This is a genomic window from Kitasatospora arboriphila, from assembly GCF_039528095.1.
GTDB lineage: Bacteria > Actinomycetota > Actinomycetes > Streptomycetales > Streptomycetaceae > Kitasatospora > Kitasatospora arboriphila.
Window position 1 is genome coordinate 117,306 of sequence record NZ_BAAALD010000007.1, and the last position, 44,763, is coordinate 162,068.

36 protein-coding genes and 3 pseudogenes are annotated in these 44,763 nt (G+C 75.1%); 19 read left to right on the forward strand and 20 right to left on the reverse strand.

Annotated features, from left to right (window positions below):
- Nucleotides 1–117 precede the first annotated feature (117 nt).
- Nucleotides 118–957 (forward strand): WD40 repeat domain-containing protein, encoded by an 840-nt coding sequence (locus ABD353_RS06165; RefSeq protein ID WP_344622444.1) that lies wholly within the window; start codon nucleotides 118–120, stop codon nucleotides 955–957.
- 111 nt (nucleotides 958–1,068) lie between these two features.
- Here ABD353_RS06165 and ABD353_RS06170 read toward each other — a convergent pair whose 3' ends face one another.
- Nucleotides 1,069–1,731: a hypothetical protein gene (locus ABD353_RS06170; RefSeq protein ID WP_344622445.1), complete on the reverse strand. Its 663-nt coding sequence runs from the start codon at nucleotides 1,729–1,731 to the stop codon at nucleotides 1,069–1,071.
- Between the two features lie 326 nt (nucleotides 1,732–2,057).
- Nucleotides 2,058–2,573 (reverse strand): SigE family RNA polymerase sigma factor, encoded by a 516-nt coding sequence (locus ABD353_RS06175; protein ID WP_344622446.1) that lies wholly within the window; start codon nucleotides 2,571–2,573, stop codon nucleotides 2,058–2,060.
- Between the two features lie 234 nt (nucleotides 2,574–2,807).
- On the opposite strand from ABD353_RS06175, the gene ABD353_RS06180 reads away from it, so the two are divergent.
- Entirely contained in the window at nucleotides 2,808–3,800 is a 993-nt protein-coding gene (locus ABD353_RS06180; RefSeq protein WP_344622447.1) for an aldo/keto reductase, read from the forward strand.
- A gap of 60 nt (nucleotides 3,801–3,860) precedes the next feature.
- Here the strand turns inward: ABD353_RS06180 and ABD353_RS06185 are convergent, their stop codons facing one another.
- Complete coding sequence (locus ABD353_RS06185; protein WP_344622448.1) at nucleotides 3,861–4,703, reverse strand: SDR family NAD(P)-dependent oxidoreductase; 843 nt, start codon at nucleotides 4,701–4,703, stop codon at nucleotides 3,861–3,863.
- Nucleotides 4,704–4,840: 137 nt separating this feature from the next.
- On the opposite strand from ABD353_RS06185, the gene ABD353_RS06190 reads away from it, so the two are divergent.
- Nucleotides 4,841–5,302 (forward strand): MarR family winged helix-turn-helix transcriptional regulator, encoded by a 462-nt coding sequence (locus ABD353_RS06190; protein ID WP_344622449.1) that lies wholly within the window; start codon nucleotides 4,841–4,843, stop codon nucleotides 5,300–5,302.
- 234 nt (nucleotides 5,303–5,536) lie between these two features.
- Nucleotides 5,537–6,418: pseudogene (locus ABD353_RS06195) on the forward strand (MFS transporter); the annotation flags it as partial.
- Nucleotides 6,419–6,568: 150 nt separating this feature from the next.
- Here ABD353_RS06195 and ABD353_RS06200 read toward each other — a convergent pair.
- Nucleotides 6,569–7,630: pseudogene (locus tag ABD353_RS06200) on the reverse strand (SAV2148 family HEPN domain-containing protein); the annotation flags it as partial.
- A gap of 413 nt (nucleotides 7,631–8,043) precedes the next feature.
- On the opposite strand from ABD353_RS06200, the gene glgX reads away from it, so the two are divergent.
- The 3 genes from glgX to treZ all read left to right on the forward strand — a co-directional run bounded on the left by glgX (nucleotide 8,044) and on the right by treZ (nucleotide 14,352).
- Nucleotides 8,044–10,158 (forward strand): glycogen debranching protein GlgX, encoded by a 2,115-nt coding sequence (gene glgX, locus ABD353_RS06205; protein ID WP_344622450.1) that lies wholly within the window; start codon nucleotides 8,044–8,046, stop codon nucleotides 10,156–10,158.
- 85 nt (nucleotides 10,159–10,243) lie between these two features.
- Entirely contained in the window at nucleotides 10,244–12,616 is a 2,373-nt protein-coding gene (gene treY, locus ABD353_RS06210) for a malto-oligosyltrehalose synthase (RefSeq protein ID WP_344622451.1), read from the forward strand.
- Between the two features lie 32 nt (nucleotides 12,617–12,648).
- The gene (gene treZ, locus ABD353_RS06215) at nucleotides 12,649–14,352 is read left to right on the forward strand and encodes a malto-oligosyltrehalose trehalohydrolase (RefSeq protein ID WP_425555086.1); all 1,704 of its coding nucleotides are present in this window, start codon (nucleotides 12,649–12,651) and stop codon (nucleotides 14,350–14,352) included.
- A 34-nt stretch (nucleotides 14,353–14,386) separates the two neighbouring features.
- On the opposite strand, the gene ABD353_RS06220 is transcribed toward treZ, so the two are convergent.
- From ABD353_RS06220 to ABD353_RS06230, 3 genes are all read right to left on the reverse strand, one after another.
- A complete protein-coding gene (locus tag ABD353_RS06220) occupies nucleotides 14,387–15,199 on the reverse strand; it encodes an MBL fold metallo-hydrolase (RefSeq protein ID WP_344622453.1) in 813 nt (270 codons plus the stop codon).
- Nucleotides 15,200–15,242: 43 nt separating this feature from the next.
- Nucleotides 15,243–16,136, reverse strand: a complete 894-nt coding sequence (locus ABD353_RS06225) for a transketolase family protein (protein WP_344622454.1) — start codon at nucleotides 16,134–16,136, stop codon at nucleotides 15,243–15,245.
- An 83-nt stretch (nucleotides 16,137–16,219) separates the two neighbouring features.
- Entirely contained in the window at nucleotides 16,220–16,924 is a 705-nt protein-coding gene (locus ABD353_RS06230; protein WP_344622455.1) for a transketolase, read from the reverse strand.
- A gap of 56 nt (nucleotides 16,925–16,980) precedes the next feature.
- On the opposite strand from ABD353_RS06230, the gene soxR reads away from it, so the two are divergent.
- Nucleotides 16,981–17,448, forward strand: a complete 468-nt coding sequence (soxR, locus tag ABD353_RS06235) for a redox-sensitive transcriptional activator SoxR (RefSeq protein ID WP_344622456.1) — start codon at nucleotides 16,981–16,983, stop codon at nucleotides 17,446–17,448.
- Nucleotides 17,449–17,577: 129 nt separating this feature from the next.
- A complete protein-coding gene (locus ABD353_RS06240; RefSeq protein ID WP_344622457.1) occupies nucleotides 17,578–18,426 on the forward strand; it encodes an SAM-dependent methyltransferase in 849 nt (282 codons plus the stop codon).
- Nucleotides 18,427–18,498: 72 nt separating this feature from the next.
- Here ABD353_RS06240 and ABD353_RS06245 read toward each other — a convergent pair whose 3' ends face one another.
- The 5 genes from ABD353_RS06245 to ABD353_RS06265 all read right to left on the reverse strand — a co-directional run bounded on the left by ABD353_RS06245 (nucleotide 18,499) and on the right by ABD353_RS06265 (nucleotide 25,570).
- Nucleotides 18,499–19,329 carry a carbohydrate ABC transporter permease gene (locus ABD353_RS06245; RefSeq protein ID WP_425555087.1) on the reverse strand — a complete coding sequence of 277 codons (831 nt, stop codon included), beginning with the start codon at nucleotides 19,327–19,329 and terminating at the stop codon, nucleotides 18,499–18,501.
- Between the two features lie 74 nt (nucleotides 19,330–19,403).
- Nucleotides 19,404–20,702 (reverse strand): ABC transporter permease, encoded by a 1,299-nt coding sequence (locus ABD353_RS06250; RefSeq protein ID WP_344622459.1) that lies wholly within the window; start codon nucleotides 20,700–20,702, stop codon nucleotides 19,404–19,406.
- A gap of 7 nt (nucleotides 20,703–20,709) precedes the next feature.
- Nucleotides 20,710–22,035 carry an ABC transporter substrate-binding protein gene (locus ABD353_RS06255; protein ID WP_344622460.1) on the reverse strand — a complete coding sequence of 442 codons (1,326 nt, stop codon included), beginning with the start codon at nucleotides 22,033–22,035 and terminating at the stop codon, nucleotides 20,710–20,712.
- Nucleotides 22,036–22,386: 351 nt separating this feature from the next.
- On the reverse strand, nucleotides 22,387–24,081 hold the full coding sequence (locus tag ABD353_RS06260) for a glycoside hydrolase family 13 protein (protein ID WP_344622461.1): 1,695 nt from the start codon (nucleotides 24,079–24,081) through the stop codon (nucleotides 22,387–22,389).
- A gap of 229 nt (nucleotides 24,082–24,310) precedes the next feature.
- A complete protein-coding gene (locus tag ABD353_RS06265; RefSeq protein WP_425555083.1) occupies nucleotides 24,311–25,570 on the reverse strand; it encodes an ABC transporter substrate-binding protein in 1,260 nt (419 codons plus the stop codon).
- A 148-nt stretch (nucleotides 25,571–25,718) separates the two neighbouring features.
- On the opposite strand from ABD353_RS06265, the gene ABD353_RS06270 reads away from it, so the two are divergent.
- The 3 genes from ABD353_RS06270 to ABD353_RS06280 are packed head-to-tail and all read left to right on the forward strand — an operon-like array spanning nucleotide 25,719 to nucleotide 29,315.
- Nucleotides 25,719–26,222, forward strand: a complete 504-nt coding sequence (locus ABD353_RS06270) for a PadR family transcriptional regulator (protein ID WP_344622462.1) — start codon at nucleotides 25,719–25,721, stop codon at nucleotides 26,220–26,222.
- Nucleotides 26,201–26,977 (forward strand): ABC transporter ATP-binding protein, encoded by a 777-nt coding sequence (locus tag ABD353_RS06275; protein ID WP_344622463.1) that lies wholly within the window; start codon nucleotides 26,201–26,203, stop codon nucleotides 26,975–26,977. Before ABD353_RS06270 ends, ABD353_RS06275 begins: the two co-directional genes overlap by 22 nt.
- Nucleotides 26,978–26,981: 4 nt before the next feature.
- On the forward strand, nucleotides 26,982–29,315 hold the full coding sequence (locus ABD353_RS06280) for an ABC transporter permease (RefSeq protein ID WP_344622464.1): 2,334 nt from the start codon (nucleotides 26,982–26,984) through the stop codon (nucleotides 29,313–29,315).
- A 182-nt stretch (nucleotides 29,316–29,497) separates the two neighbouring features.
- Here the strand turns inward: ABD353_RS06280 and ABD353_RS06285 are convergent, their stop codons facing one another.
- Nucleotides 29,498–30,148, reverse strand: a complete 651-nt coding sequence (locus ABD353_RS06285; RefSeq protein WP_344622465.1) for a TetR/AcrR family transcriptional regulator — start codon at nucleotides 30,146–30,148, stop codon at nucleotides 29,498–29,500.
- Between the two features lie 139 nt (nucleotides 30,149–30,287).
- Here ABD353_RS06285 and ABD353_RS06290 point away from each other — a divergent pair, with 139 nt between their 5' ends.
- Together ABD353_RS06290 and ABD353_RS06295 are read left to right on the forward strand one after the other, a co-directional pair.
- Nucleotides 30,288–30,650: a YciI family protein gene (locus ABD353_RS06290; protein WP_344622466.1), complete on the forward strand. Its 363-nt coding sequence runs from the start codon at nucleotides 30,288–30,290 to the stop codon at nucleotides 30,648–30,650.
- Entirely contained in the window at nucleotides 30,647–31,900 is a 1,254-nt protein-coding gene (locus tag ABD353_RS06295) for an RNA polymerase sigma factor (protein ID WP_344622467.1), read from the forward strand. The genes ABD353_RS06290 and ABD353_RS06295 overlap by 4 nt, the downstream gene beginning before the upstream one ends.
- A gap of 201 nt (nucleotides 31,901–32,101) precedes the next feature.
- On the opposite strand, the gene coaE is transcribed toward ABD353_RS06295, so the two are convergent.
- The gene (coaE, locus tag ABD353_RS06300) at nucleotides 32,102–32,689 is read right to left on the reverse strand and encodes a dephospho-CoA kinase (protein ID WP_344622468.1); all 588 of its coding nucleotides are present in this window, start codon (nucleotides 32,687–32,689) and stop codon (nucleotides 32,102–32,104) included.
- A gap of 212 nt (nucleotides 32,690–32,901) precedes the next feature.
- Here coaE and ABD353_RS06305 point away from each other — a divergent pair, with 212 nt between their 5' ends.
- Nucleotides 32,902–33,789, forward strand: a complete 888-nt coding sequence (locus tag ABD353_RS06305) for an alkaline phosphatase family protein (protein ID WP_344622469.1) — start codon at nucleotides 32,902–32,904, stop codon at nucleotides 33,787–33,789.
- 62 nt (nucleotides 33,790–33,851) lie between these two features.
- Here ABD353_RS06305 and ABD353_RS06310 read toward each other — a convergent pair whose 3' ends face one another.
- The 3 genes from ABD353_RS06310 to ABD353_RS06320 form a co-directional block, all read right to left on the reverse strand.
- Complete coding sequence (locus tag ABD353_RS06310) at nucleotides 33,852–34,439, reverse strand: class F sortase (protein WP_344622470.1); 588 nt, start codon at nucleotides 34,437–34,439, stop codon at nucleotides 33,852–33,854.
- 29 nt (nucleotides 34,440–34,468) lie between these two features.
- Nucleotides 34,469–34,978 (reverse strand): hypothetical protein, encoded by a 510-nt coding sequence (locus ABD353_RS06315; protein WP_344622471.1) that lies wholly within the window; start codon nucleotides 34,976–34,978, stop codon nucleotides 34,469–34,471.
- Between the two features lie 176 nt (nucleotides 34,979–35,154).
- Nucleotides 35,155–35,796: an MBL fold metallo-hydrolase gene (locus tag ABD353_RS06320; protein ID WP_344622472.1), complete on the reverse strand. Its 642-nt coding sequence runs from the start codon at nucleotides 35,794–35,796 to the stop codon at nucleotides 35,155–35,157.
- 64 nt (nucleotides 35,797–35,860) lie between these two features.
- Between ABD353_RS06320 and ABD353_RS06325 the strand changes: the two genes are divergently transcribed.
- Nucleotides 35,861–36,277: a MarR family winged helix-turn-helix transcriptional regulator gene (locus ABD353_RS06325; RefSeq protein WP_344622473.1), complete on the forward strand. Its 417-nt coding sequence runs from the start codon at nucleotides 35,861–35,863 to the stop codon at nucleotides 36,275–36,277.
- Between the two features lie 174 nt (nucleotides 36,278–36,451).
- Complete coding sequence (locus ABD353_RS06330) at nucleotides 36,452–36,598, forward strand: hypothetical protein (RefSeq protein ID WP_159400795.1); 147 nt, start codon at nucleotides 36,452–36,454, stop codon at nucleotides 36,596–36,598.
- A 25-nt stretch (nucleotides 36,599–36,623) separates the two neighbouring features.
- Here ABD353_RS06330 and ABD353_RS06335 read toward each other — a convergent pair whose 3' ends face one another.
- Together ABD353_RS06335 and rpsA are read right to left on the reverse strand one after the other, a co-directional pair.
- Nucleotides 36,624–38,876, reverse strand: a complete 2,253-nt coding sequence (locus tag ABD353_RS06335) for an MMPL family transporter (RefSeq protein WP_344622474.1) — start codon at nucleotides 38,874–38,876, stop codon at nucleotides 36,624–36,626.
- Between the two features lie 205 nt (nucleotides 38,877–39,081).
- On the reverse strand, nucleotides 39,082–40,572 hold the full coding sequence (rpsA, locus tag ABD353_RS06340) for a 30S ribosomal protein S1 (RefSeq protein WP_095876832.1): 1,491 nt from the start codon (nucleotides 40,570–40,572) through the stop codon (nucleotides 39,082–39,084).
- Between the two features lie 434 nt (nucleotides 40,573–41,006).
- On the opposite strand from rpsA, the gene ABD353_RS06345 reads away from it, so the two are divergent.
- Nucleotides 41,007–41,870: a class I SAM-dependent methyltransferase gene (locus ABD353_RS06345; protein ID WP_344622475.1), complete on the forward strand. Its 864-nt coding sequence runs from the start codon at nucleotides 41,007–41,009 to the stop codon at nucleotides 41,868–41,870.
- 6 nt (nucleotides 41,871–41,876) lie between these two features.
- Nucleotides 41,877–44,381, forward strand: a complete 2,505-nt coding sequence (hrpB, locus tag ABD353_RS06350; protein ID WP_344622476.1) for an ATP-dependent helicase HrpB — start codon at nucleotides 41,877–41,879, stop codon at nucleotides 44,379–44,381.
- Nucleotides 44,382–44,385: 4 nt separating this feature from the next.
- Here the strand turns inward: hrpB and ABD353_RS06355 are convergent.
- Nucleotides 44,386–44,763: pseudogene (locus ABD353_RS06355) on the reverse strand (hypothetical protein); the annotation flags it as partial.

Consider the following 44,763-nt stretch of genomic DNA (forward strand, 5'->3'; position numbering starts at 1 on the left):
CCCCCCGGCGGGCCCCCCCCCCCGGCCCCCCCCCCGGGGCCGGGTCCCCCCGGTGGCGCCCCCACCCCCGCCGAGTCCGCCGCCCCCCCCCCCCCCGCCGAGGCCGCCGGCCGCCCGGTGGCCGTCACCGCGGCTGCCGACGGCACCGTCCGGACCTGGGACCTGGCCACCGGGCGGCAGGCCGCCGCGCCGCTGCCCGCCGCGGCCGCCGTCCTCGCGGCAGTCGTGACGGCAGGCCGCACCCTGCTGGTCCGCATCGCCCCGGACGGCACGGTGCGCACCGCCGACCCGGCCACCGGCGAGGAGGTGCACCGCCCCTACGACAGCGCGCAGGGGCGCGTGCTGGCCGCGGCCACGGCGGTGCCCGACGGCCGCCCCGTCCTCGTCACCGCAGGCAGCGACCGCACCGTCGGCGTGCGGGACCTGACCACCGGCGAGCCGGTGTTCGAGCCCCTCACCGGTCACACCGGCCGGGTCACGGCCGTGGCCACCACCCTGCTCGGCGGACGGGCCGTCGCCGTCACCGGCAGCTGGGACCGGACGGTGCGGGTGTGGGACCTGACCACCGGCCGTCCGGTCGGCGGACCGCTGACCGGCCACACCGACTGGGTGACCTCGGTGTCCACGGTGGTGCTCGACGGGACACCGGTCGCCGCGAGCACGGCGCGCGACGGCACGCTGCGGCTGTGGGACCTGGCGGGGATGGCGGAGATCGGCCGTGCGGAGATCTCCGCGGCGCCGTCCGCGGCCACGGCGGTGCTGGTCGGGACGGCAGGGGGACGGCCAGTGGCGGCCGTTCGCGAGGAATGTGCGGTGCGGTTCCTCGATCCGCTCACCGGCCGCAGGGCCGGCGCCGACCGCGTGCTGCCCGAGCCCGTGCAGGCGCTCGCCGCCGCCCCGGACGGACGGCTGGCGATGGCGTTCGGGTCGCACGTCGCCGTCCTCGTGCCGCGCTGACACGGGGAGCGTGCGCGGAGGAGGGCGAGGGGCGGTCGAGTGGGGGGCGCCACGGTGGTGCGTTCGTCGACGGGTCCGCGGCGGGCGCCGGAGCGGCGGACCTGCCGGGGGTCAGTCGATGGTGCAGTCGCCCTTCTTGGCACCGTCCGGGCAGGGGAAGCGGGTGACGGTCTCGGCGAAGGCACGGCCGGAGTCCACCACCGACTGCGGCACCTTCAGCTGCCACCGCGGGCTCTGCACCAGTGCCTTCCAGCCGTCCAGGCCGAGCGGCGGCCGCTCGCGGGTCACCGTGATCGGCACCCCCTTCTGGCCCGTGTACTGGTCGAGCGTGCCGTTCGCCGCCACCACCTGGACGGTGGTGCCGTCGGGCCGGGTGAGATCCATCATCTCGTCGTACAGGCCCGCCACGTCGGTGCCGGTGACGAACATCCGCAGCCGGCCGCCGTCCGGCAGCTGCTCGGTCCTGCACAGCGGCGCCTCGTAGCCGCTCTTCCGGGTGCCCTCGTCCGAGCCGCCCTGCCAGGTCTCGCAGGTGACCGGGCTCGGCGGCCGGCCCTGGCTCACCGTCACCATGACCGTGGAGGGCCCGTGGCCGTCGTCGTACTCCAGCTCGATGTAGCGCTGGTTCGGCTTGGTGTTGAACTTCACGCCGAACGCGTTCAGGTTGCCCAGCCGGGCGCCCGGCGGCAGCAGGTCCGACAGGATCTTCGTCATCGCCTGCCAGGTCAGGTCCGCCGTCCCCGGCTCGGCCACCGCGCCCTTGCTCGGTGACACCGTGCCCGTGCCGGATTCCGCACCCGACGGCCCTTTGCCCGCGGACGGACTCGCGGCGGACGGACCCGCCGCGGAGGGGCTCGCGGCGGGCGGCCCCCCCCCCCCCCCCCCCCCCCCCCCCCCCCCCCGGGCGGCGCGGCGGCCGGGGCCCGCGGCACCGGCCGCCTGCAGCGTCCGCCGGATCCGCAGCCGCTTCCGCCCGGCGCGCTTGCCCTCGGCCACCATCTCGCCGATCGGTGGGCTCAGTTCATGGACGCTCTCGGCGAACATCCCGTTCAGGTCGTCCTCAAGACCCATCTCAGCACTCCTCGTGCGCTCGTCGTTCCTCAGTGCCGGAACAGCAGTTCGCGGTCCTCGCCCAGCAGTTCGCGCAGCTTGGCCAGGCCGCGCGTGTTCAGCCCCTTGACGGCGCCGACGCTGCAGCCGAGCGTCTCCGCCACCGATTCGAGGCTCTGGTCCTCCAGGTAGCGCAGCACCACGGCCGCCCGGTTGCGCGGCGGCAGTTGCCGCAGCGCGGCCAGCAGCGTCAGCCGCAGTTCCGCCGTCCGCCCGCCCTCGCGGCCGTCCGGCAGGTCGGGCACCGATCCGGTGGGTATCTCCCCGGAGCGGCGCAGCCGGCGCTGCGACAGGTAGGTCCGCAGCAGCACCTTGCGGGCGTACGCGTCGAGGCCGGTGTCCGGGACGGTGCGCCCCAGCCGCCCCCAGGAGGCGTACAGCTTGGCGAAGGTGACCTGGACGAGGTCCTGCGCCTGGTGGAAGTCACCGCACATCAGGTACGCGACCTGGAAGAGCCTTCGCGCTCGTGTGGACGCGAACTCGTCGAAGTCGAGTGCCTCGTGCATGGTTTCCCCCGGGCTGCGCCGTGCTCGGCCGATCTGCTGTCACCCTGACAAGACGCCTCGACCCGGGCCGGGGTCGCACGCGATCTGACGGTCTTTTCGCCCGGGTGCGCGCCGGACCGGGTGCACCCGCGGGCGGCCCCGCCCGGCGGGCCGGTGTGCGGGAGCGGTCGGTAGGGTGCTGGTGCGGGCGGGGCGCACCGGCCCGCCCGCCCGCACCACCGAGAGGACCCCGCCATGCCGGCCGCAGCAGCCACCGGACCCGCCGGCCCGTCGATCGCCCGGTTCGGCCTGGGCACGGCGGCGGTCGGCCGGCCCGGCTACATCACCCTCGGGCGGGACCTCGACCTGCCGGCCGAGCGCACGGTCGAGGCGCTGCGGGAGCGGACGCACGCGCTGCTCGACGCCGCCTTCGCGGCCGGCGTCCGGTACTTCGACACGGCCCGCTCCTACGGGCGGGCGGAGGAGTTCCTCGGCGGGTGGCTGGCCGCCCGGCCGCGGGCGGCGGCCGAATCGGTGGTGGGCAGCAAGTGGGGCTACACCTACACGGCCGACTGGCGCGCCTCGGGCGTGCCCGTCCACGAGGTCAAGGAGCACGCGGTCGCGGTCTTCGACCGGCAGGTGGAGGAGACCCGGGCGTCCCTCGGCCGGCTGCCGGACGTCTACCTCGTCCACTCGGTGACGCCCGACAGTCCGGCGCTGACCGACCCGGCGCTGCACGAGCGCCTGGCCGGGCTCGCCGCGGAGGGCGTCCGGGTCGGGCTGTCCACCAGCGGGCCGGCCCAGGGGGAGGCGGTGCGGGCGGCGCTGGCGGTGGAGTTCGAGGGCCGGCCGCTGTTCTCCGCCGTCCAGTCGACCTGGAACCTGCTGGAGACCTCGGCGGCGCCGGCGCTCGCCGAGGCGCACGCGGCCGGCTGGCTGGTGGTGGTGAAGGAGGGCATGGCCAACCGCCGCCTCGCCGACCGGTACGCGACCGGCCCCGACACCGCCGTGCTGCGGGAGGTCGCCGCCCGTACCGGTGCCTCCTGCGACGCCCTGGCGCTGGCGGCCGCCGCCGCGCAGCCCTGGGCCGACCTGGTGCTCTCCGGCGCGGCCACCGCCGGGCAGCTGGCCTCCAACCTCTCGGCCGCCGGGCTGGCCGTCGCGCCGTCCGACCTGGCCGGGCTCGCGGTGCTCGCCGAGCCGGCGGAGGCCTACTGGCGGACGAGGGCCGCGCTGCCCTGGGCCTGAGCGGCCCGGCGGAGGCCCGGACCGCGGATGCGCCGCAGCGGCGGGTCGGGGACGGGCGGGTCAGCCCACCCAGCTGCCGGTCATGCCGAGCACCGCGGAGCCGTCCAGGTCGGTCAGCTTGGTGCCGGTGAAGCCGCGGGCCCAGTCCGAGGTCTGCAGGCGGAACGGCGGGCGCTCGGCGGTCAGCGCTTCGATGACCGTCCCGGCGGCCTCGGCCGGGGTCTGCGCGCCGTTGAGGAACTGCGCGACGGTGCGGTCGAGGTAGGCGCGGAGGGCGGGGGCGTACGGGCCGGCCGCGGCGACCTCGGCCTCCAGGTCGAGGCCGATGTTGTTGACGAACTCGGTGGCGACGGCGCCCGGCTCGACGACGCTCACGGCCACGCCGACCGAGGCGGCGACCGGGGCGAGGCTCTCCATGTAGCCCTCGACCGCGAACTTGGCGGCGCAGTACGCCTCGTTGAAGGGCTGCCCGATGACGCCGCCGACGCTGGTGACGGTGATCAGCCGGCCGGCGGTGGCGCGCAGGTGGGGGAGCGCGGCCTTGGAGACGTTGAGGACGCCGAAGAAGTTGACCTCCATCACGGCGCGGACGTCCGCGACGGTCTCGTTCTCCAGGGTGCCGAGGTGCCCGGCGCCCGCGTTGTTGACGACCGCGTCGAGGCGGCCGTGGTCGGCGACCACCCCGTCGACCACGGCGGCGACGGAGGCCTCGTCGACCACGTCGAGCCGGCGGACGTCCAGCTCGACACCGGCCTCGGCGGCGGCCTTGCGCAGCGCGTCGGCGCGGTCGGGGTCGCGCAGGGTGGCGACCGTCCGCCAGCCGGCCCGCGCGGCGGCGACGTCGGTGGCGAGGCCGATGCCGGAGGAGGTGCCGGTGATCAGGACGACCTTGGAGGAGGACATGGTGAGGGTTCCTTCCGGAGCGGGGGACGGCCTGGCAGCCGCAGCACCCCTTCGGTGTGTGCACACACACCTTAAGCATTGCGTGCACACACACGCAAGTAGGTGCGTGTGCACGCACGCACGATAGAATCGCGCCCATGGCGACCAGGAAGCTCACCCCGGCGGAGATGTCCGAGGCCGACCACGCCTTCTACGGCCTGGTCTGGGCCGGCACCACACTGACCGAGCGCGTCGACCGCGCCCTCACCAAGGCGCACGACCTGCCGGTCTCCTGGTTCGAGGTGATGCTCTGGCTCGCCAACAGCGAGGAGCCGGTCGCCGCCTCCGTCCTCGGCAACAGCACCATGCTCAGCCGCAGCCAGGTCTCCCGGGTGCTCGACGCGCTCCAGGCCCGCGGCCTGGTCTCCCGCACCCCCTCCGCCCGGGACGCCCGCTCCGTCGAGGTGGCGCTCACCGCGCAGGGCCGCGAGCTGTTCACCGAGGCCGACGCCACCCGGCGCGCCTGCCTGGCACCGGTCTTCATCGACGTCCTGGACCAGCAGGACCTCGCCGCCCTCGGTACGGTCTGGCGCAAGCTCAAGGCCCACAAGGAGGACTGACGCCCCGTACGGCGCCGCTCCACTACGGGCCCGGCGCCGCCTCCCGGACACCCGCCCCGGCCTCCCGTAGGGTGGCACGCGTCCCAGGTGGCCTGAGGCCGGAAGGCGCGCGTGGCGGGTACGGAGAAGCCCGGCGGCGGGCCGCGGCAGCAGCGCACGGAGGACGGCGCGCGGGACGGCACGGCCGGGCCGCGCTCATGGGCCCCGCTGCTCGCCGTGTGCGCCGGGTACTTCATGGTGATCCTCGACGTGACGATCATCAACGTCGCCGTCCCGGTGATCGGCCGGGAGCTCGGCGCCTCGCTCACCGGCATCCAGTGGATCACCGACGGGTACACCCTCGTCTTCGCCGGACTGCTGCTCACCGGCGGGGCCCTCGGCGACCGGCTCGGCAACCGCCGCGTCTTCTGCGCCGGCGTCACGGTGTTCACCGCCGCCTCGGCCGGCTGCGCACTCGCCGGGAACACCCCCGTCCTGGTCACCGCCCGCCTGGTCGAGGGCCTCGGCGCCGCGCTCATCGTGCCCGGCTCGCTCGCCCTGCTCCAGCAGTCCTACCCCGGGGCCGCCGCCCGCTCCCGCGCCTTCGGACTCTGGGGCTCCATGGCCGGCATCGCCGCCTCCGCCGGACCGCTGCTCGGCGGCGTCCTGGTGAGCTCGGTCGGCTGGCGCTGGGTCTTCCTGATCAACCTGCCGGTCGGCGCCGCCTGCCTCGCCCTGACCCTGCGGCACGTCGACGCCTCGCCGCGCAACCCCGCCCGCCCGGTGGACTGGCCCGCACAGTGCGCCGTCGTGGCCACCGTCGCCCTGCTCACCACCGCCCTCAACGAGGCCGGCCGGCGCGGCTGGACCGACCCGGCCGTGCTGGCCGCGGCCGGCCTGGCACTGCTCTCCGCGGCCGCCTTCGCGGCCCGCGAACGCTGGGCCCGCGCACCCGTCCTGCCGCTGCGCCTGCTGCGGTCGCGCGCCCTGAGCGGCGCCGCGGTGATCGGTCTGCTCTTCAACTTCGCGTTCTACGGCATGGTGTTCACCGCCAGCCTGGACTTCCAGCACCAGCGCGGCTGGAGCGCACTGCGCACCGGCGCCGCGCTCTTCCCCGCAGTCGCGATGACCATGTTCGCCTCCGTCCTCTCCGGCCGGCTGGCCCGCCGGACGGGCCACCGCCCGCTGGTGGTCACCGGCCTCCGGCGGGGGGGGGGGGGGCCCGCCGGGGGGGGGGGCGGGGGGGGGGGCGGCGGCGGGGGGGGGGGGGGGGCGCCCGCCGGTCTGGCCGGTGACCCGGGGGCCCTCGACCAGGTAGGCGGTGAAGCGGGGCATCTCGTCGAAGACCCGGATCTCGAAGCCGCCCGGGTCCCGCAGCCGGGCCCGGACCCGCCGCACGTGCATGATGTTCATCTCGACGGAGCGCCCGAGTTCGCCCCGGCCGAGGCCGAGTTCGCGCTCGCGCCGCCGTACCGCGCTGCTGGCCGGGTTGAGGAAGAGCAGGCGGACCCGGCAGCCCTCGCCGGCGAGCCGCACCAGGCGCTTGCCGGTGTAGTTCTGGCAGAGCATGCCGAGGCCGATGCCGACGGCGTCCAGCCGGCGGGCGCCGTCGAGCAGGTCCTCGACGGGGAGTTCGCGCTGCAGGCGGACCCGGTCGGCGTGCACGGCGACGACGTCGGCGTAGCGGCCGGCGACGAGTTCCTCGACGACGTCGGCGGGGACGCCGCCCGCGCCGCCGTCGAGCAGGCTGAGCAGCCGGGCGGCGGCCCGCTCGGTCTGGTCGAGGACGGTCTGCGAGAGGCTGCGGTTGCGGGAGACGACGTGCCGGGCCACCTCGAGTTCGTCGAGGGCGAGTTCGACCTCGCGGCGGTCGAGGACGTACGGCTCGAAGCAGGGCCAGTGCTGGACCATGAGCTCGCGCAGCTGCGGCAGGGTGAGGAAGACCAGCGGGTCGTCGTCGGCCGGGTCGAGCAGGTAGCCCTTGCGGCGGCTGACCTCGCGGACGGCGCCGGCCCGCAGCACCCACTCCTCGCCGACCGGTCCGGCGGCGGCGGTGACCCAGTCCTCGCCGTGGGCGGGGGCGTAGACGGGGCGCAGTGCCTCGTCGACGAGGGCGCGCAGGCGCTGTTCGACCAGGTTGAGCCAGACGTAGGCGCGGCCGGTGAGGCGGACGCGGCGGTAGGCGTGCTCCCATTCGAGGGCGGTCCAGCCGAGCGGGGTGCCGTCGCCGGGGGCCGGTCCGGCGGGCCGGCCGGGATGGCTGGAGCGGATGACGACGGTCGGCGCCTCGCTGCGGCCCGGCTCCGGCCCGTCGAGGCCGTCGCCCCGGCCGTCGGCGGGGAACCCCATGCGCTACCTCACCTCTCGGCCGCCGCTCGTCGCGAGCGCCGGACCGTCCACTGACAGCGTCTCCACCATGGCGGCCTTGACAGAGCCTGTCTCCGCATGGGCCGGCGGTGCGCGCCGCCGGACGATCAAGGGTACTGCGCGCTCCGGGCGGGACGCAGCCTGTTGACGGCACAACAATTCGAGGGGAGGGCGGGCGGCGGCCCGAGCGCCGGGTTTTCGCGCCACGGACACCCGTTCGGGCGAACAACAGGTGAATGGGTTCGGTCGGCGGGCGGGGGTTGGGGAGTATGCGACGTGTGCCGTACGTGTGCCGTGCGTCACGCCGAGGGCGGTCCGCACATGCCGGGGCCCGCTCCCGGGCAGATCCGAGGGAGCGCCAGTTCCCCCACGGAGCAAGGAAGTTGAGGTCCCTCATGCAGGTCTGGCCAGGGCAGCCCTACCCGCTCGGCGCCACGTACGACGGGGCCGGAACCAACTTCGCGGTGTTCTCGGAGAGCGCCGACCGGATCGAGCTGTGCCTGCTGGAGGAGGACGGCTCGGAGACGGCGATCGAGCTGCGGGAGACGGACGCCTTCGTGCGGCACGCCTACCTGCCGGGGGTCCAACCGGGCCGGCGGTACGGGTTCCGGGTGCACGGCCCGTACAACCCGGGGCTGGGGCAGCGGCACAACAGCGCCAAGCTGCTGCTGGACCCGTACGCCAAGGCGATGAGCGGGGACATCGACTGGGACGAGTCGGTCTACGGCTACCACTTCGGCGCGCCGGAGCGCCGCAACGACCTGGACTCGGCGCCGCACACCATGCACTCGGTGGTGATCAACCCCTACTTCGACTGGGGCACCGACCGGCCGCCGCGCACCGACTACCACCGGACGGTGCTGTACGAGGCCCACGTGAAGGGGCTGACCCGGCTGCACCCGGAGATCCCGGAGGAGATCCGCGGCACCTACGCGGCGCTGGCGCACCCGGCGCTGATCGAGCACCTGGCGAAGCTGGGCGTCACCGCGATCGAGCTGATGCCGGTGCACCAGTTCGTCCGAGACCACCGGCTGCGGGACCTGGGGCTGTCGAACTACTGGGGCTACAACACCATCGGCTTCTTCGCGCCGCACGCCTCGTACTCCTCGACGGGGGACCGCGGGCAGCAGGTGCAGGAGTTCAAGTCGATGGTGAAGGCGCTGCACGCGGCGGGGATCGAGGTGATCCTCGACGTGGTCTACAACCACACCGCGGAGGGCAACCACCTGGGCCCGACGCTCTCCTTCCGCGGTCTGGACAACGCCTCGTACTACCGGCCGGCGAAGGACCGCCGGTTCTACGAGGACACCACCGGCACCGGCAACAGCCTGCTGATGCGCAGTCCGCACGTCCTCCAGATGATCATGGATTCGCTGCGGTACTGGGTCACCGAGATGCACGTGGACGGCTTCCGGTTCGACCTCGCGGCGACCCTGGCCCGGCAGTTCCACGAGGTCGACCGGCTGTCCTCGTTCTTCGACCTCGTCCAGCAGGACCCGGTGGTCTCGCAGGCCAAGCTGATCGCCGAGCCGTGGGACCTGGGCGAGGGCGGCTACCAGGTCGGCAACTTCCCGCCGCTGTGGACGGAGTGGAACGGCATGTACCGGGACACCGTCCGCGACCTGTGGCGCGGCGAGAACGCCGCCCTGGCCGAGTTCGGCTCCCGGCTGACGGGCTCCTCCGACCTCTACCAGGACGACGGCCGCCGGCCGATCGCCTCGATCAACTTCGTCACCTGCCACGACGGCTTCACCCTGCGCGACCTGGTCTCCTACAACGAGAAGCACAACGAGGCCAACCACGAGGGCAACCGGGACGGCGAGTCGCACAACCGCTCGTGGAACTGCGGCGCCGAGGGCGAGACGGAGGACGAGGCGGTGCTGGAGCTCAGAGCCCGCCAGCAGCGCAACTTCATCGCCACCCTGATGCTCTCCCAGGGCGTGCCGATGCTCGCGCACGGCGACGAGTTCGGCCGCACCCAGCAGGGCAACAACAACGCCTACTGCCAGGACAACGAGCTCACCTGGGTCGACTGGCCGAAGGGCGGCGCCGCCGCGCAGCTGCTGGAGTTCACCCAGGGCATGATCTGGCTGCGCCGCGACCACCCGGTCTTCCGCCGCCGCCGCTTCTTCCACGGCCGGCCGGTCTCCGGCACCCACGACGACCTCACCGACATCGCCTGGTTCACCCCCGGCGGCGAGGAGATGACCGACCAGGACTGGAAGACCAGCTACGCGAAGTCGCTGACGGTCTTCCTCAACGGCAACGCCATCTCCGAGCCGGACCGCCGCGGCGGCAAGATCGTCGACGACTCCTTCCTGCTGCTGTTCAACGCGCACTCCGAACCGCTGGAGTTCACCGTCCCGGCCGGGCACGGCGAGGCCTGGCAGCTGGTCGTCGACACCGCGCAGCCCGTGCTGCCCGCCCGCGGGACGGGCACCCGGGTCAAGGCCGGCGACTCGCTCTGGCTCACCGACCGCTCACTGATGGTGCTGCAGCGACCCGCGTGACGGCCGGGGCGCGGGGGACGACCGGGGTGGGCCATTCGTGCCACCCGGGCCATAGCCGCGCCCGGGCCAGGGTAGGGATCACCCCATGACGTCCGCCGCCGCACACCCACCGACGGCCAGTTACCGGCTCCAGCTCCAGCCGGGCTTCACCCTGCGCGACGCCGCCCGCGCCGTGCCGTACCTGGCCGCACTCGGCGTCTCCCACCTGCACCTGTCCCCGCTGCTGGAGGCCGTCCCCGGCTCCACGCACGGCTACGACACGGTCGACCACAGCCGGATCAGCGAACAGCTCGGCGGTGAGGCTGCGCTGCGCGCCCTGGCGGACGAGGCCCACCGGCACGAGCTGCGGCTGATCGCCGACGTGGTGCCCAACCACATGGCGCTGCCCGTCCCCGAGCAGCTCAACCAGCCGCTCTGGCAGGTGCTCCGGGACGGCCCCGACTCCCGCTACGCCACCTGGTTCGACATCGACTGGACGGCGCAGCCCGGCCCCTTCGACGCGCCCGGCCGCGGCCGGCTGCTGCTGCCGCTGCTCGGCGACCGGATCGGCGCGGTACGGGACCAGCTGGTGGTGGACGGCGAGGTGCTGCGCTACCACGACCACGCCTTCCCGCTGCGTCCCGGCACCGCGCACCTGCCGCTGCCCGACCTCCTCGACCGCCAGTGGTACCGGCTGGCCTGGTGGCGGCTGGCCAGCAGCGAGCTGAACTACCGGCGGTTCTTCGCGATCAACGACCTGATCGCGGTGCGGGTCGAGGTCCCGGAGGTGTTCCGGGCCACCCACGAGGTGCTGCTGCGGCTGCACGGCGAGGGCGTGCTCGACGGCTTCCGGGTGGACCACCCCGACGGCCTCGCCGACCCGCGCGGCTACCTGCGGCGGCTCGCCGAGGCCACCGGCGGGGCGTACACCGTGGTGGAGAAGATCCTCATCGGCGACGAGCGGCTGCCCGCGGACTGGCCGTGCGCCGGCACCACCGGCTACGACGCGCTGCGCCGGATCGACGGGGTGCTCACCGACCACGCCGGTGCCGAGCGGCTGGTCGCCGCCTACCAGCGGGACGTCGCCGACCGGACGACCGCGGCCGAGGCCGCGCTGCGCGGCCGCGCCGAGCTCACCGTCCCGGACGGCGAGCTCGCGGCCGAGGTGGACCGGCTGCTGCGGCTGGTGCGACGGATCGGCGCCGCCGACAGCGCGGTCGCCGACCACCCGCGGCCCGCGCTGCGGGACGCCCTGTGCACCCTGCTCACCGAGCACCCGGTGTACCGGCCGTACGTGGTGCCCGGCGAGGAGCCCCCGCCGGAGGCCGTCGCGCACCTGGCGGGCGGCGCCGAGGGCACCGCGGACCGGCTGCTGCGCGACCTGGCGCTCGGCCGGCTCGGCCGCAGCCCGGAGAAGGACGAGTTCTGCCGCCGGTTCGCCCAGACCACCTCGGCGGTGGCCGCCAAGGGCGTGGAGGACACCGCCTTCTACCGCTGGAACGCGCTGGTCTCGCTGAACGAGGTCGGCGGCGACCCCGGCCGGCCCGGCCTCGGCCCGGGTGCCTTCCACCGCTGGTGCGCCGACCAGGAGCGGGACCGGCCCACCGGGATGACGGTGCTCTCCACCCACGACACCAAGCGCAGCGCGGACGCCCGGGCCCGACTCGCCGTGCTCGCCGAGCTGCCCGACGCCTGGGCCGCCGAGTGCGCGGCCTGGACGGCCGCCGCCGGGCCCTGCCCGGACCGCAACACCGCCTGGCTGCTGTGGCAGACCCTGGTCGCGGCCTGGCCGATCGACGAGGAGCGGCTCGTCCAGGTGGTGCTGAAGTCCGCCCGGGAGGCGAAGCTGCGCACCTCCTGGACGGCCCCCGACGAGACCTTCGAACGGCTGCTGACGGCGTACGCGCGCGGAGCGCTCGCCAACGCCGGGCTCTGCCCCCGGATCGCCGGCTTCGTGCAGTTGCTCGCCCCGTACGCGCGGTCCAACACCCTCGCCTCGGCGCTGCTGCACCTGACCGTGCCCGGGGTGCCGGACCTGTACCAGGGCAGCGAGGAGCCGCTGCACACGCTGGTCGACCCGGACAACCGGGCGCCGGTGGACCTCGGGGCGCTGGCGGTGCGGCTGACCGACTCCGCGGCCGACCGCGGCGCCGACCTCGTCCGCGAGAAGCTCCACCTCACCACCACCGCCCTGCACCTGCGGCGCGACGTGCCGCTCGGCCCGTACCGGCCGCTGGAGGCCACCGGCCGGACGGCGGCGCACCTGCTCGCCTTCTTCCGCGGCCCGCGGGTGATCACCGCGGTGACCCGGCTGCCGTACGGCCTGCAGCGGGCCGGCGGCTGGGGCGAGACCGTGCTGGAGCTGCCCGAGGGCCGCTGGACGGACGAACTGACCGGGCGGCACTACGAGGCCGGCCCGTTGCCGGTCTCCTGGCTGCTGGAGCGCCACCCGGTCGCACTGCTCACGGAGGGCCGTTGACCACGTACCGCGTATGGGCACCCGAGGCGGACATGGTGGAGGTCGAGGTCGACGGACGGCCGCACCCGATGGCCCGCGAGGGCGACGGGACGAGCGGCTGGTGGCAGGGCGAGGCGCCGGGCGGCGACTACGGCTTCCGGCTGGACGGCGGCCGGGCGCTGCCCGACCCGCGCTCCCCCCGGCAGCCGGACGGCCCGGACGGGCTGAGCCGGGCCGTCGACCACGCCGCCTTCCGCTGGTCCGACACCCCGTGGCGGGGCCGCCCGCTGCCCGGCAGCGTGCTGTACGAGCTGCACGTGGGCACCTTCACCCCCGCCGGGACCTTCGAGGCCGCGGCCGAGCGGCTGGACCACCTCGTCGACCTGGGCGTGGACTTCGTCGAGCTGATGCCGGTCTGCCCGTTCCCCGGCCGGTACGGCTGGGGCTACGACGGGGTGTCGCTCTGGGCGGTGCACGAGCCGTACGGCGGCCCGGACGGCCTGAAGCGCTTCGTCGACGCGGCGCACCGCAAGGGCCTCGGCGTGGTCCTCGACGTGGTGCACAACCACCTCGGCCCGTCCGGCAACTACCTCCCGGTGTACGGGCCCTACTTCACCGACCGGCACCACACGCCCTGGGGCTCGGCGGTCAACCTGGACGCACCCGGCTCCGACGAGGTGCGGCGCTACCTGATCGGCAGCGCGCTCGGCTGGCTGCGGGACTACCGGATCGACGGGCTGCGGCTGGACGCGGTGCACGCCCTCGCCGACGACCGGGCGCTGCACTTCCTGGAGGAACTCGCCGTCGAGGTCGAGAAACTGGCGGACGCCACCGGGCGCCCGCTGTTCCTGGTCGCCGAGTCCGACCTCAACGACCCGCGCACCACCGCCCCCCGGCAGGCCGGCGGCCTCGGCCTCGCCGCCCAGTGGAGCGACGACTTCCACCACGCCCTGCACACCCTGCTGACCGGCGAGTCCGGCGGCTACTACGCCGACTTCGCGGCCGACCCGTACGCGGCCTGCGCCAAGGCGCTGACCCGCGGCTTCTTCCACGACGGCAGCTGGTCGTCCTTCCGCGGCCGCTCGCACGGCCGGCCGTTCCCCACCGCGTACGGGCACCGGCTGCTCGGCTACGCCCAGACCCACGACCAGATCGGCAACCGGGCGGCCGGCGACCGGCTCTCTTCGACCCTCTCCCCCGGGCGGCTGGCCGCCGGTGCGGCGCTGGTCCTCACCTCGCCGTTCACCCCGATGCTGTTCATGGGCGAGGAGTGGGGGGCGAGCACCCCCTGGCAGTACTTCACCGACCACACCGACCCGGCCCTCGCCGAGGCCGTCCGGCAGGGCAGGCGGCGGGAGTTCGCCGCGCACGGCTGGCAGCCCGAGGACGTGCCCGACCCGCAGGCCCGCTCCACCGTGCTCGGCTCCACCCTCACCTGGGCCGAACGCGTCCAGGAGCCGCACGCCGGCCTGCTCGACTGGTACCGGCGCCTGATCCGGCTGCGCCGCACCCACCCCGAGCTCACCGACCCGGACCTCGGCGCCGTCCGGGTCGACCACGACGCCGCCGCACAGTGGCTGGTCGTGCACCGCGGCCCGTTCCGGGTGGTCGTCCACCTCGGCACCGACGCCCCGCAGCGGATCACCCTGGACGCCCCCTACACCCGGACCCTGGCCCTGTACGGCGACTGCTGGCCCGAGTCCGACGGCTCCCTCCACCTCGCGGCGGAGTCCACGGCCGTGGTGCAGGTCGGCTAGAGCGGACACTCCAGGGGCGCGTGGGGGGCTTGCCCTACCTGCAGACGACGAAGCGCTTGTACGGGTGGCGGCCCGTGCGGTCGCCGATCTCGCGGCAGGCGGCCTGCAGGTCGTGCAGGTCGGCGACGGAGAGCTCCAGCGGGGGCTCGTCCGGCTGGAAGGTCGTGCCGAGCGGGTAGTCGGTGCCCGGCTCGGTGGTCATCTCGATGTGGCAGCCGAGCACGTGGGTGACCTCGCGGGTGGCGGTGAACTCCACCAGGCGGTCGACGGTGCGGGTGAAGGCCGGCCAGTCGTTGACGTACAGCCGGCCCGGGTAGACGGTGTCGCCGGTGAGCAGGAAGCCCGTCCGCGGGTCGTGGTAGGTGACCGAGGCCGCGTGGTGGCCGGGGGTGGCGAGGCACTCCAGCACCCGTCCGCCGAGGTCCAGCTCCCGGCTCTCCTCGCCCTCGAAGCCGAACCAGGCGAGCGCCTCGGCGGCCGGCACCAGCTCGGTGTCCGGCCGGTCCGCGAACTGGCCGTCGCCCGCCGTGTGGTCGCCGTGCCCGTGGCTGTGCAGCACCAGCAGCGGCAGGCCCGGGCTGTGCTCCTCGATCAGCTCGTCGACGGTGCGGCGCAGCGGCAGGTGCGCCGGGTCGGCCGTGGCGCCGGTGTCGATCAGCACGGCGCGTTCGGTGCCGAACAGCAGGTACAGGAACGGCGCCTCGTAGTGGACGGCCTTGTTCTGCCGCAGGATGTAGGTCGCTTCGTCGACCCGGTGGACCTGCAGGTCGGGGTCGGTGTTGTGCTTCGAGGACGTCGATCCGTGGATCCAGCGGACGTCCAGCGGTGTGCGGTGCTGCGTGTTCATGGCATCCCCCTTCGCCCGCGAAGTTATCAGGGCCCGGGCCCGTTCAGCGGAGGAAGGCGGTGATCCGGGTGCGCAGGCCGGCAGCGTCGAGGCCGTAGGCGGCGAGGTGCTCGGGGATCGAGCCGTAGTGGCGGTGTTCCTCGCGCGGGACGCCGAGGCCGAGGACGCGGTGCGGCAGGTCGGCGAGGGCGTCGTGGGCGGCGCCGGCGGAGGTGCCGGCGAGGTAGGGCTCGACGAGGACGACGTCGGGCCGGTCGCCGGCGGCGGCCCGCAGTCCGGCGGCGTCGAAGGGGCGGACGGTGGCCGCGTACAGCACGGTGAGGTCGAGGCCCTCGGTGGCGGCCAGGACGGCGTCGAGCATCGGGCCGACGGCGACGACCGTGCCGCGGCGGCCGGTGCGGACGGGCAGCAGCCGGCCGGGCTCGACCGGGCGGGCGGTGTCGTTGCGGTGGGCGGAGAGCCGCAGGTAGACCAGGCTGTCGCCGTCGGCGGCGGCGTGCCGCAGCAGGGTCTCGGCCTCGTCCGGGTGGCCGGGCACGTGGACCGTCCAGCCGGGCAGGGTGTCCAGCAGGGCGACGTCCCCGGGCGCCATGTGGGTGCGGCCGCCGGCCGGCCAGTCGTACGAGCCGGCGGCGCTGACCAGGACGGCGCCGACGCCCTGGTGGACGAGGTCGAGCTTGACCTGCTCCCAGGGCCGTTCGATCAGGAAGCTGGCGAAGGTGTGGGCGATCGGGCGCAGTCCGGTGAGGGCGAGTCCGGCGGTGACGCCGATCTGCAGTTGCTCGCGGATGCCGACGTTGACCACCCGGTCGGGGTGGCGGGCGGCCGCCGGGCGGAAGGAGTCGGCGCCGATGTCGGCGAGCACCAGGGCGAGCCGCGGGTCGTGGTCGAGGAGTTCGGTGGTGACGGCGGCGAAGCGCTCGCGCATGGTCTCCATGGCAGGGGCCTTTCTCGGGGGCGGAGGTGTCCGGGGCTCGGGTCGGGTTCTCGGGTTCGGTTCTCGGGTTTCGGTTCCCGGGTTCAGTACTTGGGTTCGACGCGGGCGACGACGGCGTGCGGGCGGCCGGGGTGCGGGGCGGTGAACGCGGCGTGCAGGGCCTCGTGGTCGCGGCCGTCCACGGTGGCGGTGGACCAGCCCTCGGCGGCGAAGCGGGCCTCGATGGCGCCGCGCCGGCCGTGGGTGGCGGAGGAGTTGTCGATCACCACGGTGTGCAGCCGGTCCAGGCCGACGGCGCCGGCGAAGGCGATCGCCTCGTGGTTGCTGCCCTCGTCCAGTTCGGCGTCGCCGACCAGCACCCAGACCGCCGGGTCGGTCAGGCCCTGGGCGCGCAGGCCGAGCGCGGTGCCGGCGGCGAGCGGCAGGCCGTGGCCGAGCGAGCCGGAGGCGATCTCGGCGCCGGGCACCAGCAGCCGGTCCGGGTGGTGGCCGAGCGGGGAGTGGTAGCCGCCGAAGCCCGGCAGGACGGCCTCGTCGAGGAAGCCCCTGGCGGTGAGGACGGCGTAGTAGGCCATCGGGCCGTGGCCCTTGGAGAGCAGGAAGCGGTCCCGGGCCGGGTCGTCGGCGGTGTCGGGCGCGACCCGCAGCACGCGGTCGTAGAGCACCCAGAGGGCGTCCAGGGTGGAGGTGGCGGCGGGGCCGTGCTTCTCGTCGCCGGTCATCAGGGCCATCAGGGCGGGCAGGTCGGCGAAGCCGTACGGCCGCCGGCCGGTGGTTGCGGTGGTCATGCCGACCAGCGTGCAAGTTGAAGTCGGCTTCAGGTCAAGCGGCTATCCTCGGCCGCATGGGACCGACCCGCCACGACCTGCTGACCATCGGCCAGCTCTCCGCCCGCAGCGGCCTCGCCACCTCCGCGCTGCGCTACTACGAGCGGATGGGGCTGATCCACGCCGAGCGGACGGCCGGCAACCAGCGCCGCTACGCCCGGGCCACGCTGCGGCGGGTCGCCTTCGTCCGGGCGGCGCAGCGGGTCGGCCTCTCGCTGGAGGAGGCCCGCACCGCCCTGGACCGGCTGCCCGAGGACCGGGCGCCGAGCACCGCCGAGTGGGGCGAGGTGGCTGCCACCTGGCACGAGCGGATCGACCGGCAGATCGAGGAACTCCAGCTGCTGAAGCGTAAGTTGACCGGCTGCATCGGCTGCGGCTGCCTGTCGCTGTCACGCTGTGCGCTGTACAACGCGGGCGACCGGGCGGCGGAGGCCGGCCCGGGTGCGCGGTACCTGCTGGGCGACCGGCCGGGCGAGGGGGCCTGACGGCGCGTCGCTCCCGGTACGCACCACCGCCGCAACGGCCCGACCGGATCGGGCGTTCGGCCGCTGGAGGCACCTGCCGCCCGTCTATGCTGCCCCGGTGAGAGTCGAGCGGCTGCGGGGAGACGGGTCATGACCGAGCATCAGGACATATCGCTGGACTGGATGTCCGACAGCGGCGAACCGCACGCGCCGGTGGACCTGCGCCCGGAGGTCCCGCACCCGGCCCGCATGTACGACTACTACCTGGGCGGCAAGGACAACTTCCCGGCGGACCGGGAGGCGGCCGAGAAGGTGCTCGCGCTGAGTCCGCTGGTGCGGCTCAGCGCGCTGGCCAACCGGGCGTTCCTGCAGCGGGCGGTGCGCCACCTGGCCGAGGCCGGGGTGCGGCAGTTCCTCGACATCGGCACCGGCATCCCGACCGCGGGCAACACCCACCAGACCGCGCAGCTGGTGCACCCGGACGCCCGGGTGGCGTACGTGGACAACGACCCGATCGTGCTGGTGCACAGCCGGGCGCTGCTGGCCGGCTCCAGCCGCGGCACGGTGACCGTCACCCAGGCCGACCTGCGCGACCCGGAGAAGATCCTCGCCGACCCGCAGGTGCGCGAACTGCTGGACCTGGGGCGGCCGGTGGCGCTGCTGCTGTTCGCGGTGCTGCACTTCGTGGACGACGCCGACGACCCGTACGGCATCGTGCGGACGCTGGTCGACGCGCTGCCGCCGGGCAGCCACCTGGCGCTCTCGCACGGCACCGGGGACTTCGTGCCGGCGTCCGAGGCCGAGAAGGGCCCGGCGATCTACCGCAACGCCACCGCGCAGCTGAGCATGCGCACCAAGGAACAGGTGCTGAAGTTCTTCGACGGGCTGGAGCTGCTGGAGCCCGGCCTGGTGACGGCCCCGCTGTGGCGGCCGGACACGACGCCCTCGGCGACCGACGCCGAGGTGGGCATCTGGGCGGGCGTGGGCCGCAAGCCCTGAGCCGCCCGTACCGCCGCCCGCCGGCGCCCGCACCCCCCTGGTGACTCCGGGGGAACGGGCGCCGCACGGCGGCTACTTGACGGATCCGGCCATCGCGCCCTGCACGAAGTAGCGCTGGCAGGAGAAGAAGACGGCGACCGGCACCAGCAGCGACAGGAAGGCGCCGGGGGCGAGCACGTCCAGGTTGCTGCCGAACTGCCGCATCTGGGACTGCAGCAGGACGGTGAGCGGCTGGGAGTCGCTGCCCGCGAAGACCAGCGCCACCAGCATGTCGTTCCAGACCCAGAGGAACTGGAAGATCGCCAGTGAGGCGAGGGCGGGCAGCGCGAGCGGCAGCGCGAGCCGGCGGAAGACCCGCCACTCGCCGCAGCCGTCGATCCGGGCGGCCTCCATGATCTCCTGCGGGATCTCCAGGAACTGGTTGCGCAGCAGGAAGACGGCGAACGGCAGGCCGTAGGCGACGTGGAACAGCACCACGCCGGGGACGGTGCCGAACAGGCCGACCGCGCCGAGCAGCCGGGCGACCGGTACCAGGCCGATCTGCACGGGCACCACCAGCAGGCAGACGACGACCAGGAACAGCCAGTCCCGGCCGGGGAATTCGAGCCAGGCGAAGGCGTAGCCGGCGAGCGCCGCGAGCACGACGGTGAGCGCGGTGGCGGGCACCGAGATCAACACGGTGTTCCAGAACGCGCCGAGCACCTCGCCGCCGCCGAGCAGGGCGGTGTAGTTGTCGAGGGTGAGCCGGGCGGGGTGGGCGAGCACCGTCCACCAGCCGGAGGCGGCGCTGTCCTCCTTGGGCCGCAGCGAGGTGAGCAGCAGGCCGACGGTGGGCATCAGCCAGAGCGCGGCGGCGACGAGCAGCACCGCCTGGACGGCGCCGCCCCGGGTGCGGGCGGCGATCCGGGCGGCGAGGCGGGGCCGCGGCCGGGTGGACCCGGCGGTGCTGCCGGGGGCGGGCCGGGTGAGCAGCTGGGTCATCGGGTGCTCCTGCGGAAGCGGCGGACGTTGAGGACCATGGCGGGCACCACGAGCAGCAGCAGGAGCACGCCGAGGGCGCTGCCGAGGCCCTGGTCGTTGCCGCCGCCGAAGGAGACCAGCCACAGGCGCAGCGCGAGCACGCCGGCGTCCTGCTGGACGGGGCCGGGGGCGACGACGAAGACCAGGTCGAAGATCTTCATCACGTTGATGACCATGGTCACCAGGACGACGCCGAGCACGGGGGCGAGCTGCGGCACGGTGATCCGGCGGAAGATCTGCCACTCCCCCGCGCCGTCCATCCGGGCGGCCTCCAGGGTCTCCCGCGGCAGGTTGGCGAGGCCGCCGGCGATGACGACCATCGCGAAGCCGGCCCAGATCCACAGGTAGGCGCCGACGATCGCCGGGGTGACCAGGCCGGGGCCGAGCCAGGCGAGGCCGCGGTAGGGCGCGGCGAAGTTCGACGCGGGCAGTTCGACGGTGCCGCTGGGGTGCCCGGGGAAGGCGAAGGAGCCGTCGGCGGCGGTGGTCGCGGTCGCGATCTGCCGCTGCCCGTCGAGGAGGCGGACGGTGACGCCGGGCAGGCCGCGCTCGCCGGGGTCGACCGTGCCGGGGGTGCCGCCGCCGGGGGTGACGTCGAGCCAGACGGTGCCGTGCACGCCGTCGCCTGCCGCCGGTGCGGCCGCGGGCTTCGCCGCGGCGGGCAGGGTGGCGGGCTTGAGTCCGACGAGCGGCACGGCGACGGCGCTGCCGGGTGCGGCCGGGGCGGCGCGCACCGCGCCGTCGGCGGCTGCGGCGGGCCCGCCGGGGCGGGGCCGGGCGCCGGGGGAGGAGGGGGCGGGGTGGAAGGGGTCGGGGGGGGGGGGGGGGGGGGCGTTCAGCACGCCGCGGGCCGGGTCCTGCTCGTAGACCAGCCGGAAGGTGATGCCGGCGGCGAGGAAGGAGATCGCCATCGGCATGAACACCAGCAGCCGGAAGGCGGTGCCCCAGCGGACCTTCTCGGTGAGCACGGCGAAGACCAGGCCGAGGCCGGTGACCAGCGCGGGCGCGACGGCGACCCAGATCGCGCTGTTGCGCAGCGCGGTGAGGGTGGCGTCGTCGGTGAACGCGGTGCGGTAGTTGCCGAGCCCGACGAAGCCGGTGCCGGGCGCGTCGTAGAGGCTGCGGACCACGGACCAGCCGATGGGGTACAGCACCAGTGCGCCGAGCAGGGCGAGGGCGGGCAGCAGGAAGAGGGGGGCCGGGCCCCGGCGCCGCAGGGCGGCGCCGGAGCTCCGGGGTCGGGTGGGTGTCCTCATGGGGACGTCAGCCCTTGTACGCGGCGGCCGCGGCGGCTTCCAGCCGCTGGGCGGTGCCGTTGACGTCGGACGGGTTCGCCAGGAAGTCCTGGAGGAGCTTCCACTCGCCGCTGCCCTGGGTGCCGCCGAAGGCGGCGGGGGCCTGGTCGGAGAGGTCGAAGCGGAAGCCGTCGGCGGCGGCGATCAGCGACTCGGCGGTCTGCCGGGTGGTGTCGTCCGGGTAGGCGGCGGGCTTGACGGCCTTGTTGGGCGAGAGGAACCCTCCGGCGCCGGCCCAGACCTCGCCGGCCTCGGGGCCCGCGAGGAACTCCAGCAGCTGCTGGGCGGCGTCCTTGTGCTTGGCGTCCTTGAGGACGACGGCCGCGTCGCCGCCGCCGACCACCGGCGCCTTGCCCGTGCCGACGGCCGGGAAGGGGAAGAACTTCGCGTCCTCGCCGACCTTCTTCTTCAGCTCGCCGGAGACGACGGCGCCGACGAAGTCGCCCTCGTAGACCATCGCGGCGGTCGGCTTGTCGCCGAACACGGCCTGGACGGACTCGGGGAAGTCGGTCTGCAGGGCGCCCTTGCCGCCGCCGGCGACGAGCTGCGGGTCGCCGAAGACCTTGCCGAGGGTGGTGAGGGCGGCGACCACGGTCGGGTCGGTCCAGGGGATCTGGTGCTTGGCGAGCTTGTCGTAGTTCTCCGGGCCGGCCTGGGAGAGGTAGATGTTCTCGAACCAGTCGGTGAGCGGCCAGCCGGCCTCGCCGGCGACGGAGAAGGCCGGCAGGCCGCTGTCGGAGACGGCGTGGCCGGCGGCGAGCAGCTGGTCGAAGGTGGTGGGCGGCTTGACGCCGGCGGTGTCCAGGGCGGCGGGGCTGTACCAGACGGTCGACTTGTGGGCGGCCTTGAAGTACAGGCCGTAGAGCTTGCCGTCGACGGTGCCGTAGTCGGCCCAGATCTTGGCGAAGTCGCGGTGCAGGCTGTCGGCGACGGCGGGGGCGAGCGGCTCCAGCCAGCCCTTGCGGGCGAACTGCTGGAGGACGCCGAGCTGCGGCATCATCACGACGTCCGGCGGGTCGCCGCCCTCGATCTTGCTGCCGACCAGGGTGGAGACGTTGTCGCCGGTGGAGATGTAGACGGTCCTGGCGCCGGTCTTCGCGGTGAAGGCGTCCAGCACCTTCTGGAAGTTCTTCTGCTCGACGCCCGTCCAGGCGGCGGCGACGCTGACGGTCTGTCCGTCGAGGGGCTTGGCGGAGGCCTTGTCGGCGGAGGTGCCGCCGCTGCCGCAGGCGGTGGCCGTGGCGGCCAGGCCGAGGGTGGCCGTCAGGGCGACGGCCGCTCGCAGGGATCGCATGGTGGTGTCCTCTCGGTCGGCGGTCCCGGCCGGGCCGGGTGCCGTTCGGGGGTGGGGCCGGCCGTGGGCGGCCGGGCTGCCGGTGGAGGAGTGCCGTGGGGTGCCCGCCCCGCCGGGCCGCGGATGCGTGGCGCGGTGGTCGGCGGAGCGGGCGCGGCCGCGGGTGGGTGGGCGGCCGGTGCCGCGCGGGGAGGCAGGTCGCGCGGACGTCTCGGGATGGCCCGCCCCGCGGGCGGGAGGGTGTCGCGGAGCGGGCCGGTGGCCGCCGCGCCGGAGTCGTCCGGGGCGGCCGGGCCGCGGGTGTGGGCGCGCGGCCGTTCGGGGGTGCAGCGGGGTGTCTTCGACCGGGCGTCAGAGCCTTGCTGCGCCGGCCGTCCACCAGGCGGCGGTGCCGGCGGGGAGGGTGCAGGGCGGGCAGGGGCCGCTGGCGAGCAGCGGTTCGCCGTCGACGGGGGCGAGGGCCGGCTCGTCGCCGAAGTTGACGGCGCACAGCAGGCCGTCGCCTCGGACGAAGGCGAGCACGCCGGGCGGGGTGTCGATCCAGCGCAGGGTGCCCTCGCCGAGCTGCGGCAGGACGCGCCGCAGGTGCAGTGCCTCGCGGTAGAGGTGCCAGGCGGAGCCGGTGTCGGCGAGTGCGCGTTCGGCGGTGTGCGCGGCGAAGTGGGCGGGCTGCGGCAGCCAGGGCTCCTTGCCGCCGTCGGGGGCGAAGCCGAACGGCGGCTCGTGCCCGGACCAGGGCATCGGGATGCGGCAGCCGTCCCGGATGCCGGTGCGGCTGCCGGTGCGGTGGTAGATCGGGTCGGTGAGCACCTCGTCGGGCAGGTCGTCGACCTCGGGGAGGCCGAGTTCCTCGCCCTGGTAGAGGTAGGCGGCGCCGGGCAGGGCGAGCATCAGCAGGGCGGCGGCGCGGGCGCGGGCGGCGCCGGCCAGCGGGTCGGTGGCGCCGAAGCGGCTGGTGGTGCGGACCTGGTCGTGGTTGTTGAGCACCCAGGTGACGGTGGATCCGGTGGCGGCGATGTCGTGCACGGCGGCGTCGATGACCCGGTGCCAGTGGGCGGCGTCCCAGGGGGCGTGCAACAGGTGGAAGAAGAACGCCTGGTGGAGTTCGTCGGGGCGCAGGTAGGCGGCCTGTTCGGCGGCGGTGGGCACGGAGGCCTCGCCGACGAGCAGGCGCTGCCGGCCGTCGCGGGCGGTGTACTCCTCGCAGACGGCGCGCCAGCGGCGCCAGATGCCGTGCACCTCGGGCTGGTTCCAGGCGAGCGGGTTGACCGAGTCGCGGGTGCGCTCGTCGGCCTCCGGGTCGGGCGAGTCGGGCAGCTCGGGGTGCTTGAACAGGCCCGCGGCGACGTCGATCCGGAAGCCGTCGGCGCCGCGGTCGAGCCAGAAGCGCAGGATCCGCTCGAACTCCGAAGCGACTTCGGGGCGGCGCCAGTTGAGGTCGGGCTGCTCGGGGGTGAACAGGTGCAGGTACCACTGGCCCCAGCTGCCGTCGGCCTCGCGGATCCGCGTCCAGGCGGGGCCGCCGAACATCGCCCGCCAGTTGTTGGGCGGCAGTTCGCCGCTCTCGCCGCGGCCGTCGGCGAAGTGGAAGAACGCCCGCTCGGGGCTGCCGGGTGCGGCGCGCAGCGCGGCCTCGAACCACGGGTGCTCGCGGGAGCAGTGGTTGGGCACGATGTCGAGGATCAGCCGCAGGCCCAGCAGCCGGCAGTCCTCGGCGAGCAGGTCGAAGTCGTCGAGGGTGCCGAACAGCGGGTCGACGGCGCAGTGGTCGGCGACGTCGTAGCCGTGGTCGTGCTGCGGGGAGGCGTAGAACGGGTTGAGCCAGACGCCGTCCACGCCGAGGCGCTTGAGGTACGGGAGTCGGGCGCGGACGCCGGCCAGGTCGCCGATGCCGTCGCCGTCGGAGTCCTGGAAGCTGCGCAGGTAGACCTGGTAGACGACCGCGTCCCGCCACCAGGGGCGGTCGGGGCCGGCCGCCGGCGGGGCGGTGAGCAGGGCGTGGGCGGGCACGGCCGGTGGATCGTCCGGGGTGGGGGACGTGAGCATTCGTCACCTTCAGGAAGGACACGGCGGGGCAGCGCCGCAGAGGTCGCACAGGGTCCCGCATGCGCCGTCCGGGCCGCGGGGATACATGCATGTTAGGTAGCTCGACAGGTCCCGTCCAGAGCAGATTCACCGGCCATATGCGGGCATAGCTCATCAAACGGGCACAAAAGAAGGGGCCCGGATACTTAACAAGTAAGTATCCGAGCCCCTGGCGGGCCACCCTCGGAGGTCAGCCGGAGATCGACTTCAGGTCCGCGGCCATCCGTGCCACCGCCTCGTCCGCGCTGCTGCGGCCGAGCAGCGCCTCGTACGCCGCCGCGCTCACCGCAAGGCTCACCTGCTGGTACTCCGGCGAGGCCGGCCGGCGCACCGCGCCCTCCAGGGCCTGCCGCACCACCGGCAGGTACGGATGGCGCCGCACCAGCTCCGGGTCGGTGTACAGGTCCGCCCGCACCGGCGGCAGACCGCCCTCGGTGAGCACCCGGCGCTGCACGTCCCGCCCGGTCAGGAAGCGGATCAGGTCCCGGGCCGTCCGCCCGTGCCGGGAACGGGAGTTGACCGCCAGGTCGGAGCCGCCGAGCACCGAGGTGCCCGGGCCGTCCGGGCCGGGCAGCGGCACCACGCCGAACTTCCCGGCCACCGCCGAACCCGGCCCCTGGGCCTGCGGGTACACGTACGGCCAGCAGCGCAGGAACAGCAGCCGGCCGTCCTGGAACGCCTGCCGGGACTCCTCCTCGCGGTAGCCGAGCGCCGCCCGCGGGATCCAGCCCTCCCGCACCCCGCGCGCCAGGAACTCCAGTCCCGCGCGGGACTGCGGGGTGTCCACCGCCACCGCGCCGCGGTCGTCCAGCAGCCGCCCGCCCGCCGAGCCGACCGCCTCCGCGACGTTCACCGTCAGCCCCTCGTACGGCAGCAGCTGACCCGCGTAGCCGTCCAGGCCGTGCCGCGGCGCCACCTCGCGGGCGAGCCGCTCCAGCTCCGCCCAGGTGCGCGGCGGTTGCACACCCTCCGCGGCCAGCACGTCACTGCGGTAGTACAGCAGCCCGACGTTGGTGGTGAACGGCACCGCGTACAGCCGGTCCCGCCACCGCCCGGTGCCGACCGCCGACGGCAGCAGACCGGCCGGTGCCATCCCGGCGTCCAGCGGCGCGATCCAGCCCTTCTCGGCGAACTCGGCCGTCCACACCACGTCCAGGTTGACCACGTCGAAACGGTCGCTGCCGCGGGCCAGGCCCTCCGCCAGCTGCGCCCGGACCTCGTCCGCCGCGTCCGGCAGCTCCACCAGCGTCGCCCGCTCGCCGGGATGCCCGGTGTTCCAGCTGTCCAGCAGTCCCTGCAGGTAGCCGGCCCGGTCCCGGCCGGTGACCAGGGTGACCGGCCCGGTGCCGGACGCGTCCGGATCGTCGAGGTCCTCGGGCAGCGAGCAGCCGCCCGCCAGCAGCACGCCGGCCAGCGCCCCCGCCAACTTCCCCAGACTCCGACGGCGCACCGTACCGACCTCCACTCCGCCCGCCGATGGGCGGGACCGCCCGCCTCGCGTACCGTGTGACCGGGCCGAACCAGCCGGGCCGCGTCGCGGACGACAAGCCAATGACGACAGAGTATGCCCGGGCGAACGAAGGGAGGGGAGGGTCCGAGTGCGGCTACCGCTGCTCGCGCTGCTCGCCAAGGAGCCGGCGCACGGCTACGAGCTGAAGCAGGCCCTTGAGCAGACCTTCGGCGCGGCGTACCCTCGTGCGAACATCGGCCAGGTCTACGTCACCCTCGGACGTCTGGAGAAGGCCGGCCTCATCGAAGGCCAGGACGTCGCGCAGGACGGCAAACCCGACAAGCGCGTCTACGCCATCACCGACACCGGCCGCCAGGAGGTGGCCACGTGGCTCAGCGAGCCCTCCGAGGGACCGCGGGTCCGCGACGAGTTCTTCCTCAAACTCGTGCTGGCCCCCGAGACGCAGCTGGCCGACCGGCTGACGCTGATCAACAACCAGCGCCGGCACTATCTCAACGTCATGCGCGGCCTGAACCGGATGGCCGCCGAGGAACGCGGCAACCAGGTCTCCCAGTTGCTCATCGAGGGCGCCGTCCTGCACCTGCAGGCCGACCTCGACTGGCTGGAGAGATGCCAGGAGGAGCTCACGTGACAGGCCAGGACACCGCCGTCCCGGTGTTGCGCGCCACCGGACTCGTCAAGACCCACCGGGCCGCCCGCGGCGGCGCCGAGGTCAAGGCCGTCCGGGGCGTCGACCTCACCGTCGGACGCGGCGACTTCGTCGCCGTCACCGGCCCCTCCGGCGCAGGCAAGTCCACCCTGCTGCACCTGCTCGCCGGGCTGCGCCGCCCCGACGCCGGCGAGATCCACCTCGACGGCCGGCGCGTCGACACCCTCCGCGAGGCCGACTGGGCCGTGCTGCGCCGCCGCCGGATCGGCATCGTCTTCCAGACCGGCAACCTGGTCTCCGACCTCACCGTCGCCGACAACGTCGAACTGCCCGCCCTGCTCGCCGGCCACAGCGCCCGCACCGCCCGCGAACGCCGCGAGGAACTCCTCGCCGACCTCGGCCTCGCCGACCGCGCCGACGCCGCCCCCGGCGACCTCTCCGGCGGCGAGCGCCAGCGCGCCGCCCTCGCCCGCGCCCTCGTCAACGACCCCGACCTGCTCTTCGCCGACGAGCCGACCGGCAGCCTCGACAGCCGCAGCGCCCGCGAGGTCCTCGCCCTGCTCACCCGCCACCACGCCAAGGGCCGCACCATCGTCCTCGTCACCCACGACGCCCGGGTCGCCGGCAGCGCCGACCGCGTGGTCAGCCTCTTCGACGGCCTGATCACCGACGACACCCGGATCGACGACACCCCGCCCGCCCGCGGCGTCGGCGACGTCCTCGACCTCGGCGGCTGAGCCCGTGCGCGCCGCCCTCCGCTGGATCCGCGCGGACCTCGCCTCCCACCGGCTGCCCGCGCTGCTCGTCGTGCTCGCCACCGCCGGCGTCTCCGCCGCGCTGCTGCTCGCCGGCGCCCTGCTCAACAACGTCACCGGACCCTGGCAACGGCAGTTCGCCCGCGCCGACGGCGCCCACGTGTGGATCGAGACCCGCACCGACCACGCCGACACCGCCCTCGCCCGGCTGCCCGGCATCACCGCCGTCGGCGGACCGTACGACACCACCGCCGCCACCCTCACCGGCCGCAACGGGCGGCCCGTCACCGGACCCGAACTGCCGCTCTCGCTGCGCGCCACCGACCCCGGCCCGCCCGCCGTCTCCGCCCCGCTGCCCGTCGCCGGCGGCCGGCTCGACGCCGCCCGCCCCGACGGCATCGTCCTGGAACACTCCCTCGCCTCCGCCGCCTGGGCCCGCCCCGGCGACCGGCTCACCCTGCGCGGGCCCGACGGGCGCAGTCACACCCTCACCGTCCTCGGCATCGCCGACAGCCCCGACCGCGCCCGCTACCCCGACCTGCGGCCCGGACTCGCCTGGGTACTGCCCGGCACCCTCGACACCGTGCAGCCGACCGCCGCCCTGCGCGGCCACGCCGTCGGCCTGCGCCTCGCGCACCCCGCCGACGCCGACTACACCGCCCAGCGCGCCGTCACCACCCTCGGCGGCGACGTCACCCGCGTCGCCACCTGGACCGACGCCCGCGACTCCCACGAACGCGAGAGCCGACCCGCCGGCCTGCTGCTCGGCCTGTGCGGCCTCGCCGCCCTCGCCGCCGCGGCCCTCGCCGTCGCCGGCGCCGCCGCCGGCCGGATCAGCTCCCGCCTCGGCGACATCGCCACCCTCAAGGCCCTCGGCTTCACCCCCGCCGGCATCGCCCGGATGTTCGTCGCCCAGCACCTGCTGCTCGCCGCTGCCGGGCTCCTGATCGGCGGCGCCGGCGCCCTCGCCGCAGCCGCCCTGCTGCCCGCCCTCGCCCCCGACCCCGGCGTCACCGCCACCCCCTGGGCACTCGCCCGGGCCGTCTTCGGCAGCGGACCGCTCGCCCTGCTCGCCGCCCCCGCCTGCCTGGTCACCGTCGCCGCCGCCTCCGCCCTGCCCGCCCTGCGGGCCGCCCGGATCCCCGCCGTCCCGCCCGCCGAGGGCGAACCCGCCCAGGACCGGCCGCCCCGCCCCGCCCGGCTCGCCCTGCTGCGCCGGCTGCCGCCCGCCCTCGTCCTCGGGGTGCGCGGCGCCGTCCGCGGCCTCGGCCGCACCGCCGCCACCGCCCTGCGGATCGCCGTCCCCGTCCTCGCCTGCACCCTCGCCCTCACCGCCTGGTCCACCCTCGACGGACTCGGCCGCACCGCCACCGCCGGCTCGGCCGCCGCCCTCACCGTCCGCGCCGCCGGACCGGACGACCCGCTGCCCGCCGCCCTCGCCGCCGACCCCGCCGTCTCCGGCGTCCACCCCGGCGCCGACCGCGAGGCCCTCGCCCCCGGCCAGTCCGCCACCGTCACCCTGCGCGCCCTCGGCACCACCGACCGCCCCTACCCGTTCGACGTCGTCGAGGGCCGGCCCGTCCGCGCCACCGGCGAAGCCGTCGCCGGACAGGGCGCCCTCGACCTCCTCGGCATCCGGGTCGGCCAGTGGGCCCGCGTCACCACCGACGGCACCCCGCGGATCCTGCACGTCGTCGGCCGCGTCGTCGAACCCGACCGCGGCGGACGCATCGTCTCCACCGGCCTCGACACCCTCGCCGACGCCACCACCACCGACCCCCGGCCCGACTACTGGACGCTCACCCTCCGGCCCGGCGCCGACGCCGACCAGGTCTCCGCCGCCCTCGCCGCCGCCTTCCCCGGCCGCCTCGACGTCCGGCCCACCACCGCACCCTTCGCCGGACTCGCCACCGTCCGCGCCGCCGTCGTCGGCCTGGTCGCCCTGCTCGCCCTCATCACCCTCGCCGAACTCCTCACCGTCGCCGCGGTCGCGCTGCGCGCCCACCGCCGCGACCTCGCCCTGCTGCGCACCATCGGCCTCACCCCGCGGCAGGCGATGGCCCTCGTCGTCACCCGCTGCGCCACCGTCGCCCTCCTCGGCGGCCTGCTCGGCGCCGCCCTCGGCGTACCGCTCGCCCTCGCCCTCATCGACGCCCAGGGCGCCGCGACCGGCGTCGGCGCCGGACTCGCCCACCCACCCTCCGCCGCCGCCCTCACCACCCTGGTCACCGCAGCCGTCCTCACCGCAGCAGCCGCAGCCGCCCTCCCCGCCCTCCGAGCCGCCCGCGAACCCGCCGGCGAAGTCCTCCACCGCATCTGAAAGCGGACCGGATCGGGGCAAGCCGAAGCAGGGGCGCGGGGAACTGCGCAGTCCGAGGGTGGTCGCAGCGACTGTCAGGGCCGGCCCCTGGTTCGTACGGTGGCCCGCATCCGAATTGCGCAGTTCTCCCCCAGCCTTCGGCCGGGAGGTGCCCCCACGCACCCCTGGGTGAGCCCTCCCCGTCAGGCTTCCCAGAGGCCTGCGAAAAGCTGGTCGAGCCGGTCGTCGCCGATCGGCGGTTCGGGGAGCGGGTGGGTGGCAGGGGCGCGGAAGCCGTCGAGCAGCAGCGCGAGGTGGCGCCGCCACAGCCCCGGCCGCAGGCCGTCCGCCGCGGGCACCGCCCGGCACAGCGGCCCGAGCAGGAACAGCAGGTCCGTCGCGACGACGTCGCCCCGCATCGTGCCCTGTTCCTGCGCCCGGGCGACCAGGATCCCGACGGTCGCGGCGTTGCGGTGGCTCATGTCGGCGAGCACCGGGACGGTCGGAATGGCCATCGTCACCAGGTCGTTGATGCCGCGGCTGGTGGCGACGAGTTCGAAGATCCGGGTGAAGTAGCCTTCGACGGCCGTCCAGGCGTCCTCGGCCGCGAGGGCTTCCTCGCCGGCCTCCGCGAGGACGGCGGCCGCGGGGCGGAAGACCTCGCCGATCAGGTCCTCGCGGGTCGGGAAGTGCCGGTAGAGGGTGGCGTTGCCGACTCCGGCGCGGCGGGCGATGACGTCGAGCGGGGCGTCGAGGCCGAGTTCGGCGAAGACGTCCGCGGCGGCCGCGGCCAGTGCCTCCCGATTGCGCCGTGCGTCCCGCCGCTGCGGTGCCGGCCGCTCCCCGTCTGCCACGCGCACACCTTAGCCGTCCCTGGATGCCTCCGAGGATCTCGGAAAGAATCCTGTCGCGGGATGTCGAGGCACCGGCGACCCGCTCCGACTGAAGGGTGAGAGCGCGCCACGGGGCGCGCCGGACGGAGGGCACCCCGAGATGAAGTACGTCGCGATGATCTACGGCAACCAGGCCAAGTGGGAGTCCTTCCCGGCCGAGGCGTGGCCGGAGGCGATCGCCAAGCAGGAGGCGTTCAACCGGAAGTACCGCGAGAGCGGCGAGCTGCTCGGCGCGTACGGCCTCGCGGACGCGGCCGCCGCACAGCTCGTCCGCCGCGAGGACGGTGCCCCGGCGGTCACCGACGGCCCGTACCTGGAGACCAAGGAGTACCTGGCGAGCTTCTACCTGCTGGACTGCGAGAGCCTGGAGCGGGCGCAGCAGATCGCCGCCGACATGCCGTTCGCCGATGTCGACCCGGTGGAGCTGTGGCCGGTCCTGCACGAGTCCCCGGCGTTCCGGTGAGCGGTGGGACCGAGGCGGTCGAGGGCCTGCTGCGCGAGCTGGCGCCGCAGGTCCTGGCCGCGCTCGTCCGCCGCCACGGCACCTTCGACACCTGCGAGGACGCGGTGCAGGAGGCGCTGCTGGCGGCGGCCGTGCAGTGGCCGCGGGACGGGGTGCCGGACAGCCCGCGGGCGTGGCTGGTGACGGTCGCCTCCCGCCGCCTGGTCGACCGGGTCCGCAGCGAGGCGGCACGGCGGCGCCGCGAGGACGCACTGGCGCTGGCCACCCCGCAGTCCGCGCTGCTCGCGCACGCCGCGGACGAGGTCCCGGGGTCGGAGCGGGACGACTCGCTGGCGCTGCTGTTCCTGTGCTGCCGACCGGAGTTGTCCGCCCCGAGCCGGATCGCGTTGACGCTGCGCGCGGTCGGCGGCCTGACGACGGCCCAGATCGCCGCGGCGTTCCTGGTGCCGGAGGCGACGATGGCGCAGCGGATCAGCCGGGCGAAGCAGACGGTGCGGGCGGCGGGCGGGACGCTGGCGCTGCCGGAGGGGGCGGAGGCCGCCGAGCGGCTGGCCGAGGTGCGGCAGGTGCTGTACCTGGTGTTCAACGAGGGCTACACCGCCACGGCGGGCCCGGACCTGACGGCTCCGGAGCTGTCGGCGGAGGCGATCCGGCTCACCCGGCTGCTGCACCGTCTGGTGCCGGAGGACGCCGAGACGGCCGGGCTGCTGGCGCTGATGCTGCTCACCGACGCCCGTCGGCCGGCCCGGACGACGGCGGGCGGCGAGTTGGTGCCGCTGGCGGAGCAGGACCGCGGCCGGTGGGACGGCCGGCTGGTCGCCGAGGGCGTCGAGCTGATCAGCCGGACGCTGACGCTGGGGCGGGTCGGGCCGTACCAGGTGCAGGCGGCGATCGCGGCGGTGCACGCGGAGGCCGGGAGCACGGAGGCCACCGACTGGCCGCAGATCCTGGTGCTGTACGAGCTGTTGGAGCGGTTCGGGCCCAACCCGATGGTCACCCTGAACCGGGCGGTCGCGGTGGCGATGGTGCACGGCCCGGCGGCGGGCCTCGCGCTGGTGGAGCCGCTCCGCGCGGACCGGCGGACGGCCCGTCACCACCGGGTGCTCGCCACCCGCGCACACCTGCTGGAGCTGCTGGGCGAGCGGGAGGCCGCCGCGCAGGCGTACCGCGAGGCCGCGGCCCGGTCGACCGCCGCCCCGGAACGCCGCCACCTGGCGGCCCGCGCCCGACGGCTGGATCCGCGGCCGTGACTCCTAGGCCGTCTCTTTCGGATCTTGTCGGATCGGCGTACGGCGGTGGGCGCCCGGCTGGGCGTGCCGGCGGATCGGCCTCGTACTGGACCGTACTCGGACGATTCGCCGGTGCGTCCAGGCTGGGGGCACCTCCCGGCCCCCTCGGGGCTGGGGGAGATGCCCGGCGTCGCACGCCCGGCAAGATCCGAAAGAGACGGCCTAGGCGGTCAGCTGCTCCCAGACCTGGTGGACGCGGGCGGTGAGGTCCTCCAGCGAGCCGCTGTTGTCGATGACGATGTCGGCGACGGCGAGCCGGTCCTCGCGGGTGGCCTGGGCGGCCATCCGGGCCTCGGCCTCGTCCGCGGCCATGCCGCGCAGCCGTACCAGCCGGTCGAGCCGGATCCCGTCGGGCACGTCGACGACCAGGACCTGCTGGTAGAGCGGGGCGAGGCCGTTCTCGGCGAGCAGCGGGACGTCGTGCACGACGACGTCCTCGGGTCCGGCGGCGGCCTCGAGTTCGGCGGAGCGGGCGCGTACCAGGGGGTGGACGATCGCGTTGAGCGCGGCGAGCCGCTCGGGGTGGCCGAAGACGAGCCGGCCGAGGGCGGGCCGGTCGAGCGAGCCGTCCGGCTGCAGGACCTCGGGGCCGAACTCGGCGACGACGGCGCGCAGTCCGTCCGTCCCGGGGGCCACCACCTCGCGGGCGATCAGGTCGGAGTCCACGATGACCGCGCCGAGTGCGGCGAGTTGCCGGGACACCTCGCTCTTGCCCGCGCCGATCCCGCCCGTCAGTCCGATCCTCAGCATGGCGCCCAGGCTACCGCCCGGTCACCCGGGGCCGCAGGGCGCTCCCCCGCCGATCGTCCGCCCGCTTCCCCGGCCGGTCGCCGCCGGGCGAACGCGGGTCGAACATCCGGCGGCGTCCTGGCGAAATACCGGCCCCGGGGGCTGCGGAGCGGCAGCTCGCCGGTCCGCGAGTGGTTAGGGTGCCGGGGATCGTCCACCCGAGAGGAGCACCGATGTCCCCCACCTGGCCCGCCGGTCCGAGGCGGGTGCTGGTCGTCGGCATCGACGGCGTCCGGTTCGACCTGCTGCCGTCGCTGCACACCCCGCACCTGGACGCGGTGGCCGGGGCCGGCTTCCTCGCCGCGGTGCAGGTGGACGAGGCGACGCCGACGATGTCCGGGCCGTGCTGGGCGACGGTGGTGACCGGTGTCGGGGTGGCCAAGCACGGCGTGTTCGGCAACCACTTCGGCGGCAACCGGCTGGACGTCTTCCCGGACTTCACCACCCGGCTGGCGGCCGTGCACCGGCGCCGTACCTTCGCGGCGGGCGGCTGGGAGCCGCTGTTCCTGGCCCGCAGCGGCGGCCCGCTGTTCGCGGCGCCCGGCCGGCTGGCGTACATCGCTCCGCTGGAGGACACCCCGGAGGCGTGGGAGGTCTGCGACGAGCGGGTGACCGCCGAGGCCGAGTACGTGCTGGGGCGCAGCGACGACGATCCGCAGGCCTCGTTCGTGTACCTGGGCGCGGTCGACGAGACGGCGCACTTCCTCGGCTGCGGCGAGGAGTACCGGCGTTCGGTGGAGACCGCGGACGCCCGGCTGGGCCGGCTGCTGGCGGCGGTCCGCGGCCGGGCCGGGTACGCCGAGGAGGAGTGGACGGTGATCGTGGTGACCGACCACGGGCACCTCGACGGCGGCGGCCACGGCGGCCGCACCGACCTGGAGCGCACGGCGTGGATCGCGGCCTGCGGCCCGGGGATCGTCCCGGGCGGGCCGGTGCTGCCGCTGCACCACACCGATGTGGCGGCGCACGTGTACGCGGCGCTGGAGATCGTCCCGGACCCGCACTGGACGCTGGACGGCCGCCCGTTCACGCCGGCGGCCCTGCCGGTCGCGGTGGTCTGACGGCCGGTCACCGGGCCTTCCCGGGGCCACCGCGCCGGTGCCGGCCACAGGACCGGTGCCGGTCACAGGGCCGACACCAGGTGGGCGGAGACGACCACGTTGCCCTGGTAGCCGGTGGCGCGGGTGTAGCCGCCGCCGCAGGTGACCACGCGCACTTCGGGCCGGGCGGTGGCGCGGTAGACCCGGTCGGCGGGGAAGTCGGCCTTGGGCAGCACCTCGACGGTGTCGACCGCGAAGCGGGCGGTGCTGCCGTCGGCGCGCAGCACGTCGAGGGTGTTGCCGCGGTGCAGTGAGCCGAGCGCCCAGAAGACGGCGGGTCCGTGCTCGGTGTCGACGTGGCCGACCAGCAGGGCGTTCCCGGCGGCGCCGGGGGCGGTGCCGAGGCGGTACCAGCCGGCGAGGTTGCGGTCGCCGACGGGCGGCACCTGGATTCCGCCGGCGGCGTCGAGGCCGACGCCGGTGACGGGGGCGTCGACGCCGATCGCCGGGATGCGCAGCCGGGTGGGCAGGGAGAAGGGCATCGCGGCCGGGGGGGGGGGGGGCGGGGCCGGGGGGGGGGGGCGGGCGGGCACCAGCCAGGCGCCGGTGGTGGCGGCGGCAGTGGCCGCGGCGAGGGCCGCGCGGGCCCTGCGGGTCGGGGGTCGTCGCACCGTCGGCGCCTCCTTCGGCGGGCGTCCGGTCAGGCCCGGGCGGCGTGCCGGCGGCGCAGGACGAAGGCGCCGCCGGCGAGGCCGGCCGCGAGTAGGGCCCCGCCGGCGGCAGTCTCGACCGGGTCCGCCCCGAGGACTCCGCCGCCGCCTCCGGCGAGGGAGGGTCCCTTGGGGACGGACGCGGTGGTGGTCGGGAAGAGCTCGGGGCCGCAGGTGACGGCGGCGGAGGCGCCGCCGACGGTCACCTCGACGGTGTCGGCGCTCTTGGTGAGCACCTTCGTCCCGGCGGCGGTGGTGAAACTGGTGCCCGGCGCGCCGGGGACGTGCTCGCCCTGGGCGTCGACGACGCGGACCTCGCCGACGCCGGCGCAGGCCACGACGTCGCCGTTCACCAGCTCCAGACTGCCGCCCTCGGTGCGGCCCTTGAACGGTGTGGCGGCGCCGCCGTCCGCGTACGCGGCGCCCGCACCGGCGGTGAGCATGGCCAGTACTCCGCAGGCCACGGCGGCCGCCGCACCCGCCCTCGTCCCGATCGACATCCGTCCTCCTTGCCCGTGGAACCGCGACGGTTCCGCGGCTCCCTGGCCCCACAGGGTCCCGGACCGGAGCCGGACATACCACCGCCAATCGGGTGTTTATGACGACAACTCACATAATCCGCTTACGAATTGTCAGGTTGCCGGCAGCCCGGCCGAGCCGGCCGCGACGCCACGGGTCATCCGAGGTCGAGCTGCTCCCCCGCGGTGAGCTGCGCGAACGCGGCACCCGTCCCCGGCCCGCCCTCGCCGAGCAGCCGGCCGTGCACCATCTGCCCGATGTCGCTGAGCACGGCCTCGTGGATCGCCAGCGCCCGCCCCGGGCCGGCCTCCCGGACGTAGTCGATCAGCTCCGAGACCTTGGTCCAGGGCCCGGCGATCGGCAGCAGCAGGGTGTCCACCGGATGCGGCGGCACGGTCAGCGCGTCACCGGGGTGGAACAGCCGCCCGTCGAGCAGGAAGCCGATGTTGCCGACACGCGGGATGTCGGGGTGGATGACGGCATGCCACTCGCCGTGCACACTCACGCCGAGGCCGTCGATGTCGAAGGCGTCGCCCTCGCCGACCACGGCGACCTGCGCGCCGATGCCCTCCAGTTGCGCGGCCACCGCGCGGTTGGTCCAGATCCGCAGGCCCGGGTCGGCCTCGACGGCGGCCCGCAGCCGGTCCTCGGCGAAGTGGTCCATGTGTTCGTGGGTGATCAGGACGGCGTCCGCGCCGCGGGTGGCGTCGGCCTCGGTGAACGCTCCGGGGTCGATGACGACGGTGGTGCCCTGGTGTTCGATGCGGACGCAGGCGTGTCCGAGCTTCGTCAGTCGCATGCGGAAAACATTACAGCAATGCTGCACAGTTTGGCTGTAGGAAATTCTCGGTAGCATGATCCCCATGGACGAGGTCGACCCCCTGGAGCTGGCCGCCGAGCTGCGCACCGCCATCGGCCCCCTGGTACGCACCCTCCGCCCCGGCGACGAACTGCCGCAGAACCAGGCCGCCGTCCTCGGCTGGCTGGTCCGCGAGGGCCCGCACACCACCAGCGAACTGGCCGCCCTGCAGCGGGTGCGGCACCAGTCGATGGCCCGCACGGTCGCCCTGCTCGGCGAGGCCGGCCTGGTCGAGCAGCGCCCGCACGAGACCGACGGCCGCAAACTGATGATCACCGCCACCGAGGCCGGCACCGCCGCGCTGCACGCCCAGCGCGCCCGCCGCGAGGACACCATCGCGACCGCCCTCACCGAACGCCTCACCCCCGAGGAACGCCGACTCCTCCATCAAGCCGTCCCCCTCCTGCGCAAATTGGCCTAAAGGGCAACCACTCAGGGGCGCGGGGTGGGCGAGCGCCCCAGGGGCCCATGGGGGCACCTGAGCAGTCTCCCCGCCCCTGACGGGTACCCCCCTCACCCGGACGGGCGCATGCCGGAGGGACCGCCCTCGCGTTGGGCAGGCCGCCAGCATCCGCGCTTCCGAAGGGACGCCCCCATGACCCCCGTCCGCACCGCCCTGGTCCTCGCCGCCGCCGTCTGCGGTCTGCTGCTGGGCACCGCGGGGGCCGCCTCCGCGTGCGGTCCGCTGGACGTCGCCGCCGGGCTGGCCCCGGGCTTCGGCAACGCCTGCGTCAACCGCTGACCGGACGGCCCCGCCGGGGCCGCGTTCAGCGGGCCAGCGCGACCTGCTCGGCCTCGACCTCGACCCCGGCCTGCTCCGCCTCGGCGCGCTGTCCGGGCAGCACCGCCCGTGCGCCGAGCGGCGGCAGCTCCACGTGCTCGCTGAGGCCGATCTTGCGGTGCAGCCTGCGCAGCGGCGCGGGCGCCCACCAGTTGAACTCGCCGGCCAGGCTCATCGCGGCCGGCACCAGCAGGCACCGCACCAGGGTGGCGTCCACCGCGACGGCCACCGCCAGTGCGATGCCCATCTGCTTGACCATGAGCATCTGCCCGGCGGCGAACCCGGCGAAGACGATCACCATCAGCAGCGCCGCCGAGGTGATGATCTTGCCGCTGCGCTGCAGTCCGAGCTGGACGGACCGGGTGCAGCCGTGCCCCTGGTCGTACAGCTCCTTGATCCGGGAGAGGAGGAAGACCTCGTAGTCCATCGAGAGGCCGAAGGCGAAGGCGAAGACCAGGACCGGGACGAAGGTCTCCAGCCCGCCCGAGGGGGTGAAGCCGAGCAGGCCGCTGAACCAGCCGTGCTGGAAGACCATGGTCAGCGCGCCGAGCGAGGCGCCCAGCGACAGCAGGTTCATCAGCAGCGCCTTGACCGGCATCACCACCGAGCCGGTCATCAGGAACAGCAGCACCAGGGTGCCGAAGGCGACCAGGCCGAGCGCCCAGGGCCCGCGGGTGGCGACCTCGTGCTGGAAGTCGGCGACCGAGGCGGCGTCGCCGGTGACGTAGGTGGTGAGCCCGCCGCGGTGGTCCCGCAGCTCGCCGACGACCTTCTTGGCCTGGGCGCCCTGCGGGTCGCCCTTCACCAGCACGTCGACGGTGGTGAGGCCGTCGCCGACCGGGGTGACCGCGCGGACGCCGGCGACGCCCGGCAGCCCGGCGACCACGTCGTCGGCGTACGCCTGCGCGGTCTTCTGGTCGCTCTTCACGACCACGGTGATCGGGGCGGCGGCCTGGTCGGGGAAGCGCTGCGCGACGGTGTCGGCGACCTGCCGGGAGGCGAAGGACTTGGGCAGCACGTCGGCGCCGGAGCTGCGCGGGTGGGCACCCAGGAAGGGTGCGCCGGCGGCGGTCAGCAGGGCCACGCAGATCAGCATCACCGGCAGCGCGCGCTTCTGGACGCGCCGCACCGTCCGCGAGAAGAAGCCCTCGTCGGGCACGGGCTCGGTCGGCGCCTTGATCCTCCGGCCGACGAAGCCCAGCAGTGCCGGGACGAGGGTGAGGGCGGCCGCGGCCGCGATCACCACGACGCTCACACCGGCCACGCCGACCGCACGGAACACCGGGCTGGTGAAGACGAACAGGCCGGACAGGGCGACCGCGACGGTCAGGCCGGAGAAGGCGACGGTGCGCCCGGCCGTGGCGGCGGTGCGCTCCACGGCCTGCTCGACGGTGGCGCCGTGGCCGCGCTCCTCCCGGAAGCGGTTGACCATCAGCAGCGCGTAGTCGATGGACAGTCCGAGGCCGAGCACGGTGGCGATCGGCAGGACGCTGGTGTCGATGTCCATGATCCGGCTGAAGCCGAACATGGCGAGCAGCGCGCCGCCGACCGAGGCGATCGCGCCGATGCCCGGCAGGCCGGCCGCGGCGAGGCCGCCGAAGACCAGCACCATGACGATCAGGGTGAGCGGCAGGGTGACGATCTCGCCGAAGCGGGTGTCCTTCTCGGTCTGCGACTTGACCTCCTGCTCCAGCACGAGGTCGCCGCCGACGGTCACGTGGGTGCCGGCCGCGTCGACGGCGTCGAGGCGCTCGGTCACGGCGTCCAGCTGCGCGGGGGTCGAGGCGTCGGCCATCCGTACGGCGACCAGGCTCGCCCGGCCGTCCGCGGCGGCCATGCCGGGGGTGCCGGAGTACGCGTCGGCCACCGAGACCACACCGGGCAGGTGGGAGATCTCGGCGGTGGCGGCGGTGACCGCGGCCCGTACCTTCTCGTCGGCGACCGGTGCGCCGTCCACCACGGCGGTGACGGTGCCCTTGACCGGGTCGGCGGCCTGGACGGCGGCGGTGCCGCGGGCGGCCTCGGAGCCGCCGGAGCCGCCGCCGGCGACCGTCCCCTCGAAGACCCGCCCGCCGATCAGCACACCGGCCGCGAGGACGAGCGCCCAGAAGGCGAGCACCCAGCGGCGGTGGCGGAAGCACGCCCGGCCGAGGGCTGCGAGTCGCCCGCCGACCCGGTGGTCGGCGGGCGCGGGCAGGGCGGCGGGCGAAGGCGATGCGGCAGCGAGGGGATTGCGCATGAAGGAGCCTTTCGGGCAGTTCCCCTCAATGTAGGCGCTAAGTCCGATTCGTCCTATAGAGGGACGATGAGCCTCATCTCACAATTCCTGTGACGTAAACGACACATAAGAAATACCGGACAACAAAGACGGAACCCCCGCCCGGTCGATGCCGGGCGGGGGTTCCGCCTACTACTGCTCAGCCCTCAGGCTGCGCGCACTGCGATCAGCTCTGGCCGCCGGCCAGCTTCTCGCGGAGCGCGGCGAGCGCCTCGTCCGAAGCGAGAGCGCCGGAGCCCTCGTCGCTGCTGGAGGAGTACGAGCCGCCACCGGAGACCGGGGCCTCCTCGCCGGCCTCGGCGGCAGCGGCGGCGTCGGCCTCACGGCTCTTGATGACCTGGGCCTGGTGCTGCTCGAAGCGGGCCTGGGCCTCGGCGTACTGCCGCTCCCACTCCTCACGCTGCTTCTCGAAGCCGGGCAGCCAGTCGTTCGCCTCGGGGTCGAAGCCCTCCGGGTAGATGTAGTTGCCCTGGTCGTCGTAGGACGCGGCCATGCCGTACAGGGTCGGGTCGAACTCGACCGACGCCGGGTCGGCACCGAGGGACTCGTTGGCCTGCTTCAGCGAGAGGCTGATGCGACGACGCTCGAGGTCGATGTCGATGACCTTGACGAAGATCTCGTCGCCGACCTGGACGACCTGCTCCGGGATCTCGACGTGGCGCTCGGCCAGCTCGGAGATGTGGACCAGGCCCTCGATGCCCTCGTCGACGCGGACGAACGCACCGAACGGAACCAGCTTGGTGACCTTGCCGGGGACGACCTGGCCGATCTGGTGGGTCCGGGCGAACTGCTGCCACGGGTCCTCCTGGGTCGCCTTCAGCGACAGGGAGACACGCTCGCGGTCCATGTCGACGTCGAGAACCTCGACGGTGACCTCCTGGCCGACCTCGACAACCTCGGACGGGTGGTCGATGTGCTTCCAGGACAGCTCGGAGACGTGCACCAGGCCGTCGACGCCACCCAGGTCCACGAAGGCACCGAAGTTGACGATCGAGGAGACGACGCCGGAGCGCACCTGGCCCTTCTGGAGGGTGGTGAGGAAGGTCTGGCGGACCTCGCTCTGGGTCTGCTCCAGCCAGGCACGGCGGGACAGGACCACGTTGTTGCGGTTCTTGTCCAGCTCGATGATCTTGGCCTCGAGCTCCTTGCCGACGTACGGCTGGAGGTCGCGGACACGGCGCATCTCGACCAGCGAGGCCGGGAGGAAGCCGCGGAGGCCGATGTCGAGGATGAGACCACCCTTGACGACCTCGATGACGGTACCGGTGACGATGCCGTCCTCTTCCTTGATCTTCTCGATCGTGCCCCAGGCGCGCTCGTACTGCGCACGCTTCTTGGACAGGATGAGACGACCCTCCTTGTCCTCCTTCTGGAGAACCAGGGCCTCGATGTTGTCGCCCACGGAGACAACCTCGTGGGGGTCGACGTCGTGCTTGATCGAGAGCTCGCGGGACGGGATGACACCCTCGGTCTTGTAACCGATGTCGAGGAGCACCTCGTCACGGTCGACCTTCACGATGACGCCCTCAACGATGTCGCCGTCGTTGAAGTACTTGATGGTCTCGTCGATCGCCGCGAGGAACGCGTCCGCGTCGCCGATGTCGTTGACCGCAACCTGCGGGGTGGTGCTGACAGAGGTGTCGGTGGGGCTCGTCATTAGGAAAAGGGCTCCGGTACGGACATGAAGTCGTAGGTAATGCCACGCGGAGGGCCCGTATCGCTCCCACCGAAAGCCGGACAGCCAAGAACACGGCGCACCGACCCCCATGAGAAATCCTGGAAGGACAGGTGTCCGTCTTGCAGACCGTGGGGTCTTCGACAGATGCGAGCGCGACCTGCTCCGTCCGAGGCGCGCAGGCCCGCAGCGCAACTTGTAGCATACGGGGACAGCCAGGCACGGTCAACGCGAAGAGCGTCGAGACCGGTGGAGGCCGGGATGGATCAGGCCATATCCTCCAACAGCGCACCAGAACGGCGGCTGTCGCAGGGGGACGTCCCCGGATGCCACCACCCCGACCCGGTCCCGTACGGAGCCGGTTCACGGCAGCGGCGCTTCCGCAACCGACACCCTACGCGACGGGCCTCAGCATCGTGACCACCACCCCCGACCACCCCGCCGACGACGACCGCGAGCACGGCGGCCACGGCGAGGAGGACGACGCCGTCCGGCGCACGGCCGACCCCGGCGAGTCCAGCCGGGCCAGCCGCCACTGGTGGGACCGCAACGCCGACGAGTACCAGGACGAACACGGCGCCTTCCTCGGCGACGACCGCTTCACCTGGTGCCCCGAGGGCCTCGACGAGGCAGACGCCCGGCTGCTCGGCGACCCCGCCGCGCTGAAGGGCCTCGACGTGCTGGAGATCGGTGCCGGCGCCGCCCAGTGCTCCCGCTGGCTCGCCGCCCGCGGCGCCCGCCCGGTCGCGCTCGACATCTCCTTCCGTCAGCTGCAGCACTCCCGGCGGATCGACCTCGTCCGCGGCGATGAGCCGGTCGCCGTCGTCCAGGCCGACGCGGCGGTGCTGCCCTTCGCCGACGGCGCCTTCGACCTCGCCTGCTCCGCCTACGGCGCGGTGCCCTTCTCCGCCGACACCGCCGCGCTGATGCGCGAGGTCCACCGGGTGCTGCGGCCCGGCGCCCGCTGGGTGTTCTCGGTGACCCACCCGATCCGCTGGGCCTTCCCCGACGAGCCCGGCGTCGAGGGCCTCACCGCCACCGCCTCCTACTTCGACCGCACCCCCTACGTCGAGCAGGACGAGCAGGGCCGCGCCACCTACGTCGAGCACCACCGCACCCTCGGCGACCGGGTCCGCGAGCTCGCCGCCGCTGGCTTCCGGCTGCTCGACCTCGTCGAACCGGAGTGGCCCGAGGGCCACGACCAGGAGTGGGGCGGCTGGTCGCCGCTGCGCGGCCGGCTGATCCCCGGCACCGCGATCTTCGTCGCGCAGCGGGGCTGACCGCCGGTGCGCCCCGCCGGCCTCGAACTGCCCGTCCGCACCGCCGTCCCCCCGCTGCAGCGCGCCCTCGCCGAGCACGGCGCCGCAGTGCTCGCCGCGCCGCCCGGCTCCGGCAAGACCACCCTCGTCCCGCTGGCCCTCGCCGGGCTGGCCGACGGCCTGCCCGGGCCCGCCCGCCGCGTCCTGGTCGCCGAGCCGCGCCGGCTCGCGGTGCGCGCCGCGGCCCGCCGGATGGCCTGGCTGCTCGGCGGCGCGGTCGGCGAGCAGGGCGGCGTCCGCGTCCGCGGCGAGCGGCGGGTCGGGCCGCGGACGGTGGTCGAGGTGGTCACCACCGGCGTCCTGCTGCAGCGGCTGCAGCGCGACCCGGAGCTGCCGGGCGTCGACGCGGTCGTCCTCGACGAGTGCCACGAGCGGCACCTGGACGCCGACACCGCGCTCGCCTTCCTGCTCGACGTCCGGGCGGCGCTGCGGCCGGAGCTGCAGTTGGTCTGCGCCTCCGCGACCTCCGACACCGCGGCCTGGGCGGAGCTGCTCGGCGGCGCACCGGTGGTCGAGGCGCACGGGCTGTCCCACCCCGTCGAGGTGGCGTGGGCTCCCCCGCCGCGCGCCGTCCCGCCGCCGCACGGCACCCGGACGGATCCGCTGCTGCTCGACCACGTCGCGGCCACCGTCCGCCGGGTGCTCGCCGAACGCGAGGGCGACGTGCTCTGCTTCCTGCCCGGCGTCGGCGAGATCGCCCGGGTCGCCGGGCTGCTCGGCACCGGCGTCGAGGTGCTGCAACTGCACGGGCAGGCGCCGCAGGCCGTCCAGGACGCGGCGCTCGCCCCGGGCGCCCGGCGGCGCGTGGTGCTCGCCACCTCCGTGGCCGAGTCCTCGCTGACGGTGCCCGGCGTGCGCACCGTCGTCGACTCGGGGCTCGCCCGGGAGCCGCGCACCGACCACGCCCGCGGTCTCGGCGGGCTGGTCACCGTCCGGGTCTCGCTGGCCGCCGCCCGGCAGCGCGCCGGCCGGGCCGGCCGCGAGGCCCCCGGCACCGTCTACCGCTGCTGGGCCGAGGTCGAGGACGCCCGCGCGCAGCCCTTCCCCACCCCGGAGATCGCCCTCGCCGACCTGACCGGCTTCGCCCTGCAGGCCGCCTGCTGGGGCGACCCGGACGCCCGCGGCCTCGCCCTGCCCGACCCGCCGCCGGCCGGCGCCATGGCCGCCGCCCGGGAGACCCTGCAGGCGCTCGGCGCCGTGGACGCCGACGGGCGGGCCACCGACCGCGGCCGCCGGATCGCCCGCACCGGCCTGCACCCCCGGCTCGCCCGGGCCCTCCTGGACGGCACCGGCCTGGTGGGCGCCCGCCGCGCCGCGGAGCTCGTCGCCCTGCTCTCCGAGGAGCCGCCGCGCGCCCTCGGAGACGACCTGCTCGCCGTCTGGCGGAGCGTCCGCGGCGCCGACGACCCGTACGCGCGCCGCTGGCGGGACGAGACCCGGCGGCTGCGGCAGGACGGCTCCGGGCCCGGCGGGGAGGGTGCCGTGTCCGACGAGGCCGCGGCCGGACTGGTCGTCGCGCTCGCCCACCCGGAGCGGATCCCCCGCGCCCGCGGCGGCGCCCGCGGCTACCTGATGGCCTCCGGCACCGCCGCCGAGCTCGGCCTCGCCTCGCTGCTCTCCGGCGGCGGCTGGCTCGCGGTCGCGGTGGCCGACCGGCCGGCCGGCTCTCCCTCGGCCCGGGTGCGGCGGGCCGTCGCGCTCGACGAGGCCACCGCCCGGCGGGCCGGCGCCGCCCTGGTCACCGAACGCGAGGAGGTGCACTGGTCCGCCCGCGAGGGCGACGTCACCGCCCGGCGGGTCGCCCGGCTGGGCGCGGTGGAGCTCACCGCGGCGCCGCTCACCGACCCGGACCCGGGGCCGGTGCGGGCCGCCCTGCTGGACGGGCTCGCCCGGGAGGGCGTCCTCGCCCTGCTGTCCTGGCCGCCGGCCGCGGACGGGCTGCGGGAGCGGCTGGCCTTCCTGCACCGCGTGCTCGGCGACCCGTGGCCGGACGTCTCCGAGGAGGCCCTGCTGGAACGGGCCGCCGACTGGCTGGAGCCGGAGCTCTCCCGGGCCCGGCGGCGGGCCGACCTCGGCCGGATCGACACCGCCGCCGCCCTGCAGCGGCTGCTGCCCTGGGCGGGCGGCGAGGCCGGGCGGCTGGACGAGCTGGCGCCCGAGCGGATCGCCGTCCCGAGCGGGTCGAGGATCCGGGTGGACTACTCCGGGGAGCGGCCCGTCCTCGCCGTGAAGCTCCAGGAGCTGTTCGGCTGGCAGGCGGCGCCGGCGCTGGCCGGCGGGCGCGCCCCGCTCACCGTCCACCTGCTCTCCCCCGCCGGTCGCCCGGCCGCGGTCACCGGCGACCTCGCCTCCTTCTGGCGGGACGGCTACCGGGCCGTCCGCGCCGACCTCCGCGGCCGCTACCCCCGCCACCCCTGGCCGGAGGACCCCACCACCGCCGAGCCCACCCGGCGGGCCAACCCGCGCAAGTGACCCCTCAGGGGGTGCGGGGCAGCGGGGTGCCGGTCTTCACCGGGTCGCAGGTCATGATCTCGCCGGCGGGGTTGGTGGCGCAGGCGCCGTTGCGGGTGGTGCTGCCGCCGTCGCTCCGCGGGTCGTCGCTGCGGGGGCTGGTCTGCCAGCGGGGCGTCGCGGTCGCCCGGCGGGTGGGCGGGACTGCCCGGGTCGCCCGGGCCCGGGTCGCCTCCGGCGATGCGGCGCGGGCGGGGTCCGCGGACGGGGATGCCGTCGGAGTCGGTGGCGCCGGGGCGGCCGTGCCCGCCGACGGGACGGCCGCACCCGGCGACGGGGGCGGCGGGGCGGTGACGGCCGGCGCCGGGCGGGGGGGGGGGGGGGGGGCCCCCCCCCCCCCGCC

Coding starts and splice junctions, on each gene's coding strand:
- ABD353_RS06335 (WP_344622474.1), bottom strand. CDS start 38,876: ATGCGCAATCCCCTCGCTGCCGCATCGCCTTCGCCCGCCGCCCTGCCC.
- ABD353_RS06185 (WP_344622448.1), bottom strand. CDS start 4,703: ATGTCCTCCTCCAAGGTCGTCCTGATCACCGGCACCTCCTCCGGCATC.
- ABD353_RS06305 (WP_344622469.1), top strand. CDS start 32,902: ATGTCCCCCACCTGGCCCGCCGGTCCGAGGCGGGTGCTGGTCGTCGGC.
- ABD353_RS06320 (WP_344622472.1), bottom strand. CDS start 35,796: ATGCGACTGACGAAGCTCGGACACGCCTGCGTCCGCATCGAACACCAG.
- ABD353_RS06255 (WP_344622460.1), bottom strand. CDS start 22,035: ATGCGATCCCTGCGAGCGGCCGTCGCCCTGACGGCCACCCTCGGCCTG.
- ABD353_RS06250 (WP_344622459.1), bottom strand. CDS start 20,702: ATGAGGACACCCACCCGACCCCGGAGCTCCGGCGCCGCCCTGCGGCGC.
- ABD353_RS06230 (WP_344622455.1), bottom strand. CDS start 16,924: ATGACCACCGCAACCACCGGCCGGCGGCCGTACGGCTTCGCCGACCTG.
- ABD353_RS06315 (WP_344622471.1), bottom strand. CDS start 34,978: ATGTCGATCGGGACGAGGGCGGGTGCGGCGGCCGCCGTGGCCTGCGGA.
- ABD353_RS06330 (WP_159400795.1), top strand. CDS start 36,452: ATGACCCCCGTCCGCACCGCCCTGGTCCTCGCCGCCGCCGTCTGCGGT.
- ABD353_RS06275 (WP_344622463.1), top strand. CDS start 26,201: ATGCCAGGAGGAGCTCACGTGACAGGCCAGGACACCGCCGTCCCGGTG.
- coaE (WP_344622468.1), bottom strand. CDS start 32,689: ATGCTGAGGATCGGACTGACGGGCGGGATCGGCGCGGGCAAGAGCGAG.
- treY (WP_344622451.1), top strand. CDS start 10,244: ATGACGTCCGCCGCCGCACACCCACCGACGGCCAGTTACCGGCTCCAG.
- ABD353_RS06180 (WP_344622447.1), top strand. CDS start 2,808: ATGCCGGCCGCAGCAGCCACCGGACCCGCCGGCCCGTCGATCGCCCGG.
- ABD353_RS06240 (WP_344622457.1), top strand. CDS start 17,578: ATGACCGAGCATCAGGACATATCGCTGGACTGGATGTCCGACAGCGGC.
- rpsA (WP_095876832.1), bottom strand. CDS start 40,572: ATGACGAGCCCCACCGACACCTCTGTCAGCACCACCCCGCAGGTTGCG.
- ABD353_RS06190 (WP_344622449.1), top strand. CDS start 4,841: ATGGCGACCAGGAAGCTCACCCCGGCGGAGATGTCCGAGGCCGACCAC.
- ABD353_RS06290 (WP_344622466.1), top strand. CDS start 30,288: ATGAAGTACGTCGCGATGATCTACGGCAACCAGGCCAAGTGGGAGTCC.
- ABD353_RS06225 (WP_344622454.1), bottom strand. CDS start 16,136: ATGGAGACCATGCGCGAGCGCTTCGCCGCCGTCACCACCGAACTCCTC.
- treZ (WP_425555086.1), top strand. CDS start 12,649: ATGGTGGAGGTCGAGGTCGACGGACGGCCGCACCCGATGGCCCGCGAG.
- soxR (WP_344622456.1), top strand. CDS start 16,981: ATGGGACCGACCCGCCACGACCTGCTGACCATCGGCCAGCTCTCCGCC.
- ABD353_RS06220 (WP_344622453.1), bottom strand. CDS start 15,199: ATGAACACGCAGCACCGCACACCGCTGGACGTCCGCTGGATCCACGGA.
- glgX (WP_344622450.1), top strand. CDS start 8,044: ATGCAGGTCTGGCCAGGGCAGCCCTACCCGCTCGGCGCCACGTACGAC.
- ABD353_RS06175 (WP_344622446.1), bottom strand. CDS start 2,573: ATGCACGAGGCACTCGACTTCGACGAGTTCGCGTCCACACGAGCGCGA.
- ABD353_RS06325 (WP_344622473.1), top strand. CDS start 35,861: ATGGACGAGGTCGACCCCCTGGAGCTGGCCGCCGAGCTGCGCACCGCC.
- ABD353_RS06260 (WP_344622461.1), bottom strand. CDS start 24,081: ATGCTCACGTCCCCCACCCCGGACGATCCACCGGCCGTGCCCGCCCAC.